The sequence below is a fragment of the Jatrophihabitans sp. genome (assembly GCF_036388195.1).
GTDB lineage: Bacteria > Actinomycetota > Actinomycetes > Mycobacteriales > Jatrophihabitantaceae > Jatrophihabitans_A.
In genome coordinates this window covers 1-43,118 of sequence record NZ_DASVSG010000176.1, presented here as the reverse complement: position 1 = coordinate 43,118, position 43,118 = coordinate 1, and the positions used below count along the sequence as shown (strand labels likewise).

General features: G+C 71.1%; 50 protein-coding genes. 27 read left to right on the top strand and 23 right to left on the bottom strand.

Translation table 11 applies throughout. The features are described from left to right. The 4 genes from VF612_RS18145 to VF612_RS18130 form a co-directional block, all read right to left on the bottom strand. Positions 1-190: hypothetical protein (locus tag VF612_RS18145; protein ID WP_408661263.1), on the bottom strand; the 190-nt coding region annotated here is incomplete at its 3' end. A gap of 18 nt (positions 191-208) precedes the next feature. Beyond that, on the bottom strand, positions 209-436 hold the full coding sequence (locus tag VF612_RS18140; protein WP_408661262.1) for a hypothetical protein: 228 nt from the start codon (positions 434-436) through the stop codon (positions 209-211). Beyond that, entirely contained in the window at positions 433-654 is a 222-nt protein-coding gene (locus VF612_RS18135; RefSeq protein WP_408661261.1) for a DUF202 domain-containing protein, read from the bottom strand. The genes VF612_RS18140 and VF612_RS18135 overlap by 4 nt, the downstream gene beginning before the upstream one ends. Before the next feature lie 151 nt (positions 655-805). Next, the gene (locus VF612_RS18130; RefSeq protein WP_408661260.1) at positions 806-1,465 is read right to left on the bottom strand and encodes a GOLPH3/VPS74 family protein; all 660 of its coding nucleotides are present in this window, start codon (positions 1,463-1,465) and stop codon (positions 806-808) included. 182 nt (positions 1,466-1,647) lie between these two features. On the opposite strand from VF612_RS18130, the gene VF612_RS18125 reads away from it, so the two are divergent. Beyond that, the gene (locus VF612_RS18125) at positions 1,648-2,157 is read left to right on the top strand and encodes a 2'-5' RNA ligase family protein (protein ID WP_408661259.1); all 510 of its coding nucleotides are present in this window, start codon (positions 1,648-1,650) and stop codon (positions 2,155-2,157) included. Here VF612_RS18125 and VF612_RS18120 read toward each other — a convergent pair. The 5 genes from VF612_RS18120 to VF612_RS18100 all read right to left on the bottom strand — a co-directional run bounded on the left by VF612_RS18120 (position 2,085) and on the right by VF612_RS18100 (position 6,228). Next, a complete protein-coding gene (locus VF612_RS18120) occupies positions 2,085-2,990 on the bottom strand; it encodes a metal ABC transporter permease (RefSeq protein WP_408661258.1) in 906 nt (301 codons plus the stop codon). The genes VF612_RS18125 and VF612_RS18120 overlap by 73 nt on opposite strands. Beyond that, positions 2,987-3,916 carry a metal ABC transporter permease gene (locus tag VF612_RS18115; protein ID WP_408661257.1) on the bottom strand — a complete coding sequence of 310 codons (930 nt, stop codon included), beginning with the start codon at positions 3,914-3,916 and terminating at the stop codon, positions 2,987-2,989. Before VF612_RS18115 ends, VF612_RS18120 begins: the two co-directional genes overlap by 4 nt. Beyond that, entirely contained in the window at positions 3,913-4,755 is an 843-nt protein-coding gene (locus VF612_RS18110; RefSeq protein WP_408661256.1) for a metal ABC transporter ATP-binding protein, read from the bottom strand. The genes VF612_RS18115 and VF612_RS18110 overlap by 4 nt, the downstream gene beginning before the upstream one ends. Next, positions 4,752-5,681, bottom strand: coding sequence for a metal ABC transporter solute-binding protein, Zn/Mn family (locus VF612_RS18105; protein WP_408661255.1), 930 nt, complete (start codon positions 5,679-5,681; stop codon positions 4,752-4,754). The genes VF612_RS18110 and VF612_RS18105 overlap by 4 nt, the downstream gene beginning before the upstream one ends. 94 nt (positions 5,682-5,775) lie before the next feature. Next, positions 5,776-6,228: an SRPBCC family protein gene (locus tag VF612_RS18100; protein WP_408661254.1), complete on the bottom strand. Its 453-nt coding sequence runs from the start codon at positions 6,226-6,228 to the stop codon at positions 5,776-5,778. A 361-nt stretch (positions 6,229-6,589) separates the two neighbouring features. Here VF612_RS18100 and VF612_RS18095 point away from each other — a divergent pair, with 361 nt between their 5' ends. The 5 genes from VF612_RS18095 to VF612_RS18075 all read left to right on the top strand — a co-directional run bounded on the left by VF612_RS18095 (position 6,590) and on the right by VF612_RS18075 (position 12,324). Continuing rightward, entirely contained in the window at positions 6,590-8,152 is a 1,563-nt protein-coding gene (locus VF612_RS18095) for an alpha,alpha-trehalose-phosphate synthase (UDP-forming) (RefSeq protein WP_408661253.1), read from the top strand. A gap of 279 nt (positions 8,153-8,431) precedes the next feature. After that, complete coding sequence (locus VF612_RS18090; RefSeq protein ID WP_408661252.1) at positions 8,432-8,977, top strand: hypothetical protein; 546 nt, start codon at positions 8,432-8,434, stop codon at positions 8,975-8,977. Positions 8,978-9,166: 189 nt separating this feature from the next. Continuing rightward, positions 9,167-10,177: an FKBP-type peptidyl-prolyl cis-trans isomerase gene (locus VF612_RS18085; RefSeq protein WP_408661251.1), complete on the top strand. Its 1,011-nt coding sequence runs from the start codon at positions 9,167-9,169 to the stop codon at positions 10,175-10,177. 237 nt (positions 10,178-10,414) lie between these two features. Further along, a complete protein-coding gene (locus VF612_RS18080; RefSeq protein WP_408661250.1) occupies positions 10,415-10,699 on the top strand; it encodes a hypothetical protein in 285 nt (94 codons plus the stop codon). Then, the gene (locus tag VF612_RS18075; protein ID WP_408661249.1) at positions 10,696-12,324 is read left to right on the top strand and encodes a RecQ family ATP-dependent DNA helicase; all 1,629 of its coding nucleotides are present in this window, start codon (positions 10,696-10,698) and stop codon (positions 12,322-12,324) included. The genes VF612_RS18080 and VF612_RS18075 overlap by 4 nt, the downstream gene beginning before the upstream one ends. Positions 12,325-12,333: 9 nt before the next feature. Here the strand turns inward: VF612_RS18075 and VF612_RS18070 are convergent, their stop codons facing one another. The 3 genes from VF612_RS18070 to VF612_RS18060 form a co-directional block, all read right to left on the bottom strand. Next, the gene (locus VF612_RS18070) at positions 12,334-13,587 is read right to left on the bottom strand and encodes an Nramp family divalent metal transporter (RefSeq protein ID WP_408661248.1); all 1,254 of its coding nucleotides are present in this window, start codon (positions 13,585-13,587) and stop codon (positions 12,334-12,336) included. After that, entirely contained in the window at positions 13,584-13,811 is a 228-nt protein-coding gene (locus tag VF612_RS18065) for a hypothetical protein (protein WP_408661247.1), read from the bottom strand. The genes VF612_RS18070 and VF612_RS18065 overlap by 4 nt, the downstream gene beginning before the upstream one ends. Before the next feature lie 118 nt (positions 13,812-13,929). Beyond that, positions 13,930-14,844, bottom strand: coding sequence for a manganese catalase family protein (locus VF612_RS18060; protein WP_408661246.1), 915 nt, complete (start codon positions 14,842-14,844; stop codon positions 13,930-13,932). Positions 14,845-15,139: 295 nt separating this feature from the next. Between VF612_RS18060 and VF612_RS18055 the strand changes: the two genes are divergently transcribed. Then, the gene (locus tag VF612_RS18055) at positions 15,140-15,871 is read left to right on the top strand and encodes an AfsR/SARP family transcriptional regulator (RefSeq protein ID WP_408661245.1); all 732 of its coding nucleotides are present in this window, start codon (positions 15,140-15,142) and stop codon (positions 15,869-15,871) included. Positions 15,872-15,930: 59 nt separating this feature from the next. Here the strand turns inward: VF612_RS18055 and VF612_RS18050 are convergent, their stop codons facing one another. Beyond that, a complete protein-coding gene (locus VF612_RS18050; RefSeq protein ID WP_408661244.1) occupies positions 15,931-16,113 on the bottom strand; it encodes a hypothetical protein in 183 nt (60 codons plus the stop codon). A 295-nt stretch (positions 16,114-16,408) separates the two neighbouring features. Between VF612_RS18050 and VF612_RS18045 the strand changes: the two genes are divergently transcribed. From VF612_RS18045 to VF612_RS18035, 3 genes are all read left to right on the top strand, one after another. Next, positions 16,409-17,908 (top strand): CoA-acylating methylmalonate-semialdehyde dehydrogenase, encoded by a 1,500-nt coding sequence (locus VF612_RS18045; RefSeq protein WP_408661243.1) that lies wholly within the window; start codon positions 16,409-16,411, stop codon positions 17,906-17,908. Between the two features lie 75 nt (positions 17,909-17,983). Further along, positions 17,984-18,541 (top strand): GNAT family N-acetyltransferase, encoded by a 558-nt coding sequence (locus tag VF612_RS18040; RefSeq protein ID WP_408661265.1) that lies wholly within the window; start codon positions 17,984-17,986, stop codon positions 18,539-18,541. A 5-nt stretch (positions 18,542-18,546) separates the two neighbouring features. Next, on the top strand, positions 18,547-18,927 hold the full coding sequence (locus VF612_RS18035) for an SRPBCC family protein (RefSeq protein ID WP_408661242.1): 381 nt from the start codon (positions 18,547-18,549) through the stop codon (positions 18,925-18,927). A 73-nt stretch (positions 18,928-19,000) separates the two neighbouring features. Here VF612_RS18035 and VF612_RS18030 read toward each other — a convergent pair whose 3' ends face one another. The 4 genes from VF612_RS18030 to VF612_RS18015 all read right to left on the bottom strand — a co-directional run bounded on the left by VF612_RS18030 (position 19,001) and on the right by VF612_RS18015 (position 21,297). Continuing rightward, complete coding sequence (locus tag VF612_RS18030; RefSeq protein WP_408661241.1) at positions 19,001-19,186, bottom strand: hypothetical protein; 186 nt, start codon at positions 19,184-19,186, stop codon at positions 19,001-19,003. A 71-nt stretch (positions 19,187-19,257) separates the two neighbouring features. Then, entirely contained in the window at positions 19,258-19,941 is a 684-nt protein-coding gene (locus VF612_RS18025) for a DUF6766 family protein (protein ID WP_408661240.1), read from the bottom strand. 83 nt (positions 19,942-20,024) lie between these two features. Beyond that, positions 20,025-20,426 carry a hypothetical protein gene (locus VF612_RS18020; RefSeq protein ID WP_408661239.1) on the bottom strand — a complete coding sequence of 134 codons (402 nt, stop codon included), beginning with the start codon at positions 20,424-20,426 and terminating at the stop codon, positions 20,025-20,027. 103 nt (positions 20,427-20,529) lie between these two features. After that, entirely contained in the window at positions 20,530-21,297 is a 768-nt protein-coding gene (locus VF612_RS18015; RefSeq protein ID WP_408661238.1) for an ANTAR domain-containing protein, read from the bottom strand. A 594-nt stretch (positions 21,298-21,891) separates the two neighbouring features. Between VF612_RS18015 and VF612_RS18010 the strand changes: the two genes are divergently transcribed. From VF612_RS18010 to VF612_RS18000, 3 genes are all read left to right on the top strand, one after another. Then, positions 21,892-22,584 (top strand): TetR/AcrR family transcriptional regulator, encoded by a 693-nt coding sequence (locus VF612_RS18010; RefSeq protein WP_408661237.1) that lies wholly within the window; start codon positions 21,892-21,894, stop codon positions 22,582-22,584. Positions 22,585-22,709: 125 nt separating this feature from the next. Further along, positions 22,710-24,608, top strand: a complete 1,899-nt coding sequence (gene malQ / locus VF612_RS18005; protein WP_408661236.1) for a 4-alpha-glucanotransferase — start codon at positions 22,710-22,712, stop codon at positions 24,606-24,608. Between the two features lie 58 nt (positions 24,609-24,666). Further along, the gene (locus VF612_RS18000; RefSeq protein ID WP_408661235.1) at positions 24,667-24,897 is read left to right on the top strand and encodes a CDGSH iron-sulfur domain-containing protein; all 231 of its coding nucleotides are present in this window, start codon (positions 24,667-24,669) and stop codon (positions 24,895-24,897) included. 15 nt (positions 24,898-24,912) lie between these two features. Here VF612_RS18000 and VF612_RS17995 read toward each other — a convergent pair whose 3' ends face one another. Beyond that, positions 24,913-25,863 carry a glycosyltransferase gene (locus VF612_RS17995; protein WP_408661234.1) on the bottom strand — a complete coding sequence of 317 codons (951 nt, stop codon included), beginning with the start codon at positions 25,861-25,863 and terminating at the stop codon, positions 24,913-24,915. 35 nt (positions 25,864-25,898) lie between these two features. Beyond that, positions 25,899-26,921 (bottom strand): iron-containing redox enzyme family protein, encoded by a 1,023-nt coding sequence (locus VF612_RS17990; protein ID WP_408661233.1) that lies wholly within the window; start codon positions 26,919-26,921, stop codon positions 25,899-25,901. 308 nt (positions 26,922-27,229) lie between these two features. Here VF612_RS17990 and VF612_RS17985 point away from each other — a divergent pair, with 308 nt between their 5' ends. Next, the gene (locus VF612_RS17985; protein WP_408661232.1) at positions 27,230-28,993 is read left to right on the top strand and encodes a GH25 family lysozyme; all 1,764 of its coding nucleotides are present in this window, start codon (positions 27,230-27,232) and stop codon (positions 28,991-28,993) included. Positions 28,994-29,096: 103 nt separating this feature from the next. Beyond that, a complete protein-coding gene (locus VF612_RS17980; RefSeq protein WP_408661231.1) occupies positions 29,097-30,017 on the top strand; it encodes an NADP-dependent oxidoreductase in 921 nt (306 codons plus the stop codon). Between the two features lie 16 nt (positions 30,018-30,033). On the opposite strand, the gene VF612_RS17975 is transcribed toward VF612_RS17980, so the two are convergent. Both VF612_RS17975 and VF612_RS17970 read right to left on the bottom strand, forming a co-directional pair. Then, positions 30,034-30,198: a hypothetical protein gene (locus tag VF612_RS17975; RefSeq protein WP_408661230.1), complete on the bottom strand. Its 165-nt coding sequence runs from the start codon at positions 30,196-30,198 to the stop codon at positions 30,034-30,036. 156 nt (positions 30,199-30,354) lie between these two features. Continuing rightward, the gene (locus VF612_RS17970) at positions 30,355-31,329 is read right to left on the bottom strand and encodes an alkaline phosphatase family protein (RefSeq protein ID WP_408661229.1); all 975 of its coding nucleotides are present in this window, start codon (positions 31,327-31,329) and stop codon (positions 30,355-30,357) included. A 305-nt stretch (positions 31,330-31,634) separates the two neighbouring features. On the opposite strand from VF612_RS17970, the gene VF612_RS17965 reads away from it, so the two are divergent. After that, entirely contained in the window at positions 31,635-31,841 is a 207-nt protein-coding gene (locus tag VF612_RS17965; RefSeq protein ID WP_408661228.1) for a hypothetical protein, read from the top strand. Positions 31,842-31,865: 24 nt separating this feature from the next. Here the strand turns inward: VF612_RS17965 and VF612_RS17960 are convergent, their stop codons facing one another. Beyond that, a complete protein-coding gene (locus VF612_RS17960; RefSeq protein ID WP_408661227.1) occupies positions 31,866-32,285 on the bottom strand; it encodes a CBS domain-containing protein in 420 nt (139 codons plus the stop codon). Positions 32,286-32,528: 243 nt separating this feature from the next. Between VF612_RS17960 and VF612_RS17955 the strand changes: the two genes are divergently transcribed. Together VF612_RS17955 and VF612_RS17950 are read left to right on the top strand one after the other, a co-directional pair. After that, on the top strand, positions 32,529-32,888 hold the full coding sequence (locus VF612_RS17955) for a hypothetical protein (RefSeq protein ID WP_408661226.1): 360 nt from the start codon (positions 32,529-32,531) through the stop codon (positions 32,886-32,888). 715 nt (positions 32,889-33,603) lie between these two features. Then, positions 33,604-34,998, top strand: a complete 1,395-nt coding sequence (locus VF612_RS17950) for a class I adenylate-forming enzyme family protein (RefSeq protein WP_408661225.1) — start codon at positions 33,604-33,606, stop codon at positions 34,996-34,998. Here the strand turns inward: VF612_RS17950 and VF612_RS17945 are convergent. Further along, on the bottom strand, positions 34,929-35,609 hold the full coding sequence (locus tag VF612_RS17945; RefSeq protein ID WP_408661224.1) for a 4'-phosphopantetheinyl transferase family protein: 681 nt from the start codon (positions 35,607-35,609) through the stop codon (positions 34,929-34,931). The genes VF612_RS17950 and VF612_RS17945 overlap by 70 nt on opposite strands. Before the next feature lie 16 nt (positions 35,610-35,625). On the opposite strand from VF612_RS17945, the gene VF612_RS17940 reads away from it, so the two are divergent. From VF612_RS17940 to VF612_RS17900, 9 genes are all read left to right on the top strand, one after another. After that, entirely contained in the window at positions 35,626-35,895 is a 270-nt protein-coding gene (locus VF612_RS17940; RefSeq protein ID WP_408661223.1) for an acyl carrier protein, read from the top strand. Next, entirely contained in the window at positions 35,895-36,137 is a 243-nt protein-coding gene (locus VF612_RS17935) for a hypothetical protein (protein WP_408661222.1), read from the top strand. The genes VF612_RS17940 and VF612_RS17935 overlap by 1 nt, the downstream gene beginning before the upstream one ends. Then, complete coding sequence (locus tag VF612_RS17930) at positions 36,130-37,221, top strand: beta-ketoacyl-[acyl-carrier-protein] synthase family protein (protein WP_408661221.1); 1,092 nt, start codon at positions 36,130-36,132, stop codon at positions 37,219-37,221. The genes VF612_RS17935 and VF612_RS17930 overlap by 8 nt, the downstream gene beginning before the upstream one ends. Further along, entirely contained in the window at positions 37,218-37,748 is a 531-nt protein-coding gene (locus tag VF612_RS17925) for a beta-ketoacyl synthase chain length factor (RefSeq protein ID WP_408661220.1), read from the top strand. The genes VF612_RS17930 and VF612_RS17925 overlap by 4 nt, the downstream gene beginning before the upstream one ends. Positions 37,749-37,884: 136 nt before the next feature. Next, positions 37,885-38,985 carry a 4-hydroxyphenylpyruvate dioxygenase gene (hppD, locus tag VF612_RS17920; RefSeq protein ID WP_408661219.1) on the top strand — a complete coding sequence of 367 codons (1,101 nt, stop codon included), beginning with the start codon at positions 37,885-37,887 and terminating at the stop codon, positions 38,983-38,985. Positions 38,986-38,987: 2 nt separating this feature from the next. Further along, positions 38,988-39,893 (top strand): phytanoyl-CoA dioxygenase family protein, encoded by a 906-nt coding sequence (locus VF612_RS17915; protein ID WP_408661264.1) that lies wholly within the window; start codon positions 38,988-38,990, stop codon positions 39,891-39,893. 13 nt (positions 39,894-39,906) lie between these two features. Continuing rightward, positions 39,907-40,848: an alpha/beta hydrolase gene (locus VF612_RS17910; protein WP_408661218.1), complete on the top strand. Its 942-nt coding sequence runs from the start codon at positions 39,907-39,909 to the stop codon at positions 40,846-40,848. Next, positions 40,845-41,939, top strand: coding sequence for an alpha-hydroxy acid oxidase (locus VF612_RS17905; protein ID WP_408661217.1), 1,095 nt, complete (start codon positions 40,845-40,847; stop codon positions 41,937-41,939). The genes VF612_RS17910 and VF612_RS17905 overlap by 4 nt, the downstream gene beginning before the upstream one ends. After that, positions 41,936-43,118 (top strand): aminotransferase class I/II-fold pyridoxal phosphate-dependent enzyme (locus tag VF612_RS17900; protein WP_408661216.1); only part of this gene is annotated, 1,183 nt, incomplete at its 3' end. The genes VF612_RS17905 and VF612_RS17900, both read left to right, overlap by 4 nt.

Sequence of the window (43,118 nt, the reverse complement as noted above, 5' to 3'; positions counted from 1 at the left end):
CAGCCCGCTGGCGGAAGGCGCCCTGCTGAGCAGTGTCGACGGCGATGCCGACCGTCTCCACGGCCGCTTCGTCATATCCCGCCGATCCCAGCAGCTCCAGCAACCGCAACAGCGGCTTTCCACCCGGCGCGCTGGCCCGTCGTGGCCGGGGGACGGCAGCGGCTGCCGGCGCCTGCTCGGGATCGCGCATCAGCTTGATCCTTCCTGATCAGTGCTCTTGCTGGCCCGGATCCGGCCGGCCGTCCGGGTCGAATTCGGCCTCGGCCGGACCGGCATCGTCGGGGCTCTCGGTCGCGCTGTCGGGGTCGGCGCGGTGAGCCGGATCCGGCCGGTCATCCGGCACGACGATGCCGTACTCGCGCGCCAGCTGCTCGCGCAGCCGGTCGGCGGCGTGCCCGCCGGCGCGGCGGGGGACGTTGGGCGGGAGGCCGGTCATGCCGTAGCCGGTCGACGGCGCCATTCCGCGCGTGCCAGCAATGCCGAGCCGAGCGCGAGGGCGGCCAGCCCGCAGACCACCCACCACTCCAGGGCGCCGCTGTGCTGGTCGGGATCCCAGCCGGTGATCTCGATCCAGTCCCGCCAGAACAGCGTGAGGACGGCGAGCGCTCCGCTCAGCACCGCTGTGCTGGTTTCGAACCAGAATCTCCTGCGCATGGGCACACCCTCTGGTCCATCGAGTCCGGATGGTGGAAGTCCGGGCGGTGAGATGGTGCCGAGCACGTTACGCGCCTGCCCGAGGCCCGAACAAGCCATGCGCCCGGTCCCGCACATGCATGGTCACTATTCATTCGCCAGGCGGCCGGGCTCACGAACTGGCAGACGTCGTGACGGCGATCGTCGCCGCTCCCGCAGCCGCGGCCTGCATCTCGGCGATCACCCGCTTGACCACCGGAGCGACCGGGGTCAGCTCGGTGGCCATCTTGATGCGCTGCCGGGCATGCCGCCGGTCGGCGCCGTCCGGTGCGATCACCTCCAGCAGCCGGGACGGCCCCGCCAGCGCGAGCAATACCGCGGTGCGCGCTTCCAGGCCGTTGTCACCGGCAGCGGCCAGCCGCACGCGCCGCAGCGGCTCGTTCCGGGCGTCCGGCTGAAGAACCGGATGCCGGGTCACCGTCCAGAACAGCATCCGGTCCTGCCGCCGGCCCAGCACCGCCTGGTCGATCAGGCCATCGACCAGCCGGGGCCAGACGCCACCGACCGCCTTGTCGACCTGACGCAGCTGGCCGACCGCCCGCCGGTGGGTGGGCTTGGCCAGCAGCGCGTGCACCCGGGCCAGCAGCGGGTGCTCCGGCGCCGGCCCGGCCGCGACGAAGCGCCCGCCGGACAGCTGCACGGCGCCGGCCAGCGCCAGCTCGCCGATCAGCGCACCGGACAGGCCCACCACCAGTTGCTGGCGGGCATTGTTGACGAGCGTTCCCCGATCGGGGTCGAGCCCGAGCAGCAGCAGTTCCTCAGCCAGCAACATGACGCTGAGTATGGGATATGCGCCGGCTGCGCCCTACCCCGACCGCCGCGCCGCAGGCCGGGGCCGCTGCTACGACAGTCCCAGCTGCACCCCCGGTCACGGGTTCACCGCTGGCCAAGTCCAGAGCGGCTGGCACGATGGCAGGTGTGCCGCCGGATCCAGGGCAAGCCCGTCCGCTCGTCGTGACCCTTGAGATCGATGAGACGGCGCAGGCCCGCTTCGACCGGGAACGGGCCGCGCTCTTCCCGCCGGGCCGTACCCAGGTCGGCGCGCACGTCACCCTGTTCCACGCGCTGCCCGGCGAGCGGGAGCCGGAGCTGACCGCGGAGCTGGCCTTGGCCGCAGCTGCCCGCGAGCCGTTCCCGGTCGAGGTCGGCGAGCTGATGTCCCTGGGCCGAGGGGTGGCCTACCGGCTGCGCTCGGCCGAGCTGCTCGGCCTGCACCGCGAGCTGCAGACGCTCTGGTGGGACCAGCTGGGCCCGCAGGACCGGCAGGGTTACCGGCCGCACGTGACGGTGCAGAACAAGGTCAGCCCGGAGGTCGCCAGCCGCACGCTCGGCGAGCTTCGGCAGCGGTTCGCGCCCTTTCCGATCACCGCGCGGGCGGTGCGGCTCTGGCGCTATGACGGCGGCCCGTGGACCTTCCGCGAGCGGTTCGCGCTCGGCTGCCACGATCGGCGCAGCATGCCGTAACCGGCCGCCGCGGCGAATTCGGCGGCCGCGCAGCCGGTGATGGTGAAGCTGGCCGGCAGCGCGGGCGCGGCGTAGGCCAGGCCCAGCCCGGCCCACATCGCCAGCACCGCCAGCGCGGCGGCCAGCGGAAAGGCCCGCCACGGGTCGGCGGTGAGCCGCTGGGCCGCGGCCGCCGGCGCCGCGAGCAGCCCGAACAGCAGCAGCGCGCCGACGGCCTGGCTCGCCTCGGCGACGGTGGCGCCCAGGATCGCCAGGAACAGCGGCCCGAGCAACCGGACCGGCACCCCCCGGGCGGCGGCTATGCCGGGATCGACGCTGGCGAACAGCAGCGGGCGGGCGATCAGCAGCAGCGCCGCGATCAGGGCCGCCGCGATCCAGGCCGCCGTGGCCGCGGCGCTCGCGGTGATCCCCAGCAGCGAGCCGAACAGGACGGTGACGTTGGCCGCGCCGTTCTCGGTGCTGCTGGAGGTGGTGTAGAGCGTCAGGAACAGCACGCCCAGGCCCAGCACCCAGGCGAAGACGGTGCCGATCACGACGTCGTCGGCCACCCCCCGGCCGCCCAGCAGGCCGAGCAGCAGCCCGATGCCGATGGTGGCGGCGAACAGGCCGAAGCGCAGGTCCAGGCCGGCCGCCAGCGCCGCCAGGGCGCCCGCATAGGCCACGTGCGACAGCGCGTCCCCGGCGAAGACCTGGCCGCGCAGCACCACGAAGTAGCCGACCAGCCCCGACAGCACCGAGATCGCGGTCCCGGCCAGCAGCGCGTTGCGCATGAACGGCTGCGACAGCATGCTTGCTATCCCGGTCACCGGGTCGGCGGCCAGCAGCGCGCTCACTGCCCGCTCCCGGCCGCCGAGGGCGCGAACGCCACAGCCGGGCCGGCAGTCCGCCGCCGGCCGAGGCGGTCGCGTCCGGCGCGGTAACCGGCGGCCAGCAGGAACGCCGCGAACGCCAGCGTGGTGACCCAGAACCCGATCGGGTACGGCGAGAAGAACGCGATGCCCTCGCCCAGCCAGGTGACGGCCACCGCGATCAGGATCGACAGCGCCAACCCCAGCCCCGGACGCGCGGTCAGCCGGCTGGCCGTCGCCGCCGGGGTCACCAGCAGCGCGAACACCAGCAGGCTGCCGGTCACCTGGCTCGTCCCGGCCGCGGCGACCGCGAGCAGCACCAGGAAGGCGGTCCCGACCAGCCGCACCGGCACGCCCCGGGCCTCGGCGACGTCGGGATCGATGCTGCTGAACAGCAGCGGCCGGCCGAGCGCCAGCAGCACCAGCAGGCACCCGGCGCCGGCTGCCAGCAGCGCGAGCACCTGGCCGTCGGACACCCCGGTGATGGTGCCGAACAGCAGGCTGGTCAGCCCGCCCAGAAAGCCGTGGTACTGGCTGACGAACAGGAATCCGCAGGCCAGCGCGACCGCCTGCACGGTGCCGATGACGGCAGACTCGTCGCCGTACCCGCCCAAGCCGGAGCTGCGGCGTCCGGCCCGGGGCAGCGCCGCGATCACCAGCGCGCCGGCGATGCAGAAGCCGTAATAGCCCGCGCCCGCGCTCAGCCCCAGCCAGGTCGCCCCGGCGGCGCCGGGAAAGCCGATCACCGCCAGGGTGTGCCCGGCGAAGCTCTGCCGCCGCAGCACCATGAAGTAGCCGATCGCGCCGGCCAGGACCGCGACGATGGTGCCGGCCCGCAGCGCGTTGAGCATGAAGTGGTAGCTCAGCAGCAGCTGGACGTCCTCGATCAGGTTCCAGCTGAAACCGGTCATCGGTGCGGCCCGTGCTCGGCGTGGCTGTCCGGCTGGCCCACCACCACGAGCCGTCCGGTGCGGTCGCGCAGCACGTCGATCGTCGTGCCGTAGAGCATGCTGAGGGTGTCGGCGGTGATCACCTGCTCCGGCGGCCCCATCACCGCGCCCCCGTGCGACAGGTAGATCACCTGATCCAGGTAGGGCAGGATCGGGTTCACGTCATGGGCGACCAGCAGCACCGCGACCTGGTGGCTGCGGCAGACCTCCTGGATCAGCGCGCTCACCGAGGCCTGGTTGGTGACGTCCAGGCTGTCCAGCGGCTCGTCGAGCACCAGCAGCTGCGGACGGCGGATCAGCGCCTGGGCGATCAGCAGCCGCTGCTGCTCGCCACCGGAGCACTGCCCGATCGGCCGGTGGGCGTAGGGCTCGGCGCCGACCAGGGCGATCACCTCGCGGACCCGGTCGCGGGCCGCCCGGCCGGCGCCGCCGGTCAGCCGGCCCGGCAACGCGACGCCCCAGCGGTCGCCGTCCCAGCCCATCCGGACGATGTCGATGCCGCGGATCCGGGTCGCCGGGTCGAAGGCCCGCCGCTGCGGCAGGTAGCCGATGCGGGAGTTGTGCCGTCCCGGCGGCCCGCCGAACACCTCGATCCGGCCCTCGCTGATCGGAAGCAGCCCCAGCACCGCCTTGAGCAGCGTGGACTTGCCGACGCCGTTGGGCCCCAGCACCGCCACGAACTCACCGGCGCGGACCCGCAGGTTGACGTCGGAGAAGATGACCCGGCCGCCGACCGCGCCGGTGACGCCGGTCAGCGCCAGCACCTCGGGGAGCCGGTCGGCCGGCGGCTGCTCGCTCATCGACCGCTCGCCTGCGCCAGCGCCGACCTCAGCGCCTGCAGCTGGCTCACCTGCCACTGCTGGAAGCTCGCGTCGGGCGGGTCGATCGTCTCGGTCACCCCGACCACCGGCACCCCGGCCCGACGGGCCACCGCCAGCTGGGCCGCCACGTCCGGGGTGGCGTTCTGGCTGTTGTAGACGTAGACCTTGACGGCCCGGTCGCTGAGCTGGCGTTCGCTGGCGGCCTTGTCGGCCGCGCTGGGCTCGGCGCCCTCGCTGATGGCCTGCAGGAATCCGGCGGGCGTGGTCAGCCGCAGGCCCAGCGCGTCGGCCAGCGGCGCGAAGATGCTCTCGCTGGCGCCGACCGGGGTGCCGGCGTAGCCGGCCCGGATCTCGTCGATCAACCGGTGGTACGGGCCGAGCTCCACCGTCTCGAAGCTGCGCCGCCGCTCGTCGAAGTAGCCGGCGTCGTCCGGATCGGCCTTCTTCAGACCGGCGGTGATCGCGTCGGCGACCTTGCTGACGTCGGTGGGGGAGTACCAGCGGTGCGGGTTGCCGCCGTCGGGCACCCCGGTGAGCCGCCCGACGTCGATCACCGTCCGGCGCTCATCCGGGCTGGCCGCCACGATCTGGGCCGCCCACGGGTCATAGCCGACCCCGTTCTCGACGAAGACCCGCGACCGGGCGATCGTGCGGGCGTCGGCGGGGGTGGGCTCGTAGGCGTGCGGATCGGTCTGTGGATTGGAGATGATCGAGGTGGCCCGGACGTGGCTGCCGCCGAGCTGGCTCAGGATGCTGTTCCAGACGTTGGTGCTGGCGGCGACCTCGATCAGCCCGCCGCTGGCCGCTTGCTGGACGCGCGGCGAGGTGGCGCAGCCGGTCAGCCCGACGGCCAGCAGCGCCGCGGCCAGCGCCGCGACCGGCCGGGTGGTGGCTGGGGCAGGCATCGGGTCTCCCGGAGGTGGCAGGGCAGCCGTCCGGTCGGGCCGCCGCAACCAGCCAACCGTTAATGACATTGATTGTCAATTTCGATAACGCAGGTCAGTGCTCGCCGCGCGCCCGCCCCAGCACCAGGTACTCCAGCCGTCTCAGCGATTCACGGTTGCGCGGGGCCAGCGCCAGCTGCCGCAGCGGGGCCGGCACCAGCATCCCCGGGCCGCTGACCGTGTCCTCGCGCAGCTGCACCGCGCAGCTGCCCAGACCCGGACGGGCGGTGACCTCGATCTCGACCAGGGACTCGCCCAGCGGCCGGGTGCGGGCCAGCAGCCGCAGCAACCGGCCTGGCCGGCAGGTCAGCACCTCGGTGTCGTCGTCGAGCAGCAGCGGCCAGCTGCCGACCGAGTGGGCGATCCGGGAGCCCTCGGCCGGCCAGCGCGGATCGACCTCGCGGATCCGGGAGGCGCCGACGACCCATCCCGCATAGAGCCAACCGTCGCTGAGCACCGCCCATACCTGCTCGGTGGTGGCCTCGATCGGCCGCGATATCGAGATCATCCTTCCACCGTAGAGGCTTCCGGCTGCTGACCGGTCGCGCCGGTCAGTCCCACCGCGCGTCGGCGGCAGCTCGGTCAGGGGGGTCGGCCCGAACGGCTCTCGGTTTGAGCCGGCCGGGCCTGGGCCGCAACACCGCTGCAGCGACACGCGGCCTGGCCCTCACTGTGCCCGGGCCTGCGGCCTGACCGCAACCGGAGCCCCAGCGGTGCGGAACAAGCTCACCTGCCATGCGCTGCTGCGGATGCGCCGTCCACGGCCCTGCGCTGCCGTGAGCGGAACCGGCACGTTATGGTCGAGAGGCCTGAGTTCACGAGACAGCTGTCGCGGCGACCGGCGTCCGCGCCGCATGGAGTCAACTCTGATGAGCAGCACAACGCACGGCCAGCCGGCGCAGACCGGCGACTACGACTTCGTGGTCGTGGCCAACCGGTTGCCGCTGGACCGCGTCGAGGACCCGGACGGCCAGGTCTCCTGGCGGCGCAGCCCGGGCGGCCTGGTGACCGCGCTGCAGCCGGTGATGCAACAGGCCGACGGCGCCTGGGTCGGCTGGACCGGAACTCCGGGGCCGGCGCCGGAGCCCTTCGACGAGGCCGACATGCGGCTGGTGCCGGTGGGCCTGTCCAGCGAGGAAGTCCGCGATTACTACGAGGGTTTCTCCAACGACACGTTGTGGCCGCTGTACCACGACGTGATCGCGCCGCCGCGATTCCGTCGTGCCTGGTGGGATGCCTACGTCCGGGTCAACCGGCGGTTCGCCGAGGCGGCCGCCGAGCAGGCCGCCGACCACGCTGTGGTGTGGGTGCAGGACTACCAGCTGCAGCTGGCGCCGGGCATGTTGCGGTCCCTGCGTCCGGACCTGCGGATCGGGTTCTTCAACCACATCCCGTTTCCCGGCTACGAGATCTTCGCCCAGCTGCCGTGGCGGCGCCAGATCGTCGAAGGCCTGCTGGGCGCGGACCTGCTGGGCTTCCAGCGCCAAGGCGACGCCACCAACTTCCTGCGCGCCTGCCGCCGGGCCGCCGGGCTCACCACCCGCGGATCGATGGTGCGGGTGCCGCGGACCTGGTCCGCCGACGCCGGGGCCGGCAACACCGCGGGCCGGCGGCGCGAGGGCCCGGCGCCGGCGAAGGACGACCGGACGGTACGGGCCGCGACGTTCCCGATCTCGATCGACTCGGCCGGCTTCGAGGCGATCGCCCGGCGGCCCGAGGTCAAGGCCCGGGCCGCGGAGATCAGGGCGGCCCTCGGCCATCCGAAGACCGTGCTGCTCGGGGTGGACCGGCTCGATTACACCAAGGGAATCGCGCACCGGCTCAAGGCGTACGGGGAGTTGTTGCAGGAGGGCAGGCTGAGATCCCCGGACGATGTCCTGGTGCTGGTCGCCAGCCCGAGCCGGGAGCGGGTCGAGCAGTACCGCCGGCTGCGCGACGAGGTCGAGGTGACCGTCGGCCGGATCAACGGCGAGTTCGGCGAGGTCGGCAGCGCGCCGGTGCACTACCTGCACCAGTCCTATCCGCAGGAGGAGATGGCAGCGCTCTACCTGGCTGCCGACGTCATGCTGGTCACCTCGCTGCGGGACGGGATGAACCTGGTCGCCAAGGAGTATGTGGCCTGCCGGCACGACGAATCCGGGGCGCTGGTGCTGAGCGAGTTCACCGGCGCCGCCGACGAGCTGGGCAGCGCCTTCCTGGTGAACCCGCATGACATCGCCGGCCTGAAGGACGCGATCGTCCGGGCTGCCCGGATCTCGCCATCGGAGGCCAGGCGGCGGATGCGCTCGTTGCGGCGCCGGGTGCGCGAGTACGACGTCGCGCACTGGGCCAAGACGTTCCTGGACGCGCTGCACGGCGAGCCGACGGCCGTCGAGCCGGCGGCCGTCGAGCCGGACCCGGAGCCGGAGCGAGAGCCCTCGGTCCAGCCCTGACCGGCGTTCGGCACCGACCGGGCGATCAGCGCTGCGGAGCGGGTTAGCCAGGCCAATCAGCCATCCGGGCGAACAGCGACACCAGGTCCGGCGCCGAGTCGGAGCAGGCGGCCTTGCCCCTAGCGCGTACGGCGAAGCACCAGTCCTTGCCTGGCAACCTCATCGGGTGTAAACCGAAGCGCAGCGCCGCGGTTCTCCGCTAATGGCAGCGGTCAACGAGCCGGCGCCTTCTGGGAGCACGCCATGTTCGCTCGCGCAGCCAGATTCAGTGCCTTGGTCGTGTCGATCGTCACCGCTTCGGTGATACTGCTCATACCGCCGACCGCGTCCGCAACAACGAGCGTCGTGCGCTACTCCGTGAGCGGTAGCGGAAGCTATACCCAAACCTTCTGGGAAAGAGGCTGCCTCGTCGGATCCATGTTCTTGGGTGCCACCCGCGCACAAGGCGAGTGGACGGTGACCTACGGGTTCACCACCCAGGATCAGTGCGCTGACTACGTCATACTTCAGGACGTGGTGGGCACTGTTACTCCCACAGTTGCCGAACAGGATCCGCATTTTGATTCGCTGAGGATCGTTGCGGCCCTCCCGCAACTGGATGGAACTCTCCAGGATGTTGAGCTTGTCTTCACCGCTACTGGCCCATTCGTGCAGGACAGGGATAACGTCCACGACATCCTGCCTGGGGCTGAGGGCCACACGTTCGTCTACCACTCTGGTACCGGCCGGCTCCGGCAGGCGACCGTCACGTGGAACGGTCTCACTTTGAATGCGATCCTCTTCAGCGGGCTTCACGCCCGCCTCATCGAGGTTCGGCGCGCTTGAGGCGCCTGTCAACGGCGCATCGTCCGGTCCCTGGCCCTACCCCTCTGTGAGGCGGTCGCGGGCGATCTGCGCCAGCACTGCGATGCTGGTCATGGCGACTCCTCAGCGTCGGCCGGCAGGAGCGCACAGCTGCCCGGGTTAGGCTGACAGGGTTTGCCGTTCTGCTGTCCACCCGGTTAGGGACCCCCTGTGCTTTCTCGCTCACGCGTTCTGCTCGTCTCACTCGTCCTGCCGGTGTCGGTGCTCACCGCCTGCGGCTCCGGCGACAAGCCCGGCGATTCGGCGGCCAGCTCCGCCGCGGCGTCCGGCGCCTCGTCGGCCTCGGGGTCCTCGGCTGCCGGGTCGGCCTCAGGCGTGGCCGATGCCTCGGTGAAGGGCGGCTTCGGTGACAAGCCGGTCGTGACGGTGGCGGACAAGCCGGCGCCCGCCCAGCTGTCCCAGCAGGTCATCACCGCCGGCTCCGGCGCCGCCGTGGCCCAGGGCGACACCCTGGTGGCCAACTACAGCGGCCAGACCTGGGCGCCCAAGGACGGCAAGCCGAACGTGTTCGACAGCTCCTTCGACCGGGGCAGCCCGGCGGCGTTCGTGATCGGCACCGGCGCGGTGATCCCCGGCTGGGACAAGACCTTGGTCGGCAAGCGCCTGGGCAGCCGGGTGCTGCTGGCCATCCCGCCGGCCGATGGCTACGGCAGCAAGGGCCAGCCCGACGCCGGCATCACCGGAACCGACACGCTGGTCTTCGTGGTGGACCTGATCGCGGCCTACAAGCCCAACGCCTCGGCGCCCGGCACCCCGGTGCCCACCCTCGCAAGCGGCTTTCCCAAGGTCAACAACGTGGTCGGCAAGGCTCCGGCGGTGACCAGCACGGCAGGAGTGAAGGCGCCGAAGAAGCCCACCGCGACGCTGCTGGTCACCGGCACGGGCGCCAAGATCGACCCGGCCAAGACCCTGGTCCTGCAGGTCGTCCAGACCGACCTGGCCACCGCCAAGAAGACCTCCGCGACCTGGGGCCGGGCACCGCAGACGGTGGCTGCCCGCAACGTCCTGACGGTCGCATCGGTGCTCAACGGACGCAACATCGGCAGCCGGGCGCTGATCCTGGTGCCGCCCACCGCCGCCGCTCCGGCCAGCGCCGGCCAGCAGGCACAGCCCGCCGCCCCCGCGCAGGTGCTGATCGTGGACGTGGTGGGGCAGTTCTGACAGCGCGGAACGCCCTCCTCTGACGGCACGGCTGCGCTTGCCGGCCCGCCGGAAATCCGGTGTCGCTTTCCCGTGGCCAATGCTGAACGAATGACGTACCGTCAACGGACAGGCTCGGACCGGAGCCTCGGCGTCACACGGTGAACGTCGTCGCAGGTGAACTCCCGCGCGGCAGTGCTCTTGCCGGCCACAAGCCGGCAGTCACCGACGTGGCTACCCTGCAGATGCGGATCTTCCGTGACGATCCTGTTGCCCTTCGACCCCGGCCAGGCAGCCATCCTGCCGACCGCGATCGAGCCAGTTCCTCAAGCGCTGCCCCTCTCGGTGAGCAGGCTGCTCGCCGGCGCGGTGGAGCGGCTCTACTCCGAGTACGGGTGCTGCCTGCGGCTGTCCGACGTGATCGACGTGGTCGCCGGCTGCGTCCAGGACATCCAGGCCACTCCCACGGCGGCGCTGCCGGAGCTCACCGAGCGGCTGGCCCGCCACCGGCTGGCTGAAATCGGCCACCGCCCCGGTTCATGAGCCGGGCGGCCCCCACCGAACGCGAGGTCTCGGCCACCGTCCGGCAGCTGCTCGGCGATGTCGAGCTGCGGCCGGGCCAGGCGGAGGCGCTGGACGCGGCGCTCGAGCGCGACACCCTGGCGGTGCTCGCGACCGGCACCGGGAAGTCGCTGATCTACCGGGTTGCGGGCCAGCTGATGCCCGGCGCGACGGTGATCGTGTCGCCGACGGTGTCCCTCCAGAACGACCAGCTGGTCGCCCTGTCCACGGGGCCGCCCGCAGCCGTGCTCAACAGCCTGCTGAGCAAGACGCAGCAGCGTGCGGTGCTGGACCGGATGGCAGCGGGGGAGCTGGAGTTCCTGCTGCTGTCACCGGAACAGCTGGCGCGCGAGGAGGTGCTGCAGGCGCTGACCGCGACGAAGGTGGCGCTGTTCGTCGTGGACGAGGCGCACTGCGTCAGCTCCTGGGGCCATGACTTCCGGCCGGACTATCTCGCGCTGCCGTCGGCGATCGCCGCGCTGGGCCGGCCCAGGGTGCTGGCGCTGACCGCCACCGCGTCACCGCGGGTGCGTCGGGAGATCATCGGTGCCCTGCAGATGACCGACCCGGCGGTGATCGTCGGGGAGGTCGACCGTCCGAACATCTGGCTCGGCGCCCAGCTGGCCACCGACGTCCGGGCCGGTGACGCCGCGGTGCTGGACATCCTGCGCGAGCAGGTCAGCGAGGGTTCTGGCACCGCGATCGTCTACGTCGCCAGCCGCCGCCGCAGCGAGGAGCTGGCCGAGGCGGTCAGCGGCCTGGGCGTGGCCGCCGCGCACTACCACGGCTCGATGGCGCGCAAGCTGCGCGATGCCACCCATGCGGCCTTCCTGGACGGCTCGGCGCCGGTGGTGGTGGCCACCAGCGCCTTCGGGCTGGGCATCGACAAGCCGGACGTGCGGCTGATCCTGCACGCCGATCCGCCGGAGGACCTCGACGCCTACTACCAGCAGGTCGGCCGGGCCGGCCGGGACGGCGAGCCGGCGCGCGCGATCCTGCTGAGCCGGCCCAACGGCTACGGCCTGGCCCGGTACTTCAGCGCCGGCCAGGGCCCGTCCGAGGGCGATCTGACAGCGGTGCTGGCGGCGCTGGACAGCCGGCCGGCCAAGCTCACCGCGGTCGCCGGCCAGGCGGGGCTGACGGTTGCCCGTGCCCGGCGGGCGGTCAACGCCCTGATCGCGGTCGGCGCCGTCGCCGAGCAACGGAGCGGCCTGTGCCGGCGGTGCGAGCCCGGCGCCATAGCCGAGGCCGTCGAGGCCGCTCAGCGCTCGGGTGAGCAGCGGCGCGTCCAGGCCGAGACCGCGGTGGAGCTGGTTCGCCGCTATGCCGAGACCGACGACTGCCGTCGTCGGCTGTTGCTGCAGCTGCTCGGCGAGGACCAGCCCGAGCCGTGCGGCAACTGTGACAGCTGCGATGCCGGCACCTCCACCACCGTCCAGGCCCAACCCTTCGCGCTCAGCCAGCGGGTCGAACATGCCGAGTGGGGGAGCGGCATCGTCCAGCAGTACGAGCCCGGCCGCGTGGTCGTGCTGTTCGACGAGGTGGGCTTCCGGACGCTGGCGCTGGACGTCGTCTCCGAGCGCGGGCTGCTCAGGCCGGTGGATTAGGGCCGCTGCCTAGCCGAGGATGGCTACCGCAGCCAGCACGCTGATGCCGGTGGCGATCGCCTGGGCCAGCGTCCGGGTGCCGCGGCCGAGCACCAGCGGCCCCATCAGCTCGCTGTCGCTGAGGAACCGGATCAGCGGGAACAGCACCAGCGGCAGCACCAGGCTCAGCACCACCTGGCTCCACACCAGCACGGTGCCCTCGGGCAGCCCGCACAGGCAGACCGCGGCGGCCGGCACGAGGCAGCTCAGTCGGCGGGCGACGGGCGAGAGCCGCAGCCCGGGCAGCAGGTGGCGAACCGCCTCGGTCGCGGCCATGCCGCCGGTCACCGAGGAGGCCAGGCCGGCGGCGATCAGGCTGATGGCGAACAGCAGGGAGGTCAGCTGTCCGAGCGCGGGGGCGAGCTCGCGATAGGCGGAGCTGATGGTCTCGCTGCCGCCGGCCGGGCCGGTGGCGCGGGCGCTGATCGACATGATCGCGCAGTTCAGGACGAGGGCGACGGCCAGCGCTACCGCGCTGGTTCGCACGGTGGCAGCCAGCACGGCGCGGGCGTGGACCGGGTCCGCTGCCACCCGGGCATCCCGCGCGCGCAGGTCCCGGGCCAGCGTCGAGTGCAGCAGCAGGTTGTGCGGCATCACGATCGCCCCGATGATGCCGAGCGCCACCGGCAGGCCGCCCGGAGGCAGCGCGCCGGGGGTGAGGTCGGCGGCACTGGCGCCCAGGCCGCTCCTGACCAGGATCGCCAGGTACACCACGGACACCACCGCCAGGCAGCCGAAGACCACCAGGCGCCCGATACCGGCCGGAGCCGCTAGCACCACGATCAGCAGCGCTGCTGTGACCAGCACCGCGGTGCTCGCCGGCAGCCCGGTAAGCAACTGCACACCGATCAGCACGCCCAGCACCTCGACCACCTCGGTGATCGCCAGCGCCAGCAGGATCGGCGGTGTCAGCAACCGGCGGGTCAGCGGCGAGCAGCGCTCGCGCAGCAGTTGCACGAGATCACGGCCGCTGCCCAGCCCCAGCCGGGCGGCCAGCTGCTGCAGGAACAGCGCGAGCACCGTCGCGATGGCCACCACCCACACCAGCCGCATCCCGAACCGGGCGCCAGCAGCGAGGTCGGTGGCCCAGTTGCCCGGGTCGAGGTAGCCGGCCGAGATCAGGACCGCCGTGCCGGTGGTACGGGTCCACAGCCGGGCCGGGCGGGCGCGCTCCGGCAGCATCACCGCCGCGGCGGCGGGCACCGGATCGGCGAAGGCCGTCATCGCGCGTGCCGGGGATCGGAGCGCTCGGCCAGCCGCAGCCGGAGCGCGAGCACCGTTACCAGCCCGGCAGTGACCAGCAGCGACAGCGGTGAGGGCGCCACGATCGCCACCACGGCGTAGAGCAGCAGCCACACCAGCGTGGCGGGCCGGCGGCGGCCGAACCTGACCAGTCGCTGGCCGAAGACGACCGCTCGGCTGGAGGCGGCGTAGGTGATGCTGGTCATCGGGCGCTCCTTCTGGCAGCTGCGAAACATGCGGTACGGACGGGCAGGCACGGACGGCAGGCACGGACAGGCCATGCGGGGGCGGCCGGCACAGGCCGCCCCCGCCTCCGGCCGCAGCTCAGGTCAGGGTGTCCTTGACCTTCTTGACCACGTTGCTGACGCCCTGCGCCGTGGCGGCGCCGGCGGTGCCCGGCTTGCCCGCCCCGCGGCTGCCGTCATAGGTGGCGAACAGGTTCGGGTCCGGGGGCGGCAGCACGCCGGTGTCGTCGGTCAGCGGGACCGGCTCGGCCAGGTACACGATCTCCTGCTCGTCGACGAGCGTCTGGCCGCGCGCCCACCGGCCCTCGGCGGCCTGGCTGCCTTCGGAGAAGCTCCAGAAGGTGTGGTCGTGGTCCTTGTTCTCCGCTTCGAAGTTGGAGTCCTCGATGAGGTCGGCGAGGCCGTCCTCCTGCAGCTGCTCGATGGCCAGCAGCCATTGCTGCTGGTGGAAGGTGTCGCGGGCCAGGTTGAAGGCCAGCATGTCCCGCACGCCGCGGTCATCGGTCATGTTGTAGATGCGGCTGGTCATCAGCCGGCTCTGGCCCTCGGCGGCGGCGTTGGACCGGAAGTCGGTGAGCATGTTGCCGCTGGCCACGATGTAGCCGGCGTTCCAGGGCACCCCCTGGCTGTCGCGGGGCAGGCCGCCGCCACCGGAGACGATGGCGTGCTGCGGGTTCATCCCCCCGATCACCGCGGCCAGCACCGGATTGACCGCGACCGCCTTCTCGGTGGTCTCGGATGGCGCGCCCTCCAGCAACCGGGCCAGCATCGTCGTGAGCATCTCGACGTGGCCGATCTCCTCGGTGCCGATGTCCATGATCATGTCCTTGTACTTGCCGGGAATCCGGCAGTTCCAGCCCTGGAACAGGTACTGCATCATCACGGTCATCTCGCCGAACTGGCCACCGAGGATCTCCTGGAACTTCATGGCGAACAGGGCATCCGGCCGTTCCGGCTTGGCCTGGAACTGCAGGTTCTTGACGTGGCGGTACATGGGTCATTCCTTCCGCAGGCGATCACAGGTTCCGGCCGGACCGAGTGGCGCGGCCGCCCCGCACTGACACCAGCCAGCCTGCGTACCGCGCGTCGCCGGGCCGTCCGTTGCGGGATGTGCTCCGGTGGGTCCCCGGGCGTATGGCGAAGCGTCACCGTCGCGTTGCGCCAGCAGGGCGAACAGGCCCTCCCGTGCTGGCAGAAGCCGTCTCCGGCGAGGCATACTCGAATGGTCGGCAGGTGTCCTCAGCCCCAGGTTTGTCCGCTGGCAACATCCCCCAAGGTTTCGCTGCCCTATGACTGAGCGCCCTGGCTGCTGCGCCCCGCACCTGCAACTGCTCGACACCTTCGAGCTCAGCGATCAGCGCAGACCGGTCCAGGTGCCGCGCCCGGCGCAGCGGTTGCTCGCCTACCTCGCGTTGCGAGGGCGGCCGGTGGGCCGGCGGGCGGCCGCCGCGGCGCTGTGGGCCGATCTGCCGGAGCGGCAGGGTCTGGCGCGGCTGCGCTCGACCCTGTGGCGGCTGCCGACGGTAACCGAATCCCAGCTTGTCCTGACCAGGCAATCGGGGTTGAGCCTGACGCCCGAGCTCGAGGTGGACGTGCGCCTGGCCCAGGACGAGAGCCACCTCGACGAGCTGGACGTCGGCCGGCTCAGCTCGGACGTGCTGCCGGACTGGGAGGATGACTGGGTCAGCGTCGAGCGCGAGCGGTTCCGCCAGGTGCGGCTGCACCTGCTCGAGCGGCTGGCGCAACGGGCCAGCGAACGCCGGCACTACGACCGTGCGCTGCAGGCGGCGCTGACCGCGGTGGCCAGCGACCCGCTGCGGGAGAGCGCGCACCGGCAGGTGATGACCATCCACCTGGCCGAGCAGAACCCCGCCGAGGCGCTGCGCCAGTACGAGGCCTGCCGCCGGGTGCTGCGCACCGAGCTCGGGCTGGCGCCCTCACCTGCCACCCGGGCCGTCGTCGAGGGCTTCCTCGGCCGGCCGCTGGACATGGCGGCCGGTGGCCGAGCGCGGCGCGGCTGACTGGCACTGCCGATCGGCCAAGCCCAGCGACATGCGGCTCGGCCCTATCGACATGCGGCTCAGCCGACCTGGATCTCCACCTCGCCGCAGCGGGCGCACTCGCGGAACTTGATGATCACCCGCTGGGTGCTCATCCGGTAGTTCCAGGTATGGCCACCCCACCAGCAGCGCTGCCGCACGCTCAGGTGCTTGCGCCGGTCCATCGCCGGCCGGCGGCCGGGCGCGGGCGGAAGGCCTGGCAACGGGAAGTTGAAAGCTGAGATTATGGCCGGCATCCGATATTCGGGCGAACCTGGCTGCCTATCCAGCTGATTCGACTTTAACCGTGAAGATAAGGCGGATTCAAGGGGTGACCGGCTGTGACGAGGCGGACGACGCCCCGCTACGGCCTGGTCACAACGTTGCCCGGCAGGAACCGGGAGCTGGCCCGGAAGGCCGCCCCGGGTGTGCGCTGGGATGCGTAGGCTCAGCACCGCAGCCACGGCGGCCACTGGCTCTCGCCAAGCGGCCACCGGCGATCGACACGAAGGGCAGACGATGGAGACAACGATCGAACACTGGGTCGGCGGCAAGCGGATCGCTGACCCCGCTGGTCGCTGGGCGCCGGTGTTCAACCCGGCCAGCGGGCAGCAGCAGGCCCAGGTCGCGCTGGCCTCGGCGGCCGAGGTGGACGAGGCGGTGCAGGTGGCGGCCGAGGCCTTCGGCGACTGGTCCCAGAGCTCGCTGAGCCGGCGCGCGAAGATCCTGTTCGCCTTCCGGGAGCTGGTCAACAACCGGATTGACGAGCTGGCCGAGCTGATCACCGACGAGCACGGCAAGGTGCTCAGCGATGCCCGCGGCGAGGTGCAGCGCGGCTTGGAGGTGATCGAGTTCGCCTGCGGCATCCCGCACCTGCTCAAGGGCGAGTACTCCGACCAGGTCTCGGCCGGCATCGACACCTACTCCTTCCGCGAGCCGCTGGGCGTGGTGGCCGGCATCACCCCGTTCAACTTCCCGGTGATGGTTCCGATGTGGATGCACCCGGTCGCGATCGCCTGCGGCAACACCTTCGTGCTCAAGCCCAGCGAGCGGGATCCGTCCGCGTCGTTGCTGGTCGCCGAGCTGTGGCAGCAGGCGGGCCTGCCCGACGGTGTCTTCAACGTCGTGCACGGCGACAAGGAGGCGGTGGACGCGCTGCTGGACTCACCCGACATCGCCGCGGTGTCCTTCGTCGGGTCCACCCCGATAGCGCGCTACATCCACCAGCGGGCCAGCGCCACCGGCAAGCGGGTCCAGGCGCTCGGCGGCGCGAAGAACCACGCCGTGGTGCTGCCGGACGCCGACCTCGACTTCGCCTCCGACCACCTGGTGGCCGCCGCGTTCGGGTCGGCCGGTGAGCGTTGCATGGCGGTGTCGGCGACCGTCGCGGTGGGTGCTGCGGGGGACCGGCTGGTCGAGGCCGTCTCGGAGAAGGCCCGCGCGGTCAAGGTGGGCCCGGGCCGCGACAGCAGCTCGGAGATGGGGCCGGTGATCACCCGGGCGGCCAAGGACCGCATCGAGGGCCTGATCGGCAGCGGCGCCGAGCAGGGCGCCCGGCTGAGCGTGGACGGCCGGGGCTTGCAGGTCGAAGGCAGCCAGGACGGCTTCTTCGTCGGCCCGACCGTGATCGACGGGGTGACCCCCGCGATGGATGTCTACCGCGAGGAGATCTTCGGACCGGTGCTGTCGGTGCTGCGGGTGGAGACTGTGGAGGAGGCGATCGACCTCATCAACGCCAACCCCTACGGAAACGGCACCGCGATCTTCACCTCCAGCGGCGATGCGGCTCGCAGGTTCCAGCGGGGCGTCAAGGTCGGCATGGTCGGCATCAACGTGCCCATTCCGGTTCCGATGGCCTATTACTCCTTCGGCGGCTGGAAGGACTCGCTGTTCGGGGACAAGCACATGCACGGCGCCGAGGGTGTCTCGTTCTACACCCGCGGCAAGGTCGTGACGTCCCGCTGGCCGGAGCACCGGTCGGACTCGGCGGCCAGCTACTCGTTCCCGACCGCCACCTAGGCGGTGCAGAGCGCGTCCGCGGAGCGCGCCGCCGTTCCTGAGGAGGGTGGGACGGTGCGTACCGAGCGGCTGGTGATGCGGCGCTGGCAGCCGGCGGACCGGGAACCGTTCGCGGCCATGAACGCCGACCCGGAGGTGATGGCGCACTTCCCGGCGACCTTGGACCGCGCTGCCAGCGACGCCGTCGTCGATCGGATCGAGGCCGGGTTCGAGGTCAACGGCTTCGGCATGTGGGCCTTGGAGCGGATCGACACCGGTGAGTTCATCGGCTTCACCGGCCTCAACGTCCCGCGCTTCGGGGTGCCCTTCCTGCCCGCGGTGGAGATCGGCTGGCGGTTGTGCAGGCCGGCCTGGGGCCAGGGGTTCGCCACCGAGGCCGCTCGGCAGGCGCTGCGGATCGGCTTCGAGGAGTACCGGCTGGCTGAGATCGTCAGCTTCACCGCGATCGAGAACGCCGCCTCGCGGGCGGTGATGCGGCGGCTCGGGATGCGGCACGACCCGGACGGGGACTTCGAGCACCCGGCCGTCCCGGTGGGACATCGGCTGCGCCGCCATGTGCTGTACCGGCTGGCCCGGACCGACTTCGCTGCCGCCACCGGCGGCGACCGGGCAGGGCGTCCGCAAGCACGATGACCGGCATGGCGGCGCAGTCCAGGTACCTGAGCATCCGGATCGACCGTCCGGCCGCCGAGGTCTATGACTACGCCCGCCAGCCGGCGAACCTGCCGCGCTGGGCTGCCGGCCTGGGCAGCTCGATCGAGCTGGTGCAGGGTCGCTGGGTCGCGGAGTCACCGCTCGGCCGGGTCGTGGTGGAGATGACCGAGCTGAACCAGCACGGGATCCTCGACCACTGGGTCACCCTGGCCACCGGTGAGCGCTTCTACAACCCGATGCGGGTGATCGCCGACGGCGAGGGTTGCGAGCTGGTCTTCACCCTGCGCCGGCGGCCCGACGCCAGCGACGCCGACTTCGACCGGGACGCCGAAGCCGTGGCCGCCGACCTGGCAACCTTGAAATGACTGCTCGAATCGCGCTGAGCCGCTGTCCCCGATGAACCGCGGCAGCCCGGCCGCGGGCCGGCGCTGCGCAGGCTCAGTCGCCGGCCAGCTCCTCGGCCGAGGCCTTGGCCGCCTCGACATCGGTCGTGGCGCCCTCGGACTCCCGCTCGAAGACGTCGCTGTACTTGAGGTCGCTGGCCGTCTGCCCCGCCACCTGCCGGACCATCTCCTCGTCGCTGAGCCCTTCGCCGGCCGGGTGCACGTTCGCCTCGTCGCTCATCTGCCCTACTTCCCCTCAGGTGTCCTTGCTTCGAGGTTAGCCGGGCCGGCTGCGGAACTCCCAGCCCCCGGTTACGGATCCTCGGCGGTGGCGTCATGTGCCGCGCCGACCAGCTTGGACTCCGGCGACCCGCGCTGCCGGAGGTAGATCGCGAAGGCGGACATGGACGCCACCGCCAGGAACTCCGACTGCCAGTTCTGGAACGTGCGGTTCCAGAAGTCGGCCGAGGTCAGGTAGCCGGACCAGCTCAGCGCGTCCTGGTCGCGGTTGAGCAGCTGGCCGTTGAACGCGGCCCGGCCGGCGATCGACTGCGCCAGCAGCGCCATGGCGAAGAAGAACGTCATGATGGCGCCGAGGGATCGGCCGTAGAGCGCGGTTCGCCAGCCGCCGGCCCGCGCCCACGCCGGCGAGTCCGGCTCGGCGTAACGCCCGATCTTCTGCTCCCGGTCGGTCCCGCCGCCGATCTTGCCGAGGCTCTTGGACTCGCTGGAGCCGCGCTGCACCAACCAGGTGGTGGCGACGATGTAAAGGGCGAACTGCAGGTATTCCGATTGCCAGTTCTCCGCGACGTCCACCGCGAACTCCGACGACCTCAGGTACTGGGCGACGCTGAGCGTCGCTCCGCCGGTGGCCCGCTGCTCGCCGTTGAGTTCGGCCACCCCGGCGAAGGCCTGCCCGATCACCGCGCCCAGGAGCAGGCCCAGGAAGGCGAGGGTGAGCCCGTTGTCCCTGAGGTAGCGGCCCACCCGGCTCATCGGTGCAACACCCCGATCAGCAGGACGTAGCTCAGGCCCAGGAAGACGAAGGTGGCGAGACCGAAGAACAGCGATCTCATCCCTCAGCCCTCCACGTCGCAGTTGTATGCCGCGCCCGGTTGCGAGTGGCAGCCGGCGGCTCGGACCTGCCAGCCGACCTGGAGCCGGCGCAGGAACACGGTGTCGCTGCCCAGCTTCACCTGCGCGGCGTCACCCCAGATCTGAACGTGGTGCACCTCGGCGCCGCTCTCCTCGATGCTGAGCACCGCGGTCGGGCAGGGCACGTCGGTGGCGCCGGACACCGACTCCTCGGCTTCGGAGGTCAGCAGGTCGCAGGCGTCCTGGCCGTTCCTGTCCTCGACGGCGGTGACGAAATCGACGGCGACCCGTTGCACCTCTGCCCGCTCGGTGCTGCCCGCGCACCCGGCCAGACCAGCCGTTGCCACGATCGCTGCCAGGCCCACCCGCAGGCTTCGGCCACTCACACGTCGCTCCATCCGGTCAGCTCGGGGCAGGTCACCCCAAGTTCACACCGGCACGGCCCGTCACCTGTCGCGACACGCCGGAGAGCTGTGGCGTCGCGCCCGGTCAGCGCGCCAGCCGAAGGTGCTGTGCCCGCCGCGGTGGGCGGGGTGTCGGCCGAGGCTCGAGCAGTTCGACGCCGATCGGCCGTTCGAGCTCGCCGGTCTCGATCACGTCGGCCGCGATCGAGACGATCTTGCGATGGGCGCGCTGGCTGGTCCGGCGCAGCAGGTCGAAGGCCTGGTCGCTGGTCAGCTGATGCCTGGCCATCAAGATGCCCATGGCGGCGCCGATATCGCGGTTGCTGTCCAGCGCCCGGTGCAGGTTCTCCGCCTTGGCCACCAGGTGTTCGCGCTGTACCAGCGCGACCGCGCGCTCTACCAGCAGGTGCCCGATGAGCAGATGCGCCAGGGTGGGACGCACCCCGTGGAAGCTCATCGTGAGGGCTCCCCGGTACGGAAGCTGGCCTTCGACGACCATGGGGTTGATCGGCACCACCACGGTGTCCCCGTCCACCACCGCCCCGCCGAAGTCGGCCACCTGAGGCCTCCTCGAGCAGGAGTCGTCGTGGCCGGCGCACTGCTCGTGACCGTTGCTGTCGGCAACGCGGAAGCTGATCTGGCAGGGCTGCTGTCCGGTGATGCTGAGCCAGACGGTGCTGGCGTCGCAGAGCCGGGGCACGACCACCCGGGTGAGGCTCTTGAAGACCGGGACCGGGTCAGCCGCCGGGGTCAGCCGGCGCATCAGCTTCGACAGTTCGGCCGAGGACGAGGTAACCGCCGGACGGGCCGTGGCGGAAAGCTGTTCGGTAAGGGGAGTCGACAAAACTGTCATGGTTACCTCCAGACCTTAGTCCGCACCTAACGCCGAATTGCTGTCTTCGCGCTGAGTGCAAGGGCTGTCTGGTTCGAACCCAGGCACAGTCTAAGTCACTGCGAGTGAGCGTGCAGTTAAATTGCTGCAATGTAGGGATGGGGTATAACTACAGAAAACCATCGATATGGTCGATGCCGAAGTGACGGTGCCAGGCCGATTCGTCAGTTAGTCGTCGACGCAACTATCCAGCAAACGCGGGCTGGCCGGATCACCTGCGGCCTGCATGCTGGCTGCTATGAATGGGTCCACCCGGGCTGCGCAGCGCGGCAAGCATTCGTGCCAAGGGTGACATCCCGGCCCAAAGAATGCGCTCTGGAATTATTGCAAGCGAAAGCATTCATCCGGCGCAGTGATATCGGAATTCGACGCTCCCGGCGGAACGCATCCGGTTTCGGGATAACCCTGGCGATGTTGAGCCTGCTTGGGCAGGGCAGTCGACTTGTCGTAGCCGCGCCTTCTCAGAACGCCTCCTCCGCGACGCGGCAGGAGCACTGCTCTTCTTCCCTGCCGGTGCTCATGGCACGCGGGGCCCGTGGCATGCATAGTGAAAGGGTGATTCAGCCAAGCGCGCGGGCCAGGGTCCGGGACGAGCTCACCCGGGAGATCAAGGAGACCGCCCGGCGCCAGCTCGCCGCGGATGGCTCCGCCGGGTTGTCGCTGCGGGCGGTCGCGCGGGAGTTGGGCATGGTGTCCTCGGCGATGTACCGGTATTTCCCGAGCCGGGACGACCTGCTCACCGCGCTGATCGCCGATGCCCACGATGAGGTGGGCAGCGTCGTGGAGGCAGCCGAGGCGGCCGCCCGGCGGCGGAGCCTGCTGGGCCGGTGGCTGGCGGTGACCGGCGCCACCCGGACCTGGGCGCTGGCGCAGCCCCAGCAGTACGCGCTGCTCTTCGGCAGCCCGGTTCCCGGTTATCAGCCGACCGACGCCACGATCGGCCCTGCCGCCCGGATCCCGCTGCTGATGATCAAGCTGGTGAGCGATGCGGTCGCGGCCGGCCGTGGTCCGGTGGCCGATGGCCGCCCGATACCTCGCGCCGTCCGTGCCGACCTGAAGTCGTTGCGCGCCAGCGTGGCGCCGGAGTTGACCGAACAGCAACTGGCCCACACGGTGTTGGCCTGGACCGAGCTCGTCGGCAGCATCAACTTCGAGCTGTTCGGCCACCTGAAGGCGGTCACCTCCGACTACCAGAGCTACTTCGACTACCAGATGCAGGGTGTCGGCCAGCGGCTCGGCCTGGCGTGACGGGCGCCGCCGCAGCGACGGATGGCCGGTCGCAACCGCCTGAGCCGGCCAGGCATACTGCAGGTGCCGGCCCGGTCCGCAACCCTTGGCAGCTGCCGGCCGCAACGATCCCGAGGCCCTAGCTGATGATTTTGAAAGAGCCGAGTCAACCCGTCGCGCAGACCTATCTGGACTCTGCCGGAGCCGAGCACACCATCGACCCGGCGACCGTCGACCGGCTGCGCCGGACGCTGGGAGCGCCGCCGGCCGGAGCGCAGGACACCGGCCCGATCGTGGCGCGGCCCGGCCAGCAGGTCCCGGCGAGCGGGCAGGTGCGGCTGGAGGCTGGCGGCACCCTGGAGATCGACGGCGTCCTTCCCGAGGACTGCCCGCTGGGCTATCACATCCTCAGCACGCCGGGCGGTGAGCGGCGGCTGATCGTCGGGCCCGGCCGCTGTCACCTGCCCGAGCAGCGTGCCTGGGGCTGGACCGTCCAGCTGTACGCGGTCCGGTCGCAGCTCAGCTGGGGGATCGGTGATCTCGGCGACCTCCGGACGCTGACCCGGTGGGCGGCCGAACAGGGCGCCGGCTTCGTCCTGGTGAACCCGCTGCACGCGGTGGCACCCACCTTCCCGCAGCAGGCGAGCCCCTACTTTCCGACCAGCAGGGCCTTCCGCAACCCGATCTACCTGCGCGTCGAGGATGTGCCGGGAGCGGATCGGGTGGACCTGCGCGACTTCCAGCAAGCCGGCCGGGCTGCTGCTGCAGGTGCGCTCATCGACCGGGACACGGTGTGGCGGATCAAGCGCTCGGCGCTGCACCGGGTGTTCTCCCAGGCGCCTCCGGACAGCCGCTTCGCGGCGTGGCGGTCCGATCAACCCGATGCCCTGCAGCGCTTCGCGACCTGGTGCGCGCTGGCCGAGCAACACGGCCCGGACTGGCGGGCATGGCCGGCCGAGCTGCGTGATCCGGCCGGCGCGGCGGTGGTGCGGTTCGCCGAGGAGTCAGCCGCGGCGATCACCTTCCATGCCTGGCTGCAATGGCTGATCACCCTGCAGCTGGCGGATCTGACGCCGGGCGTGGCCGTCATCCAGGACCTGCCCATCGGGGTGGATCCGAACGGCGCGGATGCCTGGGCCTGGCAGGAGGTGATGGCCGACGGCGTCTCGATCGGAGCTCCGCCGGATCCGTTCAACCTCAGCGGCCAGGACTGGGGGCTGCGCCCGTTCGTGCCGTGGCGGTTGCGCCAGGCCGACTACCAGCCCTTCATCCAGGCGATCCGTTCCACGCTGGCCGCTGAGGGCGGGCTGCGCATCGATCACGTCATGGGCCTGTTCAGGCTGTGGTGGATCCCGGAGGGCAGCGCCCCGACCGAGGGCAGCTACGTCCACTACCCGGTGCACGACCTGCTCGAGATCGTGGCGCTGGAGAGCGTCCGGGCCCGCGCGGTGGTGGTCGGGGAGGATCTCGGGACGGTGGCGCCCGGCCTGCGCGAGGAGATGGCGGCCCGCAACATGCTGTCCTACCGGCTGCTGTGGTTCGAGGAGGAGCCGCCGCCGGACTGGCCGGCCACCGCGCTCGCCGCGGTGACCACCCATGACCTGCCGACCGTCGCAGGGCTGTGGACCGGCGTCGATCTCGAGGACCAGCGCGCCGGCGGCCTGGACGCCGACGCGGCCAGCACCGAGCAGCTGCGCGATCATCTGGCCGAGCTGACCGCCGTGCCCGCCACGGCCGGCCCCAGGGAGGTCATCGCCGCGGCCTACCGGACCTTGGCGCAGGCCCCGTCGCGGTTGCTGGCCGCCACCCTGGAGGACGCGGCCGGAGCCGAGCTGCGGCCGAACCTGCCGGGCACCACGCGGGCGCAGAACTGGTCGTTGCCGCTGCCGCTGCCGCTGGAGGAGTTGCTGACCGCGGCTGACCCGGCGGCCATCGCCCGCACGCTGGACCAGGCCTGCCGGGCAAGCGCGGCCGCGCCGGCCGGACGCCCGCACTCCGCGGCACAGCACGAGGACCCGGCCGTCCAACCGGCGGCGTCGGGCTGAATGCCGGCACGGCGATTACGGTGGAGGTCGACTACCGGGCGAGCGAGGGGGACGAGACATGACGGAGGTCGGTGAGCAGCCGGGGGAACCGCAGGCGACCATCACGCCGTACCCGGACGGGCCCCTGATCGTGCGAGGCGACTTCGAGCTGTGTGAGCTGGACGGCACCCCGATCCCGCGCAGCGGCCGGGCGGTGGCGCTGTGCCGGTGCGGGCGCTCGGCCCTGAAACCGTTCTGCGACGGCAGCCACAAGCTGGCCGCCGCCAACGGGCGTCCCGGGCCCGGCTGAGGTCGCGTCCGTCCGTCAGCGCCGGCGCAGCTCCGCGACCGAGTGGGCCGCCCGCCAGATCCGGCCGCCGGAATAGCTCACGCCGCCGAACAGCACCCGGTTCGCCAGCGCCAGCCAGGAGCAGACCGCGCGTTCGGCCAGCCACGCCGGGGTGAACCAGACGGCCTCGGCGGGAAAGACCACCTGGCCCCGCCCCCGGCGCCGGCCGATCTCGGCCACCCCCATCGCCGCGCCCAGCAGCGCCGCCAGACGGGCAGGTCGCCGGGCCAGCAGCACGAACGCCGGCAGCAACGCCAGCTCGAGAATCATCCGGCCGGGTTGGGCGAAGCTGTCGTAGGCCTGTCTGACCCGCTGCCGGACGAAGTGCCCGGTGCTCGGCGGCAACCGGCGCACGTACAGGTCGGGCATCAACCGCTCCCGGCCGCCGGCAGCGCGGATCGTCCGGATCAGCTCCAGGTTCTCGAACAGCACGTCGCCGTCGTAACCGGCCGCCCGCAGCTGCGGATTCAGCCGCACGGCAAGGGTTCCGGGAAAGTCGGCCCCGATGAACGCGCGATTGAGCAGCGAGCGGGCGGTGTCCCAGCGGGCATGCCAGGGCAGCGGGCGGAAGTAGTTCTGCGGGCGCACCAGCTCGGCGGTGTCCAGCGCCAGCTCCAAGCGGTGCAACTGCGCCGGCTCGTAGCGCACGTCATCGTCGGCGATGACGACCTTGTCCGAGCCGCACAGCCGGAAGCCGGTCACCACCCCGTTCACCTTGCCGTTGCGGAACCGGACGTCCTCGGCCGGCCGGACATGGGTGACGGCGGACTCCAGCAGGGCCCGGTGCGCGTCGAAGACCTCCTGCGGGGAGCCGTCGACCACGATCACCTGGGTTGAATGGCTCAGGTCGTTGAGGTAGTCCGCCAGCTCGCCGATGTCACGGCCGCGGTCTGCCTTGATCGGCAGCAGGTAGTTCAGGCTCATCATGGCGCGCGCTCACCTTCCGGTCGGGCTGGTCGCGATCACGACAGCCCGGCGGTCAACGCGGCCGAGCCGACGGTGCGCAGCGACGAACGCCCCGAGGCCCAGCAGTTCAACAAATGAGCGGCGAACAGGTTGTCCAGGTGTAACGCGCACGCGGCGCCGAAGAGGACGTCCTCGGCCAGGTCCGGCTCGTCGGCCACCAGCGAGCCACACAGGTCATGGGCGGCCAGCTGCTCGTGCAGCGCGTCGGCGGTGACATGCTCGTCGTAGAACCGGGTCGTCGCGGCATCGCCGCCCAGCCGGCGAAGGCCTTTTGCGTAACGGCGATTCGGCGTCGAGGACGTCATCTCGAAGGCGGCCAGGTGCCCGACCAGCGCGCCGCGGTGCTCCCGGTGCAGGCCGAAGAACGACATCAGATTGCTGATCGCCAGGGTCACCCCCGGCGCATGGTCGAGGTAGCGGCCGTAGCTGTCGTCCAGGCCGAGGCCACGCATGGTGGCCCGGAACAGCTCCGAGTGCATCCGGCCCACCGAGCCCGCGCCGTACTCGTCGGACTGGATCTCCACCAGCGCCGCCTTGGCCCTGCCACGCAGCCGCGGTATCGCCCAGCTGTGCGGATCGGCCTCCTTCAGGTGGTAGATCGAGCGGTGCGTGACGAACTCCCGGAACTCCTCGGCGGTGGCGCTGGACTGCAGGTGCCGCGCCAGCTCCGGTCCGGTGTCGGCGTCGATCAGCGCCCGCAGCCGGTCGGCGATCGAGTCACCGGCCGGCATCGCCGCCGGCACGCAGCTGCGCAGCGCCGAGTCGAACCGGGCCTCCAGAGCCTTGGTCCAGGACATCAGCTCCGGATCCCACTCCCAGCCGGGCTGGGCATCGGTGAATCCGGCGTAGTGCAGCTCGTAACAGACCCATAGCCCTAGCTGCAGATCGTCGTCGCCCAGCGCCGTGGCGGGCGGATCGAAGGCCAGGCCGGCGCCGAAGAGCTGAACGGAGCCGGCCGGCTGGCGCAGCGCGGTGAGCAACTCCTCGGTCAGCGGCCCGCGAGCCTCGGGCAATCTCACCGGGCACTGCCGATAACGCAGTGGCGATCGTCTGACAAGGCTACGGACATCGGTGCCATCCTGACGCAAGACCGGCGGGACTGGCGAGAAGCTCGTGGTCGACCGCAGGGCAGGTTCAACGCTCTGTGTCGAGCGGGCCCTCATGCTAACCCACCGACCGCATGCCCGGCATCGGACGCGACGCTGAGCGGGGACGTCCGATACGAGGTAGCGTCGCCGTAATTAAGCCGAATCGCCTGGTTCGACTGTCCAGCGGAACGGAATAACCGTCCATACTTGTGCGCCGCGTCGCCTGGCCACTCCGTCCAATGCTGGCAGCCGTCAGCGGTTTCTGCCTGATGGTCGCGCTGGCGTCGGGGCCGTCCGCGCACGCGGCACACCGCGCCACGGCGAACCTGGCCGCCCCAGATACGGCCAGCAGGGTGCTGGCGAGCATGACGCAGGCGCAGCGGGTGGGCCAGCTGTTCATGGTGGGCACTCCGGCGGCGTCGGTGAGCAGCCAGACCGTGACCGACATCCAGACCTACCACGTCGGCAATGTGATGTTGACCGGCCGCAGCACCGCCGGAGTCGCCGCGACCGCCGCGGTCAGCGCATCGCTGCAGTCCAAGGCGACCCTCGCCGCGACGGCCGGGGTTCCGCTGTTCATCGCCACCGACCAGGAGGGCGGCCAGGTCCAGGTGCTGCAGGGCAGCGGGTTCTCCAGCATCCCCGCCGCGCTCACCCAGGGCGGCTATGCCACCAGCACGCTGCGGGCCGACGCCAAGGTCTGGGGCTCGCAGTTGAAGGCGGCCGGTGTCAACGTCAACCTCGCGCCGGTGCTCGACACCGTTCCGAGCGCCGCCTTCGCGCCGCGGAACAAGCCGATCGGCTACTACCAGCGCGAGTACGGCTACGACCCGGCCACCGTGTCGACCAAGGGCATCGCATTCGCCCAAGGCATGGCCGACGCCGGCGTCGATGCGACCGTCAAGCACTTTCCCGGCTTGGGCAGGGTGACCGCCAACCCGGACGTCAGCAGCGGCGTGACCGATTCCCAGACCACCCGGACCGATCCCTACCTCACCCCGTTCGCCAACGCGGTGAACGCCGGCGCGCCGTTCCTGATGATGTCCACCGCCTACTACTCCAAGATCGATGCCGCGAACCCGGCGGCGTTCTCGCCCACCATCGTGACCGGCATGGTGCGTGGCGACCTCGGCTTCAACGGGGTCATCATCAGCGACAGCCTGGGCGCGGCGCAGGTGCAGGCATGGCCGCTCGGTGACCGGGCGATCAACTTCTTCAACGCCGGCGGTGATCTGGCGCTGATGAACGATCCGGCGATCCTGCCGGCGATGTACAACGCGGTGCTGCAAAGGGCGAACTCCGACGCGACGTTCAAGGCCAAGCTCGACGCCTCGGTGCTGCGCATCCTCACCGCCAAGGAGAACCGGGGCCTGATCGGCCGGGGGATGGACGTCTCCAGCGTCCAGGGCAACGTCGGCTGGCAAGGCGCCTACAACAACGGAGCCCGGTTCGCCTACGTCAAGGCCACCGAGGGGACCAGCTACACCAACCCGTACTTCGCCCAGCAGTACAACGGCTCCTACAACATCGGCATGATCCGCGGCGCCTACCACTATGCGCATCCGGGATCCTCGACCGGTCTCACCCAGGCCGAGTACTTCCTCGCCCACGGCGGCGGCTGGTCCGGCGACGGCAGGACGCTGCCGCCCGCGCTGGTGCTGCAACCAGGGGCGAGCGCCACCTGCTACGGATTGACCGCGGCCGGCATGGTCAGCTGGATCAAGGCCTTCTCCGACGACATGCACACCAGGACGAGCAAGTACCCGATGATCTACACCACGTTCAGCTGGTGGAACACCTGCACCGGCAACTCCAGCGCCTTCGCCGCCACCAACCCGTTCTGGATCGCCAGCTACGGCTCCACCCCGCCGGCCTCCATCCCGGCCGGCGCCGCCACCTGGACGATCTGGCAGAGCGCCTCGTCCGGACTGCTGCCCGGCGGCCAGGACCGGTTCAACGGCAGCTTCGTCCAGCTGCATGCGCTGGCCGCCAATCCGGACTGACCGGCCGAGAATCCGAGCGGGCCGGGCGCCGGTGCCGGAATAGCGGCGGCCGGATCCCCTGTTGCGGCTGAGTCAGTTCCTTCCGGCCAGAAGAGGTGTGCTCGTGCCCACGGTCTTTCGCTTCACCCAGTACGGCGGTCCGGAGACCCAGGAGTTCGCCGAGGTCGACACGCCGCGTCCCGGGCCCGCCGAGCTCCTGGTCCGAGTGCGGGCGGCGGGGGTGAACCCGGTCGATCACAAGGTGCGCAGCGGCAGGTTCGCCGCCAACGGCGCTCGCGAGCTGCCGTCCGAGTTCGGCAGCGAGATCTCCGGTGTCGTCGAGGCGATCGGCTCCGATGTCGAGGGCTTCTCCGTGGGCGATGAGGTCTTCGGCTGGCCGGCGCCCGGTCACGGGGCCTTCGGCGAGTACACCGTCACCAGCGTCGGGACGACTGCGAAGAAGCCGCCGCAGCTGGGTTTCCTCGATGCTGCCGCGCTGCCGGTCGCGGCAGCCACCGCCTACGACGGCGTCGCCCAGCTGGGCCTGTCCGCCGGGCAGACGCTGCTCATCACCGGCATCGGTGGCGGGGTGGGGGTGGCCGCCGCGCAGCTCGCCCGCAACGACGGCATCGCGGTGTTCGGCACCGGCAGCGAGGGCAAGCGAGCCCTGGTGGAGTCCCTCGGCGCGACGCTGATCCCTTACTCCGACGGTCTCGAGCAGCGGATCAGGCAGCTGCTGCCCGACGGCGTCGATGCGATCTTCGACCTCATCGGAGCCGACGCGCTGGCAGCCGTCGCCGGCCTGGTCAAGGACCCGGCCAGGCTGATCAGCGCCGCCGACCCCACCGGGGTGACCCGATTCGGTGGCGCGCCGATCCGCCGGGATCGCAGCGTCCGCGTGCTTGACGCGGTGGCCCTGCTGGCAGCCGAGGGAAAGCTCGATCCGCACGTCACCCAGGTGGTGCCGTTCGAGCAGGCGCCGGCCGCGATCGCCGCGGTGGAGTCAGGTCACCCGCTCGGCAAGGTGGTGCTGCAGGTGGGCTGAGCCGCGGCGCCAGCGATCACCAGTCCTCGTCATCCTCGGGGACGGCAGCATGCTGTTCCAGCACATCGGCCGGGTTCGCCGCGTCGAGATCGACAGCCGGCGGGTCGTCCCGCTCGTAGTCCTCGGCGCCGCCGTTGGGGTTGGCGTCCTGCAGCTGCTCCAGCCGGTCTGCTTCTGGCACTTCGAGTCCGAAATCCGCCTCTGACACGTCGCCTGCCTTCCTGGGGGTTCCTCCGGGCAGAGACGGTGCCCGGGCCGCTGTACTCCCACCAACCTTGATTCTGCTAGGTCGCCGCGAATGCCGTTCAGCCGGCTCAGCTCTCAGCCGGCTCAGCTCTCAGCCGGCCCAGATAGCGGTGAGCGGCGCAGCCCTGGCGGCATGGCCGAAGGGCGTGAGCCGGTAACTGGCCAGCAGGGTGGCCAGCAGGCCGTAGTGGTCGATCCGGACGTTGTACCGGCCGGGACGCACGTGTGCGCCTACGAACAGGGTGGCGATCCGGTTGCCGTGGCTCTTGTCGTCCTCGTCGGCGGTGATGATGAGCAGGCTGTTGTGAGCAGTGCTCCAGTCGGCATAGCCGCCGAGGTGCGTCCGGAGCCATCGATCACCCTGGGCCACCGTGCCGTCATGCATGTCGTTGTCGAGGTTGGGAATGACGAAGGAGACGGTGGGCAACCTGCTCAGGTCCTGAGGGAAGGCTGTCATCGGCTGGTTCACCGACTTCGGCAGCGCGCCGAAGTTGACCCATGGATTGTGCTTGCGGGCATAGGCGCCGGAGCTGCATCCGGAGAAGCCGGTTTCCGGCAGGTCCTCGGAGTAGCCGATGAAGCTGTGGCCGGCGGCCAGCAGCGCCCCGGCCAGGTTCGGTCCGGTGTAGTTGTGCGGGCACGAGTTGTCGGTCAAGCCCTGGGTGGAGCCGGAGAACAGGGCCAGGTAGTTCGGCTGGCTGGGATAGGTGATGCCATATGAGCGGGTCAGCACCGCGCCGCGGTCGGCGAGGGAGTTCAAGTACGGCGCGCTGCTGCTGCCGATGATCTGGCTGAAGGCGTGATTCTCCAGCACCACCACGACGATGTGGTCGAAGCGGGGGACGGCGGCGGCGGCCGGGCTCGCTGTCCTGCTCCGGGTGCTGGTGGCGGGCCCGGGCACCGGTGCGGTAGCCGAACCCGGCGCCGGCGCGGTAGCCGAGGTCGGGCCGGCGGCGGTCCGGGACGCTGCCGGCGGGGCGTTGGCCGCCGGCTTCGGCGCGCCGCCGCTGCAACCGGCCGTCAGCGCGGCGGCCAGCAGCGCGGCCAGCGCGAGGGCCCTCGGCATCGTCCGTCAGCTCCCTTCGCTGACCTGGCCGCCTCGCTGGGACGGCGGCGTCCGGATCCCGGGCGGGGTCTTAGCTGCCTCCACGCTACAACCGCGGCGGCCCTGCCCGGGATCGAGCCGGTGCGCGCTGGGACGGTGATGGTCCGACAGCAGCCGCTAGGATGGAAGGACGTTCGGCCACGAGCTTCGATCTGTCTCGCAGTGGCCGCCCGGCGGCGCTGCCGCCTGGAGAAGAACCGTTACGTGATGTCCTTGCTTGTCTGTTCCCGGCCGGTCCCGATCTGCTGTTCCACCGGTGGTGTCAGGTGATTCCGGCCTGGTTGGTGCTGCTCAGCGCGCTGGTGGTGATAGCCGACGTCCTGGCCGTCGCCATGTTCATCACCCGGTGGGAGCGAGGAGCCGAGGCGTCCCCACAGGTCGAGGAGGGTCCCGGCACGGCCGGCCGCGATGCTGGCTGGCAGTCCTCGGCGCCAGATCAGGCAGATATCCGGGCCGACGCGCTCAGCAGCTGATGCGCGCCGGTCCGGATCCGGCGATCAGTCGTCAGGAGTGGCAGCGCTGATGTCGGCCAGCGCCGAGTCCTCGTCCCGCTCGATGGCGAGGTCGCCCAGGCTGATGATGCCCACCGCGCGGTCGTTCTCGACCACCGGCAACCGGCGCACCGCATTGGTGCGCATCAGCTGGACCGCCTGGTCCAGCGAGGTGTCCGGCCCGACCGTCTGCAGGTCGGTGGTCGAGCATGCCTCTGCGACCGGGGTCGAGGGATCCTTGTTCTCGGCGACGACCCGGATCGCGATGTCGCGGTCGGTCAGGATGCCGACCACCCGGCCGTTGTCCAGGACGATCACGTCACCGGCATCGGCGTCACGCATGCGGCGAGCGGCCTCGACGACCGGATCCGATATCTCGACGGTCTCCGGATTCCTCGTCATAACCTCGGACACGGTTGTAGCCATGATGACCTCCATCGAGCAGCCGACCCGTCGCCAGCTGGCTACTCGGAAGGATCGGCCGGCCGGCGAGGATCGGCGGATACTGGATCTCTTCTGACCAGGGGAGATTTACCGTAACCCGTGGCCTCGGGGGGCACCAGTGGCGTGAAGGGAAACGCCCGGCGCCTCTGCGCGTCGGACCTCCGCTGGATAGTCTGGACGCTCGGCTGTACAGCCAGCCTCCCTTCGCGCCGGATGGGAACACCCATGACCGACACCTCCTCGCCGAGTTCTGCGGGCCTGCCGCTGCCCGACTACGACCACCTGCCGACGGGCAGCCTGCAACACCGCCTGCGCACCCTGACCCGCGAGCAGCTGCAGGTGATCGCCGACTACGAGCGCCAGCACGCCCACCGGCCGCTGGTGGAAACCCTGATCGAGGCCCGGTTGGCGGAGTTGGACGCCGGCGCCGAACCCTCCGGAGGCGCGCCCGACGCGCTGCAACCCGAACATGCCCCCGCCCCCAGTGGCCAGTCACCGGTCACCCCTGCCACGTCGGGGCCGAAGATGAATCCGCCATCGCAGGGAGTGCCCTCCAACCCCAGCCAACCGCGCCCCACCGGCTGACCCGCCGGCCTGACGGCCCAGCGGGAGACCCTCGTCCGGCGCACCGCATGGTGACGCCGGCCGCCCGATCCGTATACACGCTGTCGTCCGCGATGCGCTGTGCTCGTCCGGCCCGGTGAGCCGTCAATAGAAAAGCGGCTGTCCTTACCCGGATATCCGGTGACTGCCCCGAGGCGGCGGTTTCGGCCAGTAATGGCACCGCGAAGCGCTCGCGCGCAGCGCCGGCCCGATCCGCTGGCTCGACCAGCCGCAGGCGACGGACTCCATGGCCCGTCAGCGTCTGGCCCGGCTCGGATCAGCGTGCCGAGCTGACGCTGAGGTCCGGCTGGCCGCACTCCGGGGAACCGGAAACCGGTGTGGGCAGTGGCCAGGATTCCTAGCGGGAGTTGAGGAGGCGCCCGGCAGCCCTGCTGGATCCTTCATCCGCAGCCCCAGCGCTATCCGAAGCCCTTTTTGTCGAAATTCCGCCAGATGTGTGGCTCGAGAAGCCTTCTGATCGGTGGCGCCCGGACTGGTTCCGTCCCTATCCGCCAAAGGGGGCATCACGCCCTCCGAACTGTCGTGAAAGTCGCACGAGCGGTGACTACAAGCTGAATGACAGCGACGTGGGAAGAGCGTATGGTCTGCGGCGTCCCCTGAACTGTGGAGCCATCTGAATTGCTCGAATTTCGGTACGGCGCGGCCTGCTATCGATAGAAGTTTTTGGAGCCATCGCATGACCATGGAGCAGCAGGCGGATTCGTCGTGGGCGACCGACGCTGGCTGGGTGGATGAGATCCTGCTGGCCGGCCGGGATGATCAGGTCTGCTTCCGCGTGCCCGGCCCCATCGACCGCGGTGAGCTGCGCCGGCTGGTGGCCGACCGGCGCGAGCGGCTGACCGCCGCGGGGCTGCGGCCGGGCGGGGCAGCGGCGCTGCGGCTACCACCCTCGATGGCCTACGTGGCGAACCTGCTCGCGATCTGGCAACTGGGCGCCCAGGCGGTCCTGCTGGACTACCGGCTCACCGACCACGAGGTGGAGCAGGCGCGGCAACGGCTCCTGCCGCAGGTGATCGTCGCGCCGCACCGGATCGCCGGCGGCCTGCGGGTGTTCTTCGAGGTCGAGGACACGATCAGCTCCTACGACCAGGAGCCGGTTGCCAGCGAGCATGCCGTGGTCCAGCTGAGCTCCGGCTCGACCGGGCCGTCCAAGGTCATCGGCCGGACCGCTGCGGACCTGATCGCCGAGATCCGCCGCTACACCCAGATCGACGGGGTGGCGTTGCCGGGGGAGCGGATCATCCTGCTGCCCTCGATGGTGCACGTCCTGGGCCTGGTCGGCGGCCTGCTGTACGGCCTGCATGCCGGCGTCGAGCTGGTCCCGCCGCAACGGCTCACCGGCGACAGCATCCTGGACGCGATCGCAAGCACCGACAGCCCGGCGACGGTGCTGGGGGTGCCGTTCCACATCAGCCTGCTGAGCTCCACCACGCCGGCCCGCCCGCCGCGGCAGCTGCGGCGCATGATCACCGGCGGCGAGCTGGTGCCCGCCGCGACCGCGGCCGGCTTCGTCGACCGGTTCGGGGTCCCGCTGGGCAACATGTACGGGATGACCGAGGTCGGCGTGATCGGGACCGACCTGGACGGCAGCCACCGACCCTCGGTGCGGCCGGCGCCCGGCATCACGGTCCGGGCCCGGGACGGCGAGCTGCAGATCGCGCGCGCCGCCTCGCCCTACCTCGGCCAGGCGGTCTCCGATCGCTGGGCCGATGGCTGGCTTCGCACCCGGGACGCGGGCACGGTGGACGAGGCCACGGGACTGGTGACCATCCTCGGGCGGCTGGACTCCCAGGTCACCATCGGAGGGCTGCAGGTCGACCTGGCCGAGGTCGAGGCCAGCATCGGCGCGCTGCCCGGGGTGGTGGCGGCGGTCGTGCTGTTCGACGAGGCGATCACCGCCTACCTGCAGCTGGAGCCGGGGCACCCGGTGGAGGACGTCGAGGCCAGGCTGGCGACCCAGCTCGCGCGCTACAAGCAGCCGCAGGTGTACCAGGTCTTCGATCAGTTCCCCCGGACGACGACCGGCAAGCTGGTCCGCGACCGTGCGTTGCTGCGCGAGCGGGCCGCATGAGCGACCTCCTCCTGCACGGTGATCGCCGCCGCCGGGCTGCTGCCCGGGCCGGTCGCGACCGCCAGCACCAGGTCCGCCCGCAGCGCCGGATGGGCCAGCCGCAGGCCACCGGGCAGCGACTGGAAGCTGCCGTCGGTCACCGGTGGCAGGGGCACCCGGCGGCGCAGGCCGGCACCTCGCAGCCCGGCGCCCAGCGCCTTGCCGAGCGCCTCCTTCGCCGTCCACAGCAGCAGGAAGGCGCCCGGCTGGTCGGCCGCGGGCTGGCTGCGCAACCACCGCGCCTCGGCGGGGTCGAACCAGCGATCGGCCAGCCGGGTCATGCCGGGCCGAGCCGGGCCCTCGATGTCGATGCCGATCGGGCCGCAGCTGCTGGCAGCCACCGCGACCACGTCCGGCCCGTAGCTGAGGCTGACCCAGACCTGGCCACCGGCCGTCCGGACCACCGGCTGGCCGAACTCGTCCCGGGAGACCGCGAGCTCGGCGGGATCGGCGCCCAGCACCCGCGCGCCGGCCTCGGCCAGCAACCGCTCGACGCCGTCGCGCGAGCGCTGCGGCCAGCTCAGCACCCAGGCATGCGCTGTCTCGGGTCGGTCGCCCGGCGGCCTGGTCACGGAAGGAAGGTACCCAATGCCGGATGACGTCCGGGCGTTCCTCGTCTCCTCGCTGCGGGAGATGAACTACGCCGTCGATACCCTCGATGACGCCACCACGCTGGGGCCGGCGGGCCTGAACCTCGAAACCCTGGCGCTTGCCGACCTGCTGATGCGCGTCGAGGAGCGCTATGACATCAGGTTCGCCGAGGACGAGTCCGCGGAGTTCGCCCTGATGAGCTTCGGCGAGTTGACCGACGCCGTCGTCGAGCGGGTCGCCCCGGCCACCGGCAGCCGGCAGCGCTGATGCCGGATTACCCAGCCCTGCAAAGGGCAGACGTGCTCGCCATGCTGGCCGGACTCGGAACCCGTGGCGCCGATTCGGAGCTGGAGCGGCTGACGTCGATGGAGGTCGCCTGGCTGGTGCATCAGGTCGAGCAGCGCTACGGCGTCGAGCTCGACCTCGATGACGAGGAGCTGGCGCGGTTGCGCACCGTCTCCGATGCCGTGAGCCTGCTGGACGAGTCCGTCCGGGCCCGCCGTGGCTGAGGTGACCCCGGTCGGCATCGCCGGCCTCGGGGTGTTGAGCGCGCTCGGCCGGGGCCCGGAGCCGCAGCTGGCCGCGGCGCTGTCCGGCGCAGCCGCCTTCGGCCCGATCGACCGGTTCGACGTCAGCGGCCGGCGGGTCGGCATCGCGGCCACCCTCGGGCAGGTCGGCACGCTGACCGCCGAGCTGGCCGAGGCGATCGAGGCCGCCTGCGCCGACGCCGGGCTGACCGCGGGGGAGCGGGCCGGCAGCCCGCTGCTGCTGGCGGTGCACGGCCATCCCGGCGCCTCCGACTGTGCGGCCGAGCTTGCCGATCGCGCCGGGCTGGCAGGAGCCGGCCGGGTCTACACCGGCGCCTGCGTGTCGGCGAGCACCGCCGTGGCCGACGCGGCCGCGATGATCGGCCGCGGACTGGACCGGGTGGTGGTGGCAGCCGGCTACCTGGTGGAACCGGATCAGTTCGCCCTGTTCGACTCGGGTCAAGCGCTGTCGGGCGATGGCGCGGTCCGCCCGTTCAGCTCAGGGCGGCAGGGCCTGCTGCTGGGCGACGGGATCGCCGCGGTGGTGCTGGAGTCGACCGCGGCCGCCGCTGCCCGGGGGCACCGGCCGGCGACCGAGCTGATCGGCTGGGGCCGGGCCGGGGATGCCTATCACCCGTGCCAGCCGGCGCCGGACGGCCGGGGCCTGGCGCGGGCGATCGACGCGGCGCTGCAGCGGGCTGACCTGTCGCCGCACGCGATCGGCTACATCAACGCCAACGCCACCGGGACCCCGCTCAGCGACACCGCCGAGGCCGCGGCGCTGCATCGCAGCCTGGGCGATGCCGCCGCCCGGGTGCCGATCAGCTCGACCAAGGCGGTGCACGGCCATGCGCTGGAGGCGTCCGGCCTGCTGGAGCTGGTGCTCACGGTGCTGTCGCTGCAGGCCGGGAAGCTTCCGGTCAACGCCGGCTACCTGGGTCCGGACGACAGCTGCGAGCTCGATGTCATCCTCGCATCCCCCCGGCCGGTGGGCACGCCCTACGCGTTGAGCCTCAACTCCGCCTTCGGCGGCGCCAACACCGCGCTGCTGGTGCGTGCCACATGAGGACCGTCCCCCAACCGGTGATCCTCAGCGAGTACCGGTGGCCGACCGGGCCGGACGATCCGCTGCCGGCGCTGCCCGGGTACGTCGTGTCATCCTTCAGCCCCCTGGTTGCCGCGGCTGCCGACGGATGCCTGACCGCGCACTATGCCGAGCCGTCGGCCTCGGCAGCGTCCCGGCAGCGCACCGCCGTCCTGGTGGTCAGCCGGGGCAACGATGTCGTCAGCGCTGCCCACGTGCGCGACAAGGTCGCGCGCGGCCGGCGGGTGGGCCCGCTGTTCTTCTTCCAGTCCGCGCCCAACAGCGTGGTCGGGCAGGTCACCTCGCACTGGGGACTCGGCGGCCCGGTGGTCTGCATCAGCCCGGTCGGTGACCCGCTCACCGATGGCATGGCCGAGGCGGCGCTGCTGCTGGAGGACGGCGACGCCGATGAGGTGCTGCTGATCCTCGTCGAGCAGGACGACCCCGAGGCCACGGGCTCGACCGACCGGGCCCATGCCCTGCTGCTGTCCAGGGGGCCGACGCCATGACTCCTACCTGTGTCTGCACAGCTCGGCCGGCCGGGCAGAATAGGAGCCTGTGGTCCGGCGCGCCGAGCACCGGCCTGCCGGTAACCGCCGCCGTCTCCGACGTCCAGCCGCACCACCGACCCGAGGGGATCACCCAATGAACATCTTCGGAATCGACCACCTGGAGCTGTATGTCGGCGATGCCCAGCAGGCGGCCTACTACTTCGGCGCGGCCTTCGGGCTGGAGGTAGGCGGCCGGGGCGGTCCGGAGACGGGGCTGATCGGCCAGCGGTCGCTGCTGATGGAGCACGGCCAGGTGCAGCTGGTGCTGACCTCCGGCCTGTACGCCGACCATGCGGCCTGTCACTACGTCCAGCAGCACGGCGACGGCGTGGCGGTGGTGGCGATGCGGGTCGACGACGTGGCCGACTGCTTCGCCGAGCTGGTCAGCCGCGGCGCGGCGCCGATGTCGCCGCCGAGGACCTTCACCGACGGCGCCTCGACCGTCAGCTTCGCCGACGTGGGCGGCTTCGGCGACGTGGTGCACCGGCTGGTGCAGCGCGAGGGCGACAGCTTCCTGCCGGGCCCGATCGAGATGATCGAGCGCGAGCCGGCCGAGCACCCGATGTTCGGCATGATCGACCACCTGGCGATCTGCGTGCCGGCCGGGCAGTTGCAGGCCACCTCGGACTTCTATCAGCAGGTGTACGGCTTCGACCAGATCTTCACCGAGTACATCGAGGTGGCCGGCCAGGGGATGAACTCGGTGGTCGTGCAGAGCCCGTCCGGCGGGGTCACCTTCACCCTGATCGAGCCTGACACGGCCCGGCGGCCCGGGCAGATCGACGACTTCCTGCAGTGGCACGCCGGAGCCGGCGTGCAGCACATCGCGCTGATCACCGACGACATCGTCTCGACGGTGGACCGCCTCGGCCACCGAGGGGTCCGCTTCCTCACCACGCCGAACGCCTACTACCGCAACCTCGAGGCGCGGGTCGGCCCGGTGGACGCGCCCATCGCGGAGCTGGCCCGGCTCGGCATCCTGGTCGATCGCGACCATTGGGGCCAGTTGCTGCAGATCTTCACCGAGTCCACCCACGTCCGGCGCACGCTGTTCATCGAGGTCATCGAGCGGCGCGGCGCCCGCACCTTCGGCAGCGGCAACATCAAAGCGCTGTACGAGGCCAAGGAACGTGAGATGGTGCACGCTCCGACCCCGATGGCCGCCGATCCGGATCCCGAACCGATGGAAGTGTGATGATGTCGAACAGCGAGTTCAGCCTCACCGAGGAAGAGGTGGCGCTGCTGCCCTCCGATTCCGACGTGCGGTTCTATGCCGAACACGGCTGGTACCTGTCCGGCAAGCTGTTCAGCGACGACGAGATCGACGCGCTGGTGGCCGCCAGCGACGACTACTACGACGGCGCCCGCGACCACCAGCTGCCCACCCGGCCACCGAAGCTCGCCTCCTGGGAACCCCAGCACGGCGATGTGCAGCGGCACAACGACTACGTGCACTACGAGAGCGATGCCATCGCCAAGATCCTGCGTAAGCCGTTGGTCGGCGCGGTCGCGGCCCGGCTCGCGCAGGTGCCCGAGATCCGGATCTTCCAGGCCACCATGATCTATAAGCCGCCGGTCCCCGCCGAGCCGACCAACGTGGTGCCCTGGCACTTCGACAAGCACTACTGGGCCTCCTCCACCTCCGAACGGATGCTCACCGCCTTCGTGCCGTTCCATGACTGCGCCCCGGAGATGGGCACCATCACCATGGTCGACGGCAGCCACCGGTGGCGCGAGATCGGCAATGATGACAGCACGGTGCGGCACTTCGCCGAGCGGGACAAGGCCCAGCTGGAGGTCATGCTGGCCGAGAACGCCGCGCACAACGGCGCCGAGGTGGTGACGGTCCCGATGGAGATTCCCAAGGGACACATGAGCTTTCACCACTGCCGCACCTATCACGGCAGCGGCCCGAACGTGAGCGGGCGGCCGCGCCGGGCGATCTCGCTGCACCTGCAGGACGGCGCCAACACCTATCGCGAGTTCCGGCTGTCCGACGGGACGGTCGCCGGGTACAACCACGACACCCTGGTGCGGCGCACTGCTGACGGCCGGCCCGATTACGCCGATCCGGTGTACTGCCCGATTCTCTGGCGCGAGTAGGGCCCGGTTCCGGATGCCCTTGGACCCGCAGGTACGACGCTGGCGCGAGCGCCGGATCGCAGATCAGGTACGGCCGCTGTACACGCTGACGCTCGCCGAGGCCCGGGCGGCCGACCTTGCCGAGATCCGCGCGGGTGGCGGCGCTCCGGAGCCGGTCCACGAGGTGATCGAGCTGACGATGCCGGCCGGTGACGATCAGCTGCCGCTGCGGCTGTACCGGCCGTCCGGCCAGCCGCGGCAGCCGGCGCTGATCTACTTCTTCGGCGGCGGCTGGACCCTCGGTCAGATCGACACCTGCGACGGCATCTGCCGCACGCTGGCCAACGCGGCCGGCTGTGTGGTCATCGCCGTGGGCTACCGGCTGGCGCCCGAGCACAAGTTCCCGGTTCCGGTGCAGGATTGCTACGACGCGGTCAGCTGGATCGCCGAGCACGCCGAGGAGCTGGGCGTCGATCCCGATCGGTTGGCGGTCGGAGGTGACAGCGCCGGCGGCAACCTCGCGGCCGCGGTGACCCTGCGGGCCAAGGACCAGGGCGGGCCGCCGCTGGCAGCGCAACTGCTGGTCTATCCCAATACCTGCTTCGGCGCCGACACCGAGTCCCTCAGGGAGAACGACGACCCCAGCATGTTCAACCGCCGCTCGGTGGACTGGTATTGGACGCACTACCTGTCCTCACCGTCGGACGGGGGAGACCCGCTGGCCTCGCCGCTGCTGGCCGCCGACCATGCCGGCCTGCCGCCGGCCCTGGTCATCACCGCCGAGTACGACCCGTTGCGCGACGAGGCGGAGCAGTACGCGCAGCGGCTGGCCGCGGCCGGGGTGCCGACCGAGCTGAGCCGCTACGACGGCATGATGCACGGCTTCTTCCTGATGTACCCGGTGCTCGACGGCGGCCGGCGGGCCGTCGACGAGGCCGTACGGTTCCTGCGAACACGATTGGGGCTAGTCCGGTGAGCGAGTCGACCCTGGTGTCATTGGATGACTTCGAAGCGGGCGCGCAGTCGGTGCTGTCGCCGGAGATCCGGGACTTCATCGCCGGCGGCAGCGGCAGCGAGCTCACCCTGCGGGCCAACCGGCAGGCGCTGGACGCCGTGGTGGTGTACCCAAGGATGCTGGCCGGCGCGCTCAGCGGCACGGAGGTCACGCTGCTGAACACCCCGATGTCGATGCCGGTCGGGGTCGCGCCGATGGCCTACCAGCGGATGGCGCACCCGGACGGCGAGATCGCGATGGCCGAGGCCGCTCACCAGGCCGGCATTCCGATGATGCTCAGCGCGTTGAGCAGCTCTCCGGTCGAGGAGGTCGCGCGAACCGGCGTCGCGGTCTGGTTCCAGCTGTACTGGCTCGCCGAACGGCGCCGGCTGGAGCAGCTCATCGAACGCGCGGAGACTGCGGGCAGCGCCGCGCTGGTGGTCACCGTCGACGTTCCGGTCCTGGGCCGTCGGCTGCGCGATGTGCGTAACCAGTTCGCGCTGCCGACCCCGGTGGTGGCGGCCAATCTGGCTGCCGGGTCGAGCAGCACGGCGCATCTGTCGCGGGCCGGCGAGTCGGCGATGGCGGTGCACACCCGCGAGCTGTTCGGGCCGCCGTTGACCTGGGCGGACCTGGAATGGCTCCGGAGCCGGACCAGCTTGCCCCTTGCGGTGAAGGGCATTCTCGATCCCCGTGACGCCGGCCGGGCCGTCGCGATCGGAGCCGACGCGGTGGTGGTGTCCAACCACGGTGGCCGCCAGCTCGACGGCGCGCCGGCCAGCATCGCCGCGCTGCCCGGCGTGGCAGCCGAGGTGGGACAGCAGTGCCAGGTGCTTCTGGACAGCGGCATCCGCAGCGGCATGGACGTCCTGCGGGCGCTGGCGCTCGGGGCGGACGGCGTGCTGGTCGGGCGGCCGCTGCTGTGGGCGCTGGCTCTGGACGGCGCCGCCGGGGTGAGGCACGCCCTGTCGCTGCTGAGCACGGAGGTCCACGAGTCGCTGATCCTGGCCGGGTGCGCCGATCCGGCCGCCGCCCGTGAGCTGCGGACGAGCTGGGGGAGCTGCTGCGGATGAGCGCCACCACGGACCGCCTGCGGCCCGGTGAGCTGTCGGCCAGCCAGTTGTTCGGCGCGCTGCAGGATCCGGCGCTGAACTCGATGAACTTCCTCAACGAGATCTCCCACCGCTATCCGGACGCGGTGTCGTTGGCTGCCGGCCGGCCGGTCGAGGAGTTCTTCGAGGTCGAGGCGATCGAGGGCTACCTGCGGAGGTTCTGCCTGCATCTGAAGCAGGATCTCGGCTACTCCGAGGAGGAGGTCCGCCGCACGCTGTTCCAGTACGGCCGGACCAAGGGCATCGTGCACGGCCTGATCGCGGCGAACCTCGCCCAGGACGAGGGCATCTCGGTGGACCCGGAGTCGATCGTGGTCACCGTCGGATGCCAGGAGGCGATGTTCCTGGTGCTGCGGGCATTGCGCGGCAGCGCTTCGGACGTGCTGCTGGCCGTCACCCCCACCTACGTCGGGCTGACCGGGGCGGCCCGGCTGGTCGAGATGCCGGTGTTGCCGGTCGCCGCTGCGCCTGGCGGGGTGAACCTCGATGACCTGCAGCATCAGCTCCGGCAGGCGCGGGCCGCCGGGCTGCGACCCCGCGCTTGCTACGTGATGCCTGATTTCGCCAACCCCTCCGGCGTCAGCATGGATCTCGACGACCGCCGGCGGCTGCTGGCGATCGCCGAAGCCGAGGGCATCCTGCTGTTGGAGGACAACCCGTACGGGCTGTTCTCCCATGCCGATGACCGGCGCCGGCCCACTCTGAAGGCCTTGGACGAGCACCGGAGCGTGGTCTATCTCGGCTCGTTCGCCAAGACCGCGATGCCCGGCGCCCGGGTCGGCTACCTGGTCGCCGATCAGCCGGTGGTCGATGCCGCCGGCAACCGAAGCCTGTTCGCCGATGAGCTGTCGAAGATCAAGAGCATGCTCACCGTGAACACCTCACCGATCGCGCAGGCCGTGGTGGGCGGCAAGCTGCTGGAGAACGACTGCAGCCTGCTGGCGGCCAACGAGCGTGAACGCGCTGTCTATGCCCGCAACATGCGGCTGATGGTGGAGGGCCTGGCGAAGCGGTTTCCGGACCCCGAGCTCGGAGTCCGGTTCAACGTGCCGGTCGGCGGGTTCTTCGTGGTGGTGACGGTCCCGTTCGGAGTCGACGACAGCCTGTTGGAGCGCTCGGCCGCCGACTACGGCGTGCTGT

Excerpts from the sequence above, each read along its gene's own strand:
- VF612_RS17925 (WP_408661220.1), top strand. The coding sequence starts at position 37,218 with ATGAGGACCGTCCCCCAACCGGTGATCCTCAGCGAGTACCGGTGGCCG.
- malQ (WP_408661236.1), top strand. The coding sequence starts at position 22,710 with ATGATTTTGAAAGAGCCGAGTCAACCCGTCGCGCAGACCTATCTGGAC.
- VF612_RS17940 (WP_408661223.1), top strand. The coding sequence starts at position 35,626 with ATGCCGGATGACGTCCGGGCGTTCCTCGTCTCCTCGCTGCGGGAGATG.
- VF612_RS17915 (WP_408661264.1), top strand. The coding sequence starts at position 38,988 with ATGTCGAACAGCGAGTTCAGCCTCACCGAGGAAGAGGTGGCGCTGCTG.
- VF612_RS18000 (WP_408661235.1), top strand. The coding sequence starts at position 24,667 with ATGACGGAGGTCGGTGAGCAGCCGGGGGAACCGCAGGCGACCATCACG.
- VF612_RS18030 (WP_408661241.1), bottom strand. The coding sequence starts at position 19,186 with ATGAGCGACGAGGCGAACGTGCACCCGGCCGGCGAAGGGCTCAGCGAC.
- VF612_RS18075 (WP_408661249.1), top strand. The coding sequence starts at position 10,696 with ATGAGCCGGGCGGCCCCCACCGAACGCGAGGTCTCGGCCACCGTCCGG.
- VF612_RS18130 (WP_408661260.1), bottom strand. The coding sequence starts at position 1,465 with ATGTTGCTGGCTGAGGAACTGCTGCTGCTCGGGCTCGACCCCGATCGG.
- VF612_RS18140 (WP_408661262.1), bottom strand. The coding sequence starts at position 436 with ATGACCGGCCTCCCGCCCAACGTCCCCCGCCGCGCCGGCGGGCACGCC.
- VF612_RS17960 (WP_408661227.1), bottom strand. The coding sequence starts at position 32,285 with ATGGCTACAACCGTGTCCGAGGTTATGACGAGGAATCCGGAGACCGTC.
- VF612_RS18070 (WP_408661248.1), bottom strand. The coding sequence starts at position 13,587 with ATGACGGCCTTCGCCGATCCGGTGCCCGCCGCCGCGGCGGTGATGCTG.
- VF612_RS18060 (WP_408661246.1), bottom strand. The coding sequence starts at position 14,844 with ATGTACCGCCACGTCAAGAACCTGCAGTTCCAGGCCAAGCCGGAACGG.
- VF612_RS18095 (WP_408661253.1), top strand. The coding sequence starts at position 6,590 with ATGAGCAGCACAACGCACGGCCAGCCGGCGCAGACCGGCGACTACGAC.
- VF612_RS17910 (WP_408661218.1), top strand. The coding sequence starts at position 39,907 with ATGCCCTTGGACCCGCAGGTACGACGCTGGCGCGAGCGCCGGATCGCA.
- VF612_RS17995 (WP_408661234.1), bottom strand. The coding sequence starts at position 25,863 with ATGATGAGCCTGAACTACCTGCTGCCGATCAAGGCAGACCGCGGCCGT.
- VF612_RS18115 (WP_408661257.1), bottom strand. The coding sequence starts at position 3,916 with ATGACCGGTTTCAGCTGGAACCTGATCGAGGACGTCCAGCTGCTGCTG.
- VF612_RS18105 (WP_408661255.1), bottom strand. The coding sequence starts at position 5,681 with ATGCCTGCCCCAGCCACCACCCGGCCGGTCGCGGCGCTGGCCGCGGCG.
- VF612_RS18035 (WP_408661242.1), top strand. The coding sequence starts at position 18,547 with ATGGCGGCGCAGTCCAGGTACCTGAGCATCCGGATCGACCGTCCGGCC.
- VF612_RS18040 (WP_408661265.1), top strand. The coding sequence starts at position 17,984 with ATGCGGCGCTGGCAGCCGGCGGACCGGGAACCGTTCGCGGCCATGAAC.
- VF612_RS17970 (WP_408661229.1), bottom strand. The coding sequence starts at position 31,329 with ATGCCGAGGGCCCTCGCGCTGGCCGCGCTGCTGGCCGCCGCGCTGACG.
- VF612_RS17935 (WP_408661222.1), top strand. The coding sequence starts at position 35,895 with ATGCCGGATTACCCAGCCCTGCAAAGGGCAGACGTGCTCGCCATGCTG.
- VF612_RS18065 (WP_408661247.1), bottom strand. The coding sequence starts at position 13,811 with ATGACCAGCATCACCTACGCCGCCTCCAGCCGAGCGGTCGTCTTCGGC.
- hppD (WP_408661219.1), top strand. The coding sequence starts at position 37,885 with ATGAACATCTTCGGAATCGACCACCTGGAGCTGTATGTCGGCGATGCC.
- VF612_RS17950 (WP_408661225.1), top strand. The coding sequence starts at position 33,604 with ATGACCATGGAGCAGCAGGCGGATTCGTCGTGGGCGACCGACGCTGGC.
- VF612_RS18110 (WP_408661256.1), bottom strand. The coding sequence starts at position 4,755 with ATGAGCGAGCAGCCGCCGGCCGACCGGCTCCCCGAGGTGCTGGCGCTG.
- VF612_RS18015 (WP_408661238.1), bottom strand. The coding sequence starts at position 21,297 with ATGACAGTTTTGTCGACTCCCCTTACCGAACAGCTTTCCGCCACGGCC.
- VF612_RS18055 (WP_408661245.1), top strand. The coding sequence starts at position 15,140 with ATGACTGAGCGCCCTGGCTGCTGCGCCCCGCACCTGCAACTGCTCGAC.
- VF612_RS18045 (WP_408661243.1), top strand. The coding sequence starts at position 16,409 with ATGGAGACAACGATCGAACACTGGGTCGGCGGCAAGCGGATCGCTGAC.
- VF612_RS17985 (WP_408661232.1), top strand. The coding sequence starts at position 27,230 with ATGCTGGCAGCCGTCAGCGGTTTCTGCCTGATGGTCGCGCTGGCGTCG.
- VF612_RS17955 (WP_408661226.1), top strand. The coding sequence starts at position 32,529 with ATGACCGACACCTCCTCGCCGAGTTCTGCGGGCCTGCCGCTGCCCGAC.
- VF612_RS18025 (WP_408661240.1), bottom strand. The coding sequence starts at position 19,941 with ATGAGCCGGGTGGGCCGCTACCTCAGGGACAACGGGCTCACCCTCGCC.
- VF612_RS18135 (WP_408661261.1), bottom strand. The coding sequence starts at position 654 with ATGCGCAGGAGATTCTGGTTCGAAACCAGCACAGCGGTGCTGAGCGGA.
- VF612_RS18100 (WP_408661254.1), bottom strand. The coding sequence starts at position 6,228 with ATGATCTCGATATCGCGGCCGATCGAGGCCACCACCGAGCAGGTATGG.